The organism is Allokutzneria sp. A3M-2-11 16, from assembly GCF_024213555.1.
In the GTDB taxonomy this organism is placed as follows: domain Bacteria; phylum Actinomycetota; class Actinomycetes; order Mycobacteriales; family Pseudonocardiaceae; genus Allokutzneria.
Genome location: NZ_JANAVO010000007.1, coordinates 113,441 through 170,136, shown reverse-complemented (window position 1 = coordinate 170,136; position 56,696 = coordinate 113,441). Strand labels below are relative to the sequence as shown.

The 56,696-nt window shown below is 70.0% G+C and carries 57 protein-coding genes (2 of these 57 running past the window's edge); 36 read left to right on the top strand and 21 right to left on the bottom strand.

The genetic code is table 11. The annotated features are described in order from the left end of the window. Positions 1 to 233: the beginning of an amidase gene (locus NLX83_RS29610; RefSeq protein WP_254238503.1), read on the bottom strand. 1,192 nt of this gene lie to the left of the window's left edge; the window shows 233 of its 1,425 coding nt (coding positions 1-233); its start codon is at positions 231 to 233; its stop codon lies off the left edge, out of view. 162 nt (positions 234 to 395) lie between these two features. Here NLX83_RS29610 and NLX83_RS29605 point away from each other — a divergent pair, with 162 nt between their 5' ends. Both NLX83_RS29605 and NLX83_RS29600 read left to right on the top strand, forming a co-directional pair. Beyond that, positions 396 to 1,436 (top strand): serine hydrolase domain-containing protein, encoded by a 1,041-nt coding sequence (locus NLX83_RS29605; protein WP_254238502.1) that lies wholly within the window; start codon positions 396 to 398, stop codon positions 1,434 to 1,436. A gap of 99 nt (positions 1,437 to 1,535) precedes the next feature. After that, positions 1,536 to 2,129 (top strand): DinB family protein, encoded by a 594-nt coding sequence (locus tag NLX83_RS29600; RefSeq protein ID WP_254238501.1) that lies wholly within the window; start codon positions 1,536 to 1,538, stop codon positions 2,127 to 2,129. 38 nt (positions 2,130 to 2,167) lie between these two features. On the opposite strand, the gene NLX83_RS29595 is transcribed toward NLX83_RS29600, so the two are convergent. Then, entirely contained in the window at positions 2,168 to 2,869 is a 702-nt protein-coding gene (locus NLX83_RS29595) for a class I SAM-dependent methyltransferase (RefSeq protein ID WP_254238500.1), read from the bottom strand. Positions 2,870 to 2,966: 97 nt separating this feature from the next. Further along, complete coding sequence (locus NLX83_RS29590; protein WP_254238499.1) at positions 2,967 to 3,485, bottom strand: hypothetical protein; 519 nt, start codon at positions 3,483 to 3,485, stop codon at positions 2,967 to 2,969. Between the two features lie 74 nt (positions 3,486 to 3,559). Here NLX83_RS29590 and NLX83_RS29585 point away from each other — a divergent pair, with 74 nt between their 5' ends. From NLX83_RS29585 to NLX83_RS29565, 5 genes are all read left to right on the top strand, one after another. Further along, complete coding sequence (locus NLX83_RS29585; RefSeq protein WP_254238498.1) at positions 3,560 to 4,552, top strand: aldo/keto reductase; 993 nt, start codon at positions 3,560 to 3,562, stop codon at positions 4,550 to 4,552. 11 nt (positions 4,553 to 4,563) lie between these two features. Further along, positions 4,564 to 6,189 carry an ABC transporter family substrate-binding protein gene (locus tag NLX83_RS29580; RefSeq protein ID WP_254238497.1) on the top strand — a complete coding sequence of 542 codons (1,626 nt, stop codon included), beginning with the start codon at positions 4,564 to 4,566 and terminating at the stop codon, positions 6,187 to 6,189. Further along, positions 6,186 to 6,800 carry a DUF4937 domain-containing protein gene (locus NLX83_RS42060; RefSeq protein WP_254238496.1) on the top strand — a complete coding sequence of 205 codons (615 nt, stop codon included), beginning with the start codon at positions 6,186 to 6,188 and terminating at the stop codon, positions 6,798 to 6,800. The genes NLX83_RS29580 and NLX83_RS42060 overlap by 4 nt, the downstream gene beginning before the upstream one ends. Positions 6,801 to 6,931: 131 nt before the next feature. Beyond that, positions 6,932 to 8,200: a cytochrome P450 gene (locus NLX83_RS42055; RefSeq protein WP_254238495.1), complete on the top strand. Its 1,269-nt coding sequence runs from the start codon at positions 6,932 to 6,934 to the stop codon at positions 8,198 to 8,200. Between the two features lie 119 nt (positions 8,201 to 8,319). Further along, positions 8,320 to 9,501 carry an ABC transporter substrate-binding protein gene (locus NLX83_RS29565; RefSeq protein ID WP_254238494.1) on the top strand — a complete coding sequence of 394 codons (1,182 nt, stop codon included), beginning with the start codon at positions 8,320 to 8,322 and terminating at the stop codon, positions 9,499 to 9,501. Between the two features lies 1 nt (position 9,502). On the opposite strand, the gene NLX83_RS42050 is transcribed toward NLX83_RS29565, so the two are convergent. From NLX83_RS42050 to NLX83_RS29525, 8 genes are all read right to left on the bottom strand, one after another. After that, on the bottom strand, positions 9,503 to 10,711 hold the full coding sequence (locus NLX83_RS42050; RefSeq protein ID WP_254238493.1) for a cytochrome P450: 1,209 nt from the start codon (positions 10,709 to 10,711) through the stop codon (positions 9,503 to 9,505). 155 nt (positions 10,712 to 10,866) lie between these two features. After that, on the bottom strand, positions 10,867 to 13,122 hold the full coding sequence (locus NLX83_RS29555; RefSeq protein WP_254238492.1) for an amino acid adenylation domain-containing protein: 2,256 nt from the start codon (positions 13,120 to 13,122) through the stop codon (positions 10,867 to 10,869). A gap of 63 nt (positions 13,123 to 13,185) precedes the next feature. Next, the gene (locus NLX83_RS29550) at positions 13,186 to 13,620 is read right to left on the bottom strand and encodes a nuclear transport factor 2 family protein (protein WP_254238491.1); all 435 of its coding nucleotides are present in this window, start codon (positions 13,618 to 13,620) and stop codon (positions 13,186 to 13,188) included. Positions 13,621 to 13,650: 30 nt separating this feature from the next. Then, positions 13,651 to 14,889 (bottom strand): polyketide synthase, encoded by a 1,239-nt coding sequence (locus tag NLX83_RS42045; RefSeq protein ID WP_254238490.1) that lies wholly within the window; start codon positions 14,887 to 14,889, stop codon positions 13,651 to 13,653. A gap of 10 nt (positions 14,890 to 14,899) precedes the next feature. Then, a complete protein-coding gene (locus NLX83_RS29540) occupies positions 14,900 to 15,907 on the bottom strand; it encodes a zinc-binding dehydrogenase (RefSeq protein ID WP_254238489.1) in 1,008 nt (335 codons plus the stop codon). Continuing rightward, positions 15,888 to 19,811 carry a non-ribosomal peptide synthetase gene (locus NLX83_RS29535; protein WP_254238488.1) on the bottom strand — a complete coding sequence of 1,308 codons (3,924 nt, stop codon included), beginning with the start codon at positions 19,809 to 19,811 and terminating at the stop codon, positions 15,888 to 15,890. Before NLX83_RS29535 ends, NLX83_RS29540 begins: the two co-directional genes overlap by 20 nt. Positions 19,812 to 19,825: 14 nt before the next feature. After that, positions 19,826 to 20,098 (bottom strand): acyl carrier protein, encoded by a 273-nt coding sequence (locus NLX83_RS29530; protein WP_254238487.1) that lies wholly within the window; start codon positions 20,096 to 20,098, stop codon positions 19,826 to 19,828. Next, positions 20,095 to 20,973: a ketopantoate reductase family protein gene (locus NLX83_RS29525; RefSeq protein ID WP_254238486.1), complete on the bottom strand. Its 879-nt coding sequence runs from the start codon at positions 20,971 to 20,973 to the stop codon at positions 20,095 to 20,097. Before NLX83_RS29525 ends, NLX83_RS29530 begins: the two co-directional genes overlap by 4 nt. A gap of 438 nt (positions 20,974 to 21,411) precedes the next feature. On the opposite strand from NLX83_RS29525, the gene NLX83_RS29520 reads away from it, so the two are divergent. The 10 genes from NLX83_RS29520 to NLX83_RS29475 are packed head-to-tail and all read left to right on the top strand — an operon-like array spanning position 21,412 to position 29,771. Further along, positions 21,412 to 21,750 (top strand): acyl carrier protein, encoded by a 339-nt coding sequence (locus tag NLX83_RS29520; RefSeq protein WP_254238485.1) that lies wholly within the window; start codon positions 21,412 to 21,414, stop codon positions 21,748 to 21,750. Positions 21,751 to 21,768: 18 nt separating this feature from the next. Then, the gene (locus NLX83_RS29515) at positions 21,769 to 22,842 is read left to right on the top strand and encodes an SAM-dependent methyltransferase (protein WP_254238484.1); all 1,074 of its coding nucleotides are present in this window, start codon (positions 21,769 to 21,771) and stop codon (positions 22,840 to 22,842) included. After that, positions 22,842 to 23,225 (top strand): cupin domain-containing protein, encoded by a 384-nt coding sequence (locus NLX83_RS29510; RefSeq protein ID WP_254238483.1) that lies wholly within the window; start codon positions 22,842 to 22,844, stop codon positions 23,223 to 23,225. Before NLX83_RS29515 ends, NLX83_RS29510 begins: the two co-directional genes overlap by 1 nt. Next, positions 23,222 to 24,238, top strand: a complete 1,017-nt coding sequence (locus NLX83_RS29505) for a pyridoxal phosphate-dependent aminotransferase (RefSeq protein WP_254238482.1) — start codon at positions 23,222 to 23,224, stop codon at positions 24,236 to 24,238. Before NLX83_RS29510 ends, NLX83_RS29505 begins: the two co-directional genes overlap by 4 nt. Before the next feature lie 29 nt (positions 24,239 to 24,267). After that, positions 24,268 to 25,293 carry a methyltransferase gene (locus tag NLX83_RS29500; protein WP_254238481.1) on the top strand — a complete coding sequence of 342 codons (1,026 nt, stop codon included), beginning with the start codon at positions 24,268 to 24,270 and terminating at the stop codon, positions 25,291 to 25,293. After that, on the top strand, positions 25,294 to 26,148 hold the full coding sequence (locus NLX83_RS29495; protein ID WP_254238480.1) for a hypothetical protein: 855 nt from the start codon (positions 25,294 to 25,296) through the stop codon (positions 26,146 to 26,148). It abuts the gene before it with no gap. Then, positions 26,130 to 27,221, top strand: a complete 1,092-nt coding sequence (locus tag NLX83_RS29490) for a beta-ketoacyl synthase N-terminal-like domain-containing protein (protein WP_254238479.1) — start codon at positions 26,130 to 26,132, stop codon at positions 27,219 to 27,221. The genes NLX83_RS29495 and NLX83_RS29490 overlap by 19 nt, the downstream gene beginning before the upstream one ends. Beyond that, a complete protein-coding gene (locus NLX83_RS29485; protein ID WP_254238478.1) occupies positions 27,218 to 27,724 on the top strand; it encodes a hypothetical protein in 507 nt (168 codons plus the stop codon). The genes NLX83_RS29490 and NLX83_RS29485 overlap by 4 nt, the downstream gene beginning before the upstream one ends. Continuing rightward, on the top strand, positions 27,721 to 29,085 hold the full coding sequence (locus tag NLX83_RS29480) for a class I adenylate-forming enzyme family protein (RefSeq protein WP_254238477.1): 1,365 nt from the start codon (positions 27,721 to 27,723) through the stop codon (positions 29,083 to 29,085). Before NLX83_RS29485 ends, NLX83_RS29480 begins: the two co-directional genes overlap by 4 nt. Beyond that, positions 29,082 to 29,771: a thioesterase II family protein gene (locus NLX83_RS29475; RefSeq protein WP_254238476.1), complete on the top strand. Its 690-nt coding sequence runs from the start codon at positions 29,082 to 29,084 to the stop codon at positions 29,769 to 29,771. The genes NLX83_RS29480 and NLX83_RS29475 overlap by 4 nt, the downstream gene beginning before the upstream one ends. Here the strand turns inward: NLX83_RS29475 and NLX83_RS29470 are convergent. The 5 genes from NLX83_RS29470 to NLX83_RS29450 all read right to left on the bottom strand — a co-directional run bounded on the left by NLX83_RS29470 (position 29,754) and on the right by NLX83_RS29450 (position 36,547). Continuing rightward, positions 29,754 to 30,389, bottom strand: a complete 636-nt coding sequence (locus tag NLX83_RS29470; RefSeq protein ID WP_254238475.1) for a TetR/AcrR family transcriptional regulator — start codon at positions 30,387 to 30,389, stop codon at positions 29,754 to 29,756. The two genes, NLX83_RS29475 and NLX83_RS29470, sit on opposite strands and share 18 nt — an antisense overlap. Before the next feature lie 527 nt (positions 30,390 to 30,916). Then, positions 30,917 to 32,446, bottom strand: coding sequence for an MFS transporter (locus tag NLX83_RS29465; RefSeq protein ID WP_254238474.1), 1,530 nt, complete (start codon positions 32,444 to 32,446; stop codon positions 30,917 to 30,919). A 142-nt stretch (positions 32,447 to 32,588) separates the two neighbouring features. Further along, complete coding sequence (locus NLX83_RS29460; protein WP_254238473.1) at positions 32,589 to 32,867, bottom strand: hypothetical protein; 279 nt, start codon at positions 32,865 to 32,867, stop codon at positions 32,589 to 32,591. A gap of 105 nt (positions 32,868 to 32,972) precedes the next feature. Next, positions 32,973 to 34,043, bottom strand: a complete 1,071-nt coding sequence (locus NLX83_RS29455; RefSeq protein WP_254238472.1) for an MBL fold metallo-hydrolase — start codon at positions 34,041 to 34,043, stop codon at positions 32,973 to 32,975. Positions 34,044 to 34,126: 83 nt separating this feature from the next. After that, a complete protein-coding gene (locus NLX83_RS29450; protein WP_254238471.1) occupies positions 34,127 to 36,547 on the bottom strand; it encodes a LuxR C-terminal-related transcriptional regulator in 2,421 nt (806 codons plus the stop codon). Positions 36,548 to 36,833: 286 nt separating this feature from the next. Here NLX83_RS29450 and NLX83_RS29445 point away from each other — a divergent pair, with 286 nt between their 5' ends. Both NLX83_RS29445 and NLX83_RS29440 read left to right on the top strand, forming a co-directional pair. Next, positions 36,834 to 37,274, top strand: a complete 441-nt coding sequence (locus NLX83_RS29445; RefSeq protein WP_254238470.1) for a DoxX family protein — start codon at positions 36,834 to 36,836, stop codon at positions 37,272 to 37,274. 22 nt (positions 37,275 to 37,296) lie between these two features. Then, positions 37,297 to 38,004, top strand: a complete 708-nt coding sequence (locus NLX83_RS29440; RefSeq protein ID WP_254238469.1) for an L-tyrosine/L-tryptophan isonitrile synthase family protein — start codon at positions 37,297 to 37,299, stop codon at positions 38,002 to 38,004. Here NLX83_RS29440 and NLX83_RS29435 read toward each other — a convergent pair. Then, entirely contained in the window at positions 37,907 to 39,055 is a 1,149-nt protein-coding gene (locus tag NLX83_RS29435) for a serine/threonine protein kinase (RefSeq protein ID WP_254238468.1), read from the bottom strand. The genes NLX83_RS29440 and NLX83_RS29435 overlap by 98 nt on opposite strands. A 46-nt stretch (positions 39,056 to 39,101) precedes the next feature. Then, positions 39,102 to 39,605: a hypothetical protein gene (locus NLX83_RS29430; protein ID WP_254238467.1), complete on the bottom strand. Its 504-nt coding sequence runs from the start codon at positions 39,603 to 39,605 to the stop codon at positions 39,102 to 39,104. A gap of 112 nt (positions 39,606 to 39,717) precedes the next feature. Here NLX83_RS29430 and NLX83_RS29425 point away from each other — a divergent pair, with 112 nt between their 5' ends. Then, a complete protein-coding gene (locus tag NLX83_RS29425; RefSeq protein ID WP_254238466.1) occupies positions 39,718 to 40,047 on the top strand; it encodes a hypothetical protein in 330 nt (109 codons plus the stop codon). A 36-nt stretch (positions 40,048 to 40,083) separates the two neighbouring features. Continuing rightward, on the top strand, positions 40,084 to 40,362 hold the full coding sequence (locus NLX83_RS29420; RefSeq protein WP_254238465.1) for an SH3 domain-containing protein: 279 nt from the start codon (positions 40,084 to 40,086) through the stop codon (positions 40,360 to 40,362). Between the two features lie 121 nt (positions 40,363 to 40,483). Here NLX83_RS29420 and NLX83_RS29415 read toward each other — a convergent pair whose 3' ends face one another. Then, positions 40,484 to 41,266 (bottom strand): helix-turn-helix domain-containing protein, encoded by a 783-nt coding sequence (locus NLX83_RS29415; RefSeq protein ID WP_254238464.1) that lies wholly within the window; start codon positions 41,264 to 41,266, stop codon positions 40,484 to 40,486. Between the two features lie 181 nt (positions 41,267 to 41,447). Between NLX83_RS29415 and NLX83_RS29410 the strand changes: the two genes are divergently transcribed. The 13 genes from NLX83_RS29410 to NLX83_RS29350 all read left to right on the top strand — a co-directional run bounded on the left by NLX83_RS29410 (position 41,448) and on the right by NLX83_RS29350 (position 54,530). Then, positions 41,448 to 42,401 carry a phytanoyl-CoA dioxygenase family protein gene (locus NLX83_RS29410; protein ID WP_254238463.1) on the top strand — a complete coding sequence of 318 codons (954 nt, stop codon included), beginning with the start codon at positions 41,448 to 41,450 and terminating at the stop codon, positions 42,399 to 42,401. Positions 42,402 to 42,463: 62 nt separating this feature from the next. Further along, entirely contained in the window at positions 42,464 to 43,552 is a 1,089-nt protein-coding gene (locus NLX83_RS29405; protein ID WP_254238462.1) for a sensor histidine kinase, read from the top strand. After that, positions 43,545 to 44,648 (top strand): hypothetical protein, encoded by a 1,104-nt coding sequence (locus tag NLX83_RS29400; protein ID WP_254238461.1) that lies wholly within the window; start codon positions 43,545 to 43,547, stop codon positions 44,646 to 44,648. The genes NLX83_RS29405 and NLX83_RS29400 overlap by 8 nt, the downstream gene beginning before the upstream one ends. Continuing rightward, the gene (locus NLX83_RS29395) at positions 44,618 to 45,286 is read left to right on the top strand and encodes a DNA-binding response regulator (RefSeq protein WP_254238460.1); all 669 of its coding nucleotides are present in this window, start codon (positions 44,618 to 44,620) and stop codon (positions 45,284 to 45,286) included. The genes NLX83_RS29400 and NLX83_RS29395 overlap by 31 nt, the downstream gene beginning before the upstream one ends. A gap of 97 nt (positions 45,287 to 45,383) precedes the next feature. After that, positions 45,384 to 47,126 carry an AfsR/SARP family transcriptional regulator gene (locus NLX83_RS29390; RefSeq protein WP_254238459.1) on the top strand — a complete coding sequence of 581 codons (1,743 nt, stop codon included), beginning with the start codon at positions 45,384 to 45,386 and terminating at the stop codon, positions 47,124 to 47,126. Positions 47,127 to 47,176: 50 nt separating this feature from the next. Continuing rightward, entirely contained in the window at positions 47,177 to 47,305 is a 129-nt protein-coding gene (locus NLX83_RS29385) for a lasso RiPP family leader peptide-containing protein (protein WP_254238458.1), read from the top strand. 44 nt (positions 47,306 to 47,349) lie between these two features. Next, positions 47,350 to 47,472, top strand: a complete 123-nt coding sequence (locus NLX83_RS29380; RefSeq protein ID WP_254238457.1) for a lasso RiPP family leader peptide-containing protein — start codon at positions 47,350 to 47,352, stop codon at positions 47,470 to 47,472. Positions 47,473 to 47,493: 21 nt separating this feature from the next. Continuing rightward, complete coding sequence (locus tag NLX83_RS29375) at positions 47,494 to 49,386, top strand: asparagine synthase-related protein (protein ID WP_254238456.1); 1,893 nt, start codon at positions 47,494 to 47,496, stop codon at positions 49,384 to 49,386. After that, a complete protein-coding gene (locus NLX83_RS29370; RefSeq protein WP_254238455.1) occupies positions 49,383 to 49,640 on the top strand; it encodes a lasso peptide biosynthesis PqqD family chaperone in 258 nt (85 codons plus the stop codon). The genes NLX83_RS29375 and NLX83_RS29370 overlap by 4 nt, the downstream gene beginning before the upstream one ends. After that, a complete protein-coding gene (locus tag NLX83_RS29365) occupies positions 49,637 to 50,062 on the top strand; it encodes a lasso peptide biosynthesis B2 protein (RefSeq protein WP_254238454.1) in 426 nt (141 codons plus the stop codon). Before NLX83_RS29370 ends, NLX83_RS29365 begins: the two co-directional genes overlap by 4 nt. After that, on the top strand, positions 50,056 to 51,075 hold the full coding sequence (locus tag NLX83_RS29360) for an LLM class flavin-dependent oxidoreductase (protein ID WP_254238453.1): 1,020 nt from the start codon (positions 50,056 to 50,058) through the stop codon (positions 51,073 to 51,075). Before NLX83_RS29365 ends, NLX83_RS29360 begins: the two co-directional genes overlap by 7 nt. 19 nt (positions 51,076 to 51,094) lie before the next feature. Continuing rightward, positions 51,095 to 52,780, top strand: a complete 1,686-nt coding sequence (locus tag NLX83_RS29355) for an ABC transporter ATP-binding protein (RefSeq protein WP_254238452.1) — start codon at positions 51,095 to 51,097, stop codon at positions 52,778 to 52,780. A 1-nt stretch (position 52,781) separates the two neighbouring features. Next, a complete protein-coding gene (locus NLX83_RS29350; RefSeq protein ID WP_254238451.1) occupies positions 52,782 to 54,530 on the top strand; it encodes an ABC transporter ATP-binding protein in 1,749 nt (582 codons plus the stop codon). 31 nt (positions 54,531 to 54,561) lie between these two features. Here NLX83_RS29350 and NLX83_RS29345 read toward each other — a convergent pair whose 3' ends face one another. Then, complete coding sequence (locus tag NLX83_RS29345) at positions 54,562 to 55,527, bottom strand: ABC transporter substrate-binding protein (protein WP_254238450.1); 966 nt, start codon at positions 55,525 to 55,527, stop codon at positions 54,562 to 54,564. Between the two features lie 347 nt (positions 55,528 to 55,874). On the opposite strand from NLX83_RS29345, the gene NLX83_RS29340 reads away from it, so the two are divergent. Continuing rightward, the gene (locus NLX83_RS29340) at positions 55,875 to 56,231 is read left to right on the top strand and encodes a VOC family protein (RefSeq protein ID WP_254238449.1); all 357 of its coding nucleotides are present in this window, start codon (positions 55,875 to 55,877) and stop codon (positions 56,229 to 56,231) included. Between the two features lie 25 nt (positions 56,232 to 56,256). Beyond that, positions 56,257 to 56,607: an ArsR/SmtB family transcription factor gene (locus tag NLX83_RS29335; RefSeq protein ID WP_254238448.1), complete on the top strand. Its 351-nt coding sequence runs from the start codon at positions 56,257 to 56,259 to the stop codon at positions 56,605 to 56,607. A gap of 12 nt (positions 56,608 to 56,619) precedes the next feature. On the opposite strand, the gene NLX83_RS29330 is transcribed toward NLX83_RS29335, so the two are convergent. Further along, positions 56,620 to 56,696, bottom strand: partial view of a GNAT family N-acetyltransferase gene (locus tag NLX83_RS29330; RefSeq protein WP_254238447.1) — the 3' portion only. 418 nt of this gene lie beyond the right edge of the window; only the last 77 of its 495 coding nucleotides appear in the window; its start codon lies beyond the right edge, outside the window — the gene reads right to left on this strand; its stop codon occupies positions 56,620 to 56,622.

Below are 56,696 nucleotides of genomic sequence, written 5' to 3'. Positions count from 1 at the left end.
TTGACCGTCACCGGAATACCGAGCAGAGGCCGGTCCTCGCCGCGGGCGCGAGCCTGGTCGGCACGGCATGCGGCGGCCCGCGCACGGTCGAAGTCCGGCACGCAGATCGCGTTGATCACCTTGTCGTCGCGCTCGATACGGGCGATCGCCTCGTCGGTCAGTTCCACCGAGGTCACTTCACCGGCACGCAAAGCAGCCGAAAGCTCGTCGGCCGATTGAAAATTCCACTCCATGAATCCGACGCTATCGACCTGCCTCAGAGGACATAAAATTCCGCTTCGCGCAACGGAATGGATGTCTCAGCGCTCATTGTTCTCCTTTCCGGCCACAGACTGTCCGGTGGCGCTCAGCGAGTGCCAGCGACGTCGATGCGATGATGTCGACCCATGGAGAGGGTGGCTGAGTTCATCGAGGCCGAGGTATCGGCCGACCGGTTGCCGGGCGCTGTGGTGGGGGTCGTGCATCGCGGCCAGGTGGTCTTCTTCGAAGCCTTTGGTTATCGGGACAAGGCCAGAGGTGCCCCGATGACGACGGACGCCTTGTTCTGGATCGCGTCGATGAGCAAGCCGATCACGGCGGCCGGCGCGATGCTGCTGGTCGAACGAGGTCAGCTCGTACTGGATGAGCCGATCAGCACGTACCTTCCCCAGTTCGCCGGGTGGTCGGTGCAACCGACAGTCCTCGACCTGCTCAGGCACACGGCGGGCATGCCTGAGGGGTTGCTCGGCGACTCGGCGGTGCACAAGCTGTACGCGGAGGCAGTGGGCGACGGGATGACGGACCTGACCGGTGAGGAGTTCGTCAGCAGGTTGAGCGCGCTGCCTCTGCTGCACGAACCGGGCACGATGTGGCACTACGGCTGGGGGCTGGACCTCACGGGACTGATCATCAAGTCCGTGGTGGGCGCGTCGCTGGGTGACTTCCTGCGGGGCGAGGTCTGCGCGCCGCTGGGGATGTCGGACACCACCTTCGGTGTTCCGGAGGGGCGTCGAGACCGGTTCGCCCGCCCGTTGCCGCCGCATGTGCTGCCCGATCTGTCGATCGCGCGGTTCCACTCCGGTGGGGCGGGTCTGGTCAGTACGGCGGGTGACTACCTGCGGTTCGTCCAGATGTTGCTGGACAAGGGAAATCCGCTGCTCGGCCGCAAGACCGTTGAGTACATGCTGTCGGACCAGCTTGCCCCGGGCACGGACACCAGCAGCCTGGAGAAGCCGGGCTGGAACCCCGGGCACGGTTTCGGCATCGGGCTCGCGGTGCGGCGGCGGATCGGTGGTTCGCCCACCCCGGGTTCGGTGGGTGAGGTGACGTGGCCGGGCGCGGGCGGCACGACGTGGTGGGCGGACCCGAGCGAAGACCTGGGTGTCGTCGTGATGGCGCACACCACGGCCAAGATCGAACCGCAGCTCAGGGCAATCGTGCAGCGATCCCTGCGATGAACGCCCGGCGATCGTCGGACGGTCAGATCGAGGACAGGAACTGACCTTTATGGTCGGCAGACTCGTCTCCACACCACCCTGGAGCCTGGAGGTCGAACAATGTACGCACCTGCCCAGCACGACGAGGTCACCGGCCTGGTCAACTACATCGACGAGCAGCTCACGGCCATCCGCGCCGCCGCGTTCGGTCTGACCGAGGAGCAGGCGCGCGAGACGCCGTGCCGGAGTGCGCTGTCGGTCGGGGGCATCATCAAACACGCGGCCTACGTCATGCGGGGAGCGCTGGAGCGGTTGACAACCGAAGTCACCGAGCAGCCGGTCGATGCGGCGGCGTACGCCGCGTTCACCGACAGTTTCACCGTGCGCGATGACGAGACGGTGGCCGGGACCATCGAGGACTTCGACCAGCTGCGGGCTCAGCTGCTGGCCACGGTCGCCGCGACCGATCCGGCCGGCGACACCACAGCGCCTCCCGCGCCGTGGCACGGGATCTTCGACGCCCGGCCGATCCACGCTCGCTACTTCCTGGTGCACCTGGTCGAGGAGTGCGCCCGGCACGCGGGGCACGCCGACATCATCCGCGAGCAGATCGACGGTGTGGCGGTGCCGACGCTGGCCCTCACCCTGGCCGGGGCGAGCGCCAACGACTTCTTCCAGCCGTACCAGCCTGCCCCGGGCACGCTCCTCGCGTGAGGTGCGACGCCGGTCTCACACCACTGCGACCGCGTCGGTCACTGGCCGGTGGCCGCTTTGCGCCCGAGGATCAGGGCGCCGCGTTTGGTCAGCCACAGCGGGACGTCCACCTGGTCGGCCGCGGTAGCGGCGGCGCGTGCGGGCACGAAGCGGGCGCGGAGGTAGTCCTGGACCGCTTGCCGATCTGGCAGTCGCAGAAGGGGCTCGTCCCAGGGCCGCACATCCACCTCGGCGAAGACGGTGGCAACGATCTCGGGTGCGTCTTCGGAGTCGAACGGCGACGGGGCCGGTGTCCAGACGTGGGCGAGCTCGGGGGAGTCGTGCCGGCTGATGCACGCGGCGATCAGCAGTCCGCCTGGGCGCAGGACCCGGTGCACCTCGATGAGGGCCTCCGCCGGACGGGGTAGGTGGTCGAGGATGTTGACGGCCACCACCGCATCGAAAGCGGCTTCGGCGAAGGGCAGCGCCGCGGCGTCGGCCTGCACCGCCGGGAAGGTGACGGTGGCGAGCATTTCGGCGGAGGCATCGGCACCGGCCAGCCACACCTGGTTCGAGGTGATCGCCGAGGACAGCTCGCCTTCACCGCAACCGAGATCGAGCACGGTGCGCGCACCCTCCTGGTGGAGTGCGCCAGCGATGGTCGCGTACAGGCTCACACCGGGTTTCAGGTGCTCGCGCGTGGTTCGCATGCCGAGCCGATATCGATCGGGATCGGCATCGTAGTCACGTGGTGTCGTCATCGCCGCACGATGATCCCATCCGGCGCAGGGGCGCGTTCTGTCCCCGATCACGCGGGCTTTTCAGGTTGGCTAGCTGCGGGGCAGCTGGGGCAGCGGGTCACCGTGACGTGCGGGGGCCGGCGAAGCGCTGGAGCAGCGGCGGACCGGCGATCGCCAGCGCGACGACGCTGCCCATGAGCGCGACGTGCGAGCAGGCGAGGTGCGCCGCCTGCAGCACGTTCAGCCGGACCCCGCCCACGTCGAGCAACTGGACGCGCTCCAGAAGACCGCTGTGCAGGTCGAAGGGGTAAGGCCGGAACAGGTCACCGGCCGACACGATCGCCTCCGGGATCGTCACCGCCACCGCGATCAGTCCTAAGAGGACGGTCGCGGGCCGTGCGGCGGCGAACCCCGCGAGCCGCGACGGCGCGAACACCAGCAGCAGGCCGATCACGGGGAAAGCGATGTGCTGGACCAGAAAGTGCTCGATGATCTTCGCCTGGCCGGGCACCGACGGTGGCTCGACGAATGGCCGGACGAGGAGCTTGAGCTCGAACAGGCCCTCCACGAGAAGGCCGAGGGCGCCGATCAGGACGGCCAGTTTCACGGCTCGCATGAGCCAGCGGTCGTGTCGCACGAGCCCTCCTCGATCAGTCGCGGGTGCGTGGCAGACTATACATACTAGTAGGTACAGAGCTAGGGTGTGCGGCCATGGTGATGACGAGACGGCTCGGCCGGTGGGACGTGGAGGTCCCCGCGCTGGGCGTGGGGACCTGGGCCATGGGTGGCCCGTTCCGCTTCGCGGGGCAGCAGCTGGGCTGGGGGAGCGCGGACGACGCGGAGTCCATCGCGGCGCTGCGCAAGGCTTTCGACCTCGGCGTGCGGTTGTTCGACACCTCCGACGCCTACGGGGCGGGCCACGCCGAGCGACTGCTGGCGGTGGCGTTCTCCGGGCACCGCGAGGAGGTGGTGCTCGCGACGAAGTGGGGCTACACCCTCGACGCCGCGCGGCGCGAGCTGACCGGTGAGGACGCGACACCGCAGTACCTGCGGCGGGCGTTGACCGCGTCGTTGCAGCGGCTGGGAACCGACTACGTCGACATCTACCAGTTGCACCTGGGCGACCTGGAACCCTTGCTGGCGGCCGAACTGCGCGATGCCTGCGAGGGCTTGGTGCGCGAAGGGCTCGTGCGCTGCTACGGCTGGAGCACCGACGACCCGGCACGGGCCGCGGTGTTCGCCGAAGGACCGAACTGCGCCGTGGTCCAGGCGGAGGCCAACGTCCTGCGGGACCGACCCGAACTCTACGAGCTGGCCGAGCAGCGGACGCTCGCGCTGCTGTGCCGCAGTCCCCTGGCGATGGGGCTGCTGGCGGACCGGGACTGGCGGCACATCACGTTGCCCGCCAACGACATCCGCGGCGACCCGCCGGAGTGGCTCGTGTACTTCCACAATGGACGGCCGACGCCGGAGTTCCTGGCTCGCCGCGATGCGGTGCGCGACATCCTGACCGGCGACGGCCGCACCCTCACCCAGGGCGCGCTGGCGTGGTTGTGGGCGCGGAACAAGAACACGGTGCCGATCCCCGGGTGCCGCACCGTCCGCCACGTCGAGGAGACCGCGGCGGTGCTGGAACGCGGTCCCTTGACCGAGGCCGAGCTACTGGAGATCGAACAGCTGCTGCGGCCTGTCCACAGCGCGTGAGGAGTGGTGTCATGCGACGGCTTCTGCTGACGTTGATCAGTGTTCTGCTGGTGCTGCCCGCGTGCGCGCCCGCTCCGACCGCGCCTGCCGGGGCGGACGAGGTGCCGCCGGAGCGGGTCGCCGAGGGCGGAAGCCTGAGGTGGTCGCTGTCGGAGTTCCCGTCGACGTTCAACCGGCTCAGCGTGCACGCGAACCTGGGCATCCACGAGCTCGCGCCCGCCCTGCTGCCGACGGTGTGGCGGCACGGCGCGGACGGGGCGGCCGAGCCCAACCCCGACTACCTCACGTCGGCGCGCCTGACCGCGACCGAGCCGCGGCAGGAGGTGGTGTACCGGATCAACCCGAAGGCCACGTGGAACGACGGGTCGCCGATCACCTGGGAGGACTTCCACGCCCAGTGGCGGGCGATGGTCGATCCTCGCTTCGAGGTCAACTCCAGCGAGGGCTACACCGAGCTGGCCTCGGTGGAGCGCGGCGGTGACGACCGCGAGGTGCGGGTGGTGTTCCGCAACCGCTTCGCCGACTGGAAGAGCTTGTTCAGCCCGTTGCTGCCCCGATCGCTGACCCGGGACCCGGTGGTCTTCAACGACGGCTGGCGGGAGCGGCCCGGCACGACCGCGGGACCGTTCCGGTTCGTCGAGGCCGATCCGGGGCAGAAGGTCGTCGTGCTGGCGCGCGACGAGAGGTGGTGGGGCGAGCGGCCGAAGCTGGACCGCCTCGTCTACCGGGTCATCCCCTCCGAGCAGGCGACCGAGGCGCTGGCCGCGGGCGAACTCGACGTCGCGAACCTCGCGCCGGACCTGGTGAGCATGAGGCAGGCACAGGCGGTCAACGGTGTGCGCGTCACCGTGGGGCCCACCCGCACCAGCCGCCACCTCGACGTCAACGGCCGACCTGGCGCGCTGCTGGCCGATCCGGACCTGCGCCGCGCGGTGGTGCAGGGCCTCGACCGCGGTTCCGTGCTGCGCGCCCACTACGCCGAGCAGGTCCCGCACGCCAGGCTGCTCAACAGCCTCATCCTGCTGCCGGGCGCCCGGCACTACGCCGACAGCCCCGCCGCCATCGCGCACGACCCCGACGCCGCCAACCGGAAGCTCGACGAGCTCGGCTGGCGGCGGGAGGGGGCCGTGCGCCGCAAGGACGGCCGCGAACTGGCCCTGCGCTACGTGATCCCGATCGGCGGCGGCGCGGCCGAGCTGGAGGCGAGGCTGGCCGCGGACCAGCTCGCCCGGATCGGTGTCCGGGTGGAGATCCTGCCCGTCGCCGTGGACCGGATGATGGAGGACTACATCGGCGCCGGCCGCTTCGACCTCAGTTCCACCAGCTGGATCGGTTCGCCCTTCCCCGTCTCGGAGAAACGGCGCTTCTTCACGAAGCTGCCGTGGAAGCACGATTCCGCCGAGGGTGAGGGAGATCCGGTGATCCGCGACCTGTTCGCCCGCGCCACCGAGGAACTCGACGAACGGCGCCAGGCCGAGCTGATCCACCAGCTCGACCACCGGATGTGGACGATCGCGTACAAGATCCCGCTGCTGCAGCGGCCCGGCATCGTCGCCGCCCGAGCCGGGGTCGCCAACGTCCACGCCTTCGGTTACGCGCACCCGATTCCCTACTCGCGCCTAGGCTTCCGGAGGTGATCATCAAGTGGGTCAGGTGCCGCGCGGTCGACGCGGGCGCCTTCGACCGGGGACAGCGCGCGTGGTCGGAGCTGGCGGGTCTGCCGGGGTTCCTCGGGCAGTTCGGCGGGTGGAGCCGCGGTGAGCCCGATATCGCACATGTCTTCGCATTCTGGGACAACCAGGCGGACCACGAGCGGTTCATGGCCGGGGAGCACGACCGCGTCGCGGCCGATCAGGCGGGCGCCTACGACGCGATCCAGGTCGGCCTCTGGGAATCGCAGCTGGTCATCGGCGCGGGCCTGCCCGCCGACGTTGCGCCGGGGTCGGTCGTGCGACTCGCGCACTGCCACGTGAAGCCCGGCCGTCAGGAGCACTTCGTCCGGGCACAGGCCACCGTGTGGAACCCGGGCATGGAGGCCGCGTCCGGCATGCGGGGCGGGATGTTCTCCCGACGTGGCGAGGCGGAGTTCCTGGTGCTGTCGCTGTGGAACTCGCAGGCCGACCACGAGCGCTACCGCACCGATCGCTTTCCCGGTCTGCGCGACAGGTCGGAAGCGATGAGCGACCTCCGTGACATCACCGGCGACCTGATCCGCCTCGACCCCGCGTGGACCGTCGAAGCTCACTGAAACAGACCTTCGACAGCGGGGGACTCGACGTTCGGCTACAGACTGACCGCCCCGCCGCATCGTGACCGGCTCTTCCCCCGAGCCCACGGCTGCGCGAGCAGGGGTGCGTGACGGCGGCCTATGCTCGCTCCGTGGACTCCACTGTGGACGGTTCATGGCCGCGGCAGCTGTTCGGCCCACTGACGCGATGCCCCTACCCGCGGCTGGTCACCGGTGATCCGGCGCGCTGGAATCCGCACACGACCTTCCGAGAACTGCGCGAGCGAGCCCCGGTCCAGCGGGTCGTGCTGCCGGGTGAGCTCGTGGTCTGGCTGGTCACCGGTGCCGTGCAGGCCCGGCAGGCCCTGGCCGAGGCCCGTCTGGTCCACGACATGCGCAGACTGCCCGATCCGCGGCAGGGCTTCGGGGGACGCCGGTATCCCGACGACATCTTCGCCGTCGAGGGCCGCCACCTGCTCAACAGCGACGGGGCCGACCATCAGCGGCTGCGCGCGGTGTTGACGCCGTTGTTCTCGCAGGCGGCCTCGCTGCGCTGGAAACCGTTCATCGAGCAGACGTGCGCCCACCTACTGGACGGTATGGCGGCTTCGGACGAAGCGGACCTGATCGCCGACTACGCCCGGCCGCTGGCCACCCGGGTCACCGCCGCGATGCTGGGCATCGCCACCGAGTACTCGCCCCGGCTCAGCGCGTTGACCCTGTCGCTGATCAACGCCCGCGACCCCGATCACCCGCAAGTGCGACAGGACCGGGTCGAGGTCTTCCGGCTGTGGGCGCGGATCATCGGGGAGAAACGACGCTCGCCCGGTGACGACGTGCTCACCCACCTGGTGCGGGCGCACCAGCGCGGGGACCTGTCGGCACAGGAGCTGACCTCGGTCGCGTGGGGCCTGTACTCCGGCGGAATCTCGCCCGCCACCACGTTGATCGCGGTCGGCGCGATGGAACTCATGCGCGCCCCCGAACTACGCGCGGCCCTGTGCGAGGAGGCCAGCGCGGCGGACCTCACCGAGGAACTGCTGCGCCTGGCCAGCCCATTCACCGTGGCCACTTGGCGTTTCGCCCTGGACGAGGTGACGATTGGCGACACCGTGATCCCGCAGGGCGCGGTTGTGCTGGTCAGCGTGGCCGCGGCCAACCGGGATCCTCAGGTGTTCCCCGACCCCGACGCGGTGCGTCCGGGCCGCGACCGGGCGGCCGCACACCTGGCCTTCGGGCTCCGGCCGCACTACTGCCCGGGAGCGCCGCTGGCCCGCCTGCAAGGCACGATCGCGCTCACCGCGCTGTTCACCACTTTCCCGGGCCTGCGGCTTGCGGTCGCCGAGGCGGAACTGCGCTGGCACGGCGTGCTTGTGGAGCGCTGCTACGACAGCGTTCCCGTCTACACCACCTCTGGCTGACGTGAGTTGTGTGGAGAGGTTGTGCCCGTTGTGGTGAATCGGGCTGATTTCAGGACGCCGTGCGGTGGGTGCTGGGCGGACAGTCAGGTGTTTGTCATGCGGCAGTGAGGAGCGCGGTGATGGTGCAGGACAAGGCATCCGGCCGGGTGGTGTCCCGGCGTTCGGTGCTGACCGGTGGTGCGGCGGTGGTGTCGGCGGCGTTGGCAGGGCCGGGTGTGGCCACGGCCGGGGCCCGTGCGGCGTCGGCGCGGCCGATCAAGGTGGGTGTGCTGCTGGACCTGTCGGGGCCGGGTTCGGGGCACGGTGAGCGGCAGCTGCTGGGTCTGCGGCGGATGCGGGACATGGTCGAATCGGGGGCGCTGCCCGGGCACCGGCCGGTGACGTTGGTGGAGCGGGACACCAAGGGCACGGCGGCGGCGACGGCGGCGGCCGCGGCGGCGTTGATCGAGCAGGACCGCGTGGACGGCCTGATCGGCACCTCGTCGCCGTTCACGGTGGGGCCGTTGCGGGATGCGGCCCAAGCGGCGGGGGTGCCGATGGTGAACCCGCTGATCACGGGTCTGGCCGACCCCACCAACACCTTCGTGTTCACCTCGCGGGCGCCGTTCGGTCTGGATCTGATCAAGGCGATCGCCCGGGACGCCCGGCGCGACGGTCTGCGGCGGACGGCGACGCTGATCGGCTCGGCGTGGACGGGCCCGAAGTTCGACGAGGACCTGGCGCGGCTGGCCGGGTTCGGGCTGGACAACGCAGGAGTGGCGCAGTTCGGGAACACCGAGACGGACTTCCGCCCGCAGCTGAAGCAGCTGATCGCGGCCCGGCCGGACACGATCTCGGTCTTCGGCTTGCCCCCGTCCAACGGCCTCGCGGTGGCCCAGGCGCGCGAGCTGGGCTGGACCAAGCGGATCTACTGCAGCCCGTCCGCCTCGCACCCGTTGTTCTTCAGCACCGCGGGTCCGGCCGCCGAGGGGGTGCGAGTGCTGGTTCCGTGGGCGACGGTGCACCGTGAGGCGCCGCCGGAGCTGCCGAACCTGCGGACGATGCGGTTGTTCGCCTCCACGTTCGAGGAGCAGCACGGCCAGCCGGGGGCGTACCCGTGCTTCGCCGCGGACGCGCTGGGGATGCTGACCAAGGCGTACGCGTCCACCGACGACCGCGCTCAAGCACGGGATCGCCTGGAAACGTTGTCCTACAAGGGAGTCACCGGTGTCTACACGCCGGGCAACAACCACGTCGGGCTGCCCGAGGGCACGTTGACCACGGCGATCGTGCGGGGCGGGCGGTTCGTGCTCGACGCGTAGCTCACGCGGTCCGCACCGGCAGCGCCTGGAGCGCGCGGATGGTGAAGCACGGCTGCCGCAGCGTCGGTGTCCCGGCGAGGCGGAGCCGGGGGAACCGCCTCGCCAGCGCGGCCAGCACCACGGCGGCTTCCATCCGGGCCAGCTGGGAGCCCACGCAGTGGTGCACGCCGAAGCCGAAGCTCAGCGGCCGCACCCCGGTCCTGGTGATGTCGAACCGGTCAGGATCGGGGTAGCGGTCCGGATCGCGGTGCGCGGAGCCGTACACCAGCCCCACCACCGCTCCTTCTGGAATCACCGTTCCGGCGACGGCCATCGTGCGCCCGGCCAGGCGCGTGTTGACCTGTACGGGGCTGTCCCACCGCAGTACCTCCTCCACCGCGGCCTCGGCGAGTTCGGGGCGGTGCGCGAGCAGCCGTGCCTGGTCGGGGTGCAGCGCCAGTGCTCGCGCGCCGTTGCCGAGCAGCCCCAGAGACGTCTCGAACCCGGCCAGCATCAGCCCGGCGAGCATGCCCGCGACCTGTCGCGGTGACTTCCCGCCGCCGACATCGCTCCAGTGCGCGACCAGGTCGGCGAACCGGCCTGTCCGCGCGGCCGCGATCCGGTCCAGGTAGTAGGCGACCAGGCGGCCGTGGCTCGCGGCCAGGCGGCGGTTCTGCGCCTGGGACAGCACCACCTCGAACAGCAACGAGAACTCCGACATCAGCTCCACCAGCGTCCCGACGTCCGCCGCGGGCAGTCCGAGCACGTGCACCATCGTCCGCATCGGTACCGCGGCCAGCACCGGAACCAGGTCGACCGCCGTGCCGTCGCGGCCGTGCCGGGCGAGTTCGTCCAGGGCTCGCTCGCACTCCCGCTCCACGAACGCGCGCAGCGCCGCGACCCGGCTCGGCGTGAAGTAGGGCGCAGCGGCCTGGCGCAACGCGGAGTGCCCAGGAGGATTGCGGTACACCGGCCACTGCTCGATCGAGGCCAGGATCTCCGGCGGCCACTGCCCCACCCGCCGCCGCCCCTGCTGCACGCCGTTGATCACCCGCAGGCTCCGGTCCCGGTGCAGCGCGGCGCAGTCGGCGTGCCGGGTCACCAGGTACGCGTCCAGCGGCGCGAAGTGGTGCACCCCCGGGTCCGCCCGCAGCGCCTCGTACACCGGGTACGGGTCAGGCGGAGTCCGCGCCAGCAACAACGACCTGATCAACCCCACGGCATCTGCCACGGCTCACCCCCGCGCCCGCACTGGCTTCGACTTTCGCACCGCCGCTGACCGGCAGCGCGGTGAGAACCAGATCGAGTGACCGCTGTGGACACAGCGATGGGGAGGTTGTCGCTCCTTGGCGACCAGGGGGCTCGGGCAGCGAACGTGGTTCGGGTTCAGCGCCTGCGGGAGTGCGTCAGCGCCTGGGACAGGGCGTTGCGGTCGACCTTGCCGGTCGGTCCCACCGGCAGCGTCGGCAGGACGAGGACGTGGTCGGGGACCATGTAGCTGGGCAGGTGTTCCGCCAGGTGGGCGCGGACCTCGCGCGGGGTGAGCGCGGCCGAGGCCACCGCCCCGAGCAGCTCCGGGCCGTCGTCGCCCGGCGTGGTCACCACCGCGCAGTCCACCGCCCCGGGGAGCTGGCGCAGCGCCGCCATGACGTCGCCGAGCTCGACGCGGTAGCCGCGGATCTTGACCTGGTCGTCGCGGCGGCCGAGGAACTCCATGTTGCCGTCGGGTTTCCAGCGCGCCCGGTCCCCGGTGAGGTACATGCGCTCGCCGGGGACGCCGAGCACGGTGTCCGGGAGGAACTTGCGGGCGTTGAGGTCGCCGTCGCCGACATAGCCGTCAGCGAGGGCCGTACCCGCGATGTAGAGGTCGCCCTCCTCGCCGATCGGGCAGACGCGGCGCTCGTCGTCGAGCACGTAGTAGCGGGCGTTGTGGATCGGCTTGCCGTAGGGGATGCTCGCCCAGCCCGGGTCGATCTCGGCGACGTCGAAGTAGTTGGACCAGATCGTGGCCTCCGTCGCCCCGCCGAGCGCCACCACGTGGGCCTCCGGGAAGTGCGTCCGGACGCGGTCGGGCAGGGTGAGCGGAACCCAGTCGCCGCTGAGGAAGACCAGGCGCAGCGCGGGGATCGACGAGGGCGGCAGTTCGTCCACAATGGACATCACGAGGCTCAGCGCGGCCGGGGCGGAGTCCCAGAAGGTGATCGGCTCCCGCGTCAGGACCTCCGCCAGCAGCACGGGGTCGCCCAGCTCGGCCGGTGGCGCGACGCGGATCGCCGCGCCCGCGGCCAGGGTGCCGAGGAGGTCGTAGACGGACAGGTCGAAGGTCAGCGCCGTCACCCACAGCAGGGTGTCGTCCGGGCCGATGTCGTAGCGCTCGTTGACCCACTGGATCAGGTTCACCGCGCTGCGGTGGCGGACCGAGACGCCCTTGGGCACTCCGGTGGAGCCGGAGGTGAAGATCACGTACGCGGTGTCGGTCGGCCCCGGGCCCTCGGCGGGGACGGAGCCGGACAGCGACGCCCAGTGCGTCACGACCGGCTCCGCCGCGACAGACTCCGTGCCACGCCGGAGAACTACGTCGTAGCGGTCCTTGATGAGCGGGTGCCATTCTGGGCCGGACCGCCTGCGCACCTCGACCGAGACGGCAACACCCAGAGCCGTGCCGAGCCGGGAGAACCACTGCGGTGACACGCCGAATAGGGTCCCGCCGGTAGCGGGGTCGACGACATCCGCGAGCACCACGGCGCCACCCGGGGCGACGGTGGCGAGCGCGTCGCGCAGCACGGCACGCAGGTACTCGAAGTCGGGGAAGAACTGGGTGACACTGGCCAGCAGCACGACATCCGCGCCGCCCGGCGAGACGAGCCGAGGCAGGTCGAGCGCGGTGCCGTGGTGGAACTCGCCGGAGGGAACCTCACGGGCGGCACGCTCGACGGTGGCCGGGGAGATGTCGATTCCCTTGTAGGACTTGGTTTTCAGCGCTTTGGCGATCAGGCCCGCGCCGCAACCGACCTCCACCACGCGCGAGGCGGGGCCGACAAGGTCGCGGACGTGCTCGACGTAGGTCTGGATCTGCGCCGGGGAGAACTCGTCGGTGAAGCCGGAGGCGCGGGCCAGCTCGGGTTCGTTCGCTAGTTCGTCCCAGAGCATGCTCTGGATCTCGTCGGTCAGGTCAGGTTCCGGTGCTGGTTCGAAGGACGTGCACACGAACCGGGTCGCAGTCCCGGCGAGGTCCGCCGCCTCCTCCGCGCGCCGCAACCAGGACCGTGAGGTGACCGTCCACTTGACACTGAGTTGCTGGAGTGGTTGTGCCACACGGGAAGCGGGCCAGCGCGTGTCGAGCGGCACGTACGCGGCGCCGGAGCGGAGGACGCCGAGCACCGCCACGACGGAGGTGTAGGAGTTCTCCACCAGGATGCCGACGAAGTCACCGCGCCCGACCTCGTTGTCCTGGAGGAACTTCGCCAGTGCGCCGGAGTCCGCCCACAGCTCGGCGTAGGACCTGGTGGCGTCGCCGCCGAGCCGGACCGCCGGGGCGTCGGGGGCCTTGTGCACCTGGCGTTCGACGAGGTCCACCATGGACAGGTCGTCGTCGAAGGCGCGCGCGGTGTCGTTCCAGGAGGCCGGGGGCAGTCGATCCATCTGCAGACTCCGTCACTGGCGTGGCGGGCGGGCCCCCGAGAGCCCGCCCGCCCCTCGGGTGGGTCAGGGCTTGTCGCGCAGGATGACGCGGGCGCGGATCTTGAGCTCGCCGTTCTCGCGCACCAGCAGGTCCTCGACGCTGGAGGAGGAGAAGAACTTCACCTCGTCCTGGGTGTTGGTCTGGGTCACCAGCGAGTAGTAGGTGACGCGCAGGACGCCCTCACCCGCGTCCTCGATCAGGAAGTGGTCGAACCAGTGCCGGGTGACCAGGCCCTGGTACTGCGGCAGCATGCTGTGCATCTTGGCGCGCATGGCGGTGCGGCCGGAGACCTTCTCGGTGCGGTGCGGGTGCTCGACCGAGCCGTCCTCGGTGAAGGTCTCGGTGAAGCGGTCCACGTCGAGCTCGTCGAGGATGCGCATCTGCCTGGCGTAGAAGTTCTTCACCTCCACGTAGAGGTCGGCGCTGACGTGACCGGACACCTGGGTTGCCTGTGACACGAGGAAAATCCCTTCGGACGTGGTGGTTGACTAGACGCCGGGTGGTTCCTCGACGATCAGGAACGCGTTGGTGCCCCCGACTCCCGCCGACATCAGACCCGCGACGCGCGACCGGCCCGCGGAGTCCCACGGCCGACCCTCCGGCAGGATGCCGAAACGGTCGCCGTGCCTGGTGAGCTCCGGGATCGGGTCGCGGGTGTTCGGTGTCGCCGGCAGGAAACCCTCGCGCACGGCGAGGGAGGTCTTGATGAGCGCGGCCATCCCGGCCGCGGTGTCGCAGTGGCCGACCGACGCCTTGACGGAGCCGACGGCCACCGGAGGCCCTTCCGCGCCGAGCGCCTCGGTGAGCGCGGTCGCCTCGATCTGGTCGTTGAGCGGGATGCCGACGCCGTGCGCCTCGACGTAGCCGACGTCCACACCGGACAGTCCGGCGACGGCCAATGCCTTACGCACCACGCTGACCTTGCCGTCCACGCCGGGGATGACGAAGCCGGGCTTGTTGCCGCCGTCGTTGCCCACGGCGCTGCCGCGGATCACCGCGTGGATCGGGTCACCGTCGCGGAGCGCGTCGGCCAGCCTGCGCAACAGCACCGCGCCCGAGCCGTCGCCGGGGATCACGCCGGTGGTGCGCGGGTCGAACGGTCTGCTGATCCCGTCGGTGGCGTGGATGCTGCGCGGCGGGCGCAGGTACCAACCCTGGACGTCCTCCTGGACCGCGACGGCCCCGGCGAGGGCGTAGTCGCAGGCGTGCAGCCGCAGGCTCTGGCAGGCCAGGTGCACCGCGACCGCCGACGTGGCGCACGCCGAGTCGATCATGACGCTCTCGCCGAGCAGGTTCCGCAGGTAGGAGAAGTGCGGTCCGGCGAAGGTCGGGTCGATGTTCATGACCTCGTCGAAGGCCGCGCGCGGCACGTGCTTGGTCCGCGCGCAGCCCGCGTAGACCGCGGTCCGCTCGTTGATCTCGCCGAACTTCAGCCCGGCGTCCTCGACGGCCTGCCACAGCGACTCGTAGAGGATGCCGTGCTGCGGGTCCAGTTCGGCGGCGCCGACCAGGCCGGTGTCGTACCGGTCGCGGTGCGGCATCAGCCCGTAGGAGTGCACCCGCAGGGTGTCGTCGCCGACGTCCTCGACGACGGGGTCCTCGGCCCTGGTGAAGCAGTCCCGCCCGGAGCGCAGGTTGGCCCAGAGGGCCGGGATGTCGGGCGACTTGGCGAACCGGCCGCCCATCCCGATGATGGCGACGGCCTCGCCTGGCACGTCAGTGTCCACAGTGGATCCCCTAGTCGAAGGTGAGTCCGACCTTGACGACACCGTCGAGCCGGTCGTGCGCGAGGTCGAGCGCGGTGGCGATGTCCTTGATGTCGAAGGTGTGCGTGATGTGGTCCTTGACCGCGATCCGGTCCTCGACCACCAGCTGGAGCGCTTGGCGGAAGGAGGCGAGGTCCGGCTCCATCTGCGCGCCGACCGCGGTGGTCAGCGCGACCTGCCTGCCGAACAGCGCGGCGTAGGGCACCGAGAGCGTGTAGTCCTCCGGCATCCCGAAGAAGCCCAGCCGCCCGCGCATGCCGACCATCGCCATGGCGTGCTCGCGCGCGGAGTCGGTCCCGGCGGCCTCGATCACCAGGTCCGCCCCGAGCCCGCCGGTGAGCTCCTTGGTGGCCTCGCCGACGTCCTGGCCCGGCGCCAGGACCGCGTCGTCGGCGCCGAGGGTCTTGGCCAGCTCCAAGCGGCCCGGCTCCAGGTCCACGGCGATCACGCGGTCGAAGCCGAGGTGCTTGAGCATCTGCACGAACAGGATGCCCGCCGACCCGGTGCCGACCACCGCGGCCGTCCCACCGGTGACCGGACGCGGCCAGAACTGCTTCAGCGCGTAGATGACCGTGCCGAGCTGCTGCGCCATCAGGTAGTGCATCGCCGTGCCGTTGACCGGCACGTGCAGGAGGAACTTGTCGGAGATCGTCTGGTAGCGCGCGAACGAGGCCATGTAGGCGTGGTTCGGCACGGTCAGCACCCGGTCGCCGGGGGAGAACAACGGCGACCGGCTCTCCACGACCTCGCCGAGCCCCTCGTGGCCAGGGTAGCCGGGCGGGCACGGGTACTCGTGGTCGCGCATGTCCCGGAAGAACGGGGACTCGGCGCGCACCCGGTGCACGTCGCTGCCGCAGATGGCGCCGACCGCGTTGCGGACGAGCACCTCGCCCTCGGTGATGTCGCGGAACGCGACCTCCTCCACCTCCACCCGTCCGGGCTCGACGAGGATGGCGGCCTCACCGCGTAGTGCGGGCATGCTGAGCCTCCGTGCTCTTGGTAGTGGCCCAGGACAGGGGATGTCCCGGGAGGTGCACGCGTCGTCCTCCGGTGGACAGCGCCACGTCGACGCCCCGGCACCACAGGGCGGCGACAGCGGTCATCAGCGCGCGGTCGTCGGCAACGCCAGGCGTGAGGGTGGGCACGACCACGGCGTCGGCGACGGTGATCTCCGGCGATGGAGCCGTTCCGATGTCGAGCAGGACGGTGGGCCCCAACTCGTGGCAAGCGACCTTCGCCAGGTCGGCGAGCCCGGCCGTGTCGGAGAGGCCGTCCTGCTCGGTGGTGATCCAGCGCAGCTTCGGGACGCCGAGGGCAGTCGCTCCGCGCAGACCGTCCGAAAAGGACAGTGCGCCGCTGACGGTCGCCGCGGCCAGCCTGCCCGAGCCGGTGCCGCACACCGCGGCGGGGGAGACGCCCCACTCGATGAACTGCTCGGCGATGCCGACCTGGAGAGCGTAGGCCAGCTCGGCCCCGGTCCTTCCCTCGGCAAGCTCACGGATCTTCGGGAACAACCGGTAGGAATCACCAAGCGGCGCAACACAATCACCGAACGCGAAGACAACCGACTCGGAGCGCGTGACGGTTCCCTCGCCGACGGTGAGAGCCGCTGACGCGAGGTCGTCGGTCACCACGGCGAACCGGTGTTCGAAGCGCTCGCGGCCGTCGAGCGTCCTGGCCACGTCCTCCAGCCGCACCCCGCGAGTGGCGGCGAGCTGCTCACGGGCCACAGAGAGCGCATCTGTGCTGCGTGCGGAGAGCGCGAGCACGTGGTGGCGACGCTCATCCTGCGGTGCCGCAACGGCCGCTGACACCTTGACCGTTCGCTGCTGCGGGGCCTCCGCGTAGACGGTAGCCGATTGTGCTTCTCCACCAAGGAGATTCGCCTGCGCACGCACGGTCACGTGCCGCATCAGGTCCATGATGGACGGTTCGGTTCCGGTCGCCGCGCGCAGCTCGTCCTGGAGCCTGACCAGGAGCAGCGAGTGGCCGCCCGCGTCGAAGAAGTTCAGGTCGAGATCGGTGATGTCGTGGTCCAGCACGCGTTTCCACGCCGACCGCACCTGGTCCAGCACGCCCGTGGTGCGCACGACCGGGGCCGCGCCGAGGTCCGGGACGGGCAACCGGCGGCGGTCGATCTTCCCGGTCGGGGTCAGCGGCAGCGCGTCGACGACCACGATGTGCCGGGGGACCGCGAAACCCGGGAGCCGGGTCTGCGCGTACTGCCGCAGCTCCGCCGGGTCGACCGCGCGCGTCGCCACCACGTAGGCGACGATCTCCTTCTCCTCGCGCGGGTTCCGGTGCACGGTGACGAAGACCGACGTGACCGCGGAGTGCCCGTCGAGGACGGCCTCCACCTCGCCCAGCTCGACCCGCTGACTGCGGATCTTCACCTGGTTGTCGTTGCGACCGATGAACTCCAGCAGCCCGTCGGCGTTCCACCGCACCCGGTCGCCGGTCCGGTACAGCCGCGCGTCGGCGGTGACGAACCGGGAGGCGGTCAGCTCCGGGTCGTTGAGGTAGCCGTCCGCCAGCCCCACGCCCCCGAGCAGCAGCTCACCGGCGACACCGCGTGGAACCGGGGTGGTGGTGCCCTCCAGGACCACGCGCGCCTCGGTACCCGGAACCGGCCTGCCCATCGGCAGCGTGCGCGCGTTCGGGTCGACCTCGTTGATGGCGAACCACGTGGAGGTGAAGGAGTTCTCGGTCGGACCGTAGCTGTGCAGCAGCACGTTCGGCCCGCACCAGCGCAGCGCCCGGCGCATGTGCGCTACCGAGATGATCTCGCCGCCGAAGTACACCCGCCGCAGCGACTGCAACAGGTCCGGCGCGTCCTCGATGATCCGGTTCAGCAGCGGCGTCGTCACCAGCAGCGTGGTGATGCCGCGTTCCCGCACCACGGTCCGCATCTCGCGGGGGCTGAGCACCAGGTGCTTGTCCAGCACGACCAACTCCGCGCCGTGGGCGAGGGCGCCCCAGATCTCGTAGGTCGCCCCGTCGAAGTTCAGCGGGCACAGCTGCGCGATCACGTCGGAGGGGTCGAGCGGGATGAAGTCCGGCCGCTCCATGAGCCGGGCCATTCCCCGGTGCGGCAGCACGACTCCCTTGGGGCGCCCCGTGGTTCCCGACGTGTAGAGCACACAGAAGGTGGAGCCCCCGTCGCGCTCGACCACCGGGGCGGGCCCGGCGGGAGCCTGCGCGTACAGGTCGGTGACCGTCACCACGATGCCTTGCGGCTGCTTGACGTCGACCTCGCAGCCGGGGTCGACGACCAGCACCGGCGGACGGGCGTCGTCCACGATCAGCTGGAGCTGGGCCTGCGGGTAGGCGGGGTCCAACGGCAGGTACGCCGCGCCCGCCAGCACGCAGCCGAGCCAGAAGACGGGCGTGTCGGCGCCGGGTGGCAACAGCAGTGCGACGGTCTCGCCAGGGCGAGTTCCGTTGTCCCGCAACCAGTTCGCGACCGCGCTCGCCTGCTCGACCAGCTCCCGGTAGGTGAGCACGTGCTCGCCGTGCCGGACCGCGATGGAGTCCGGCCGCTCGGCGGCGTGCCGCAGCACGAGGTCGGGCACCAGGTCGGCGGTCGGTGCGACGGGCGCTCCGTGCGACTGGAGCTGGGCGAGGCCGGTGTCGCACACCGAAAGCAGGTCACCGCACGAGCGATGTGGCTCGGCGACGGCCGACGTGATCAGTTCCCGGAGCTGTTCGACGAACAGCCGCGCGGTTGCTTCCCGGTAGCGCGACGAGTCGTAGTAGAGGCACAGCCGGATGCCCTCCGCGCCTTCGATCGCGTTGATCGAGAACTCGTACTTCGTGGTGTCGTCGGGGTGGTCGAAGCGCCGGACCGTGGTGTCCCCGACCCGCCATTCGCCTTCGTAGGCCGGGGTGTACATGAACACCGTGCGCTCGGTGCTTTCCCGACGGATCTGTTGCAGCAGCTGGGCGGGCACCGACGAGTGCTCCAACGCGTCGAGCAGCTGGTCGCGGAGACCGGCGAGCACGTCCTGGAACGACCGGTCGGCGTCGAGCCGGTCGCGCATCGGCAGCACCCGGCTGCGCAGGTCGATCTCGTCCTCCGCGCCGTATTCGCGCCCGGAGAAGACCATGCCGAACGTGCCGTCCGACCGGCCGCTCCACGCGTGCAGCAGCACCGACCACGCGCCCAGCAGCACGACCGACGACGAGCCACGCACCTTCTGCGCCAACGCCTGCACGTCCGCCATGACCCCGGCGGGCAGAGCCAGCTCGACATCTGCCGACGGTCCGGGCAGACCGTCCTCGGCGACGAGGTCGTGCAGCGGGGCCAGCGGAGCGGGGGCGTCGCGCAGCACCGTGGACCAGTGCTGCTCGGCGGCCTCGGCCAGCTCCGGGTAGAACTCGGGCTCCTCGGCCGAAGACCGCACGGACAGCCCGGTTTCCCCACGGGTCCGCGCGCGGTAGGCAGTGATCAGGTCCTGCGTGAAGACGTTGGTGGACCAGCCATCGGAGATGATGTGGTGCATCGTGACCGAGAACAGCGCGCCGTCGTCCTTGACCAGCAGCGCGGCGCGCAGCAGCGGCGCGACGGCCAGGTCGAACACCGCTTTGCCGGAGACAGCCGCCCATCGCAGCGCCTGGGCGCGGTCAAAGGGGCCGGGCTCGCGGTGCTCGACGAACGCCACCGGAGGGGCGGGTTCGACCACGCGGGTCAGCCCACCGTTGTCGGTGTCGAATCGGCTGCGCAGCGCGGGATGCGCCGCGAGCACGTCCCGCAGCGCCGCCCGCAGCGCGGGCACGTCGACGCCCGGGGTGAACTCCAGATCGACGTTGATGTTGTAGCGCCCGGACTCCGGTTCACGCTGGCCCGCGAGCCACACCTCCAGCTGGGCCGGTGTGGCGGGCACCCTCGGCAGAGTGCTCAACTGGGCTGTCCGCCCAGCGAGCGGACCAGGTCGGCGACCGTCCGCACGGACCGGAAGTGCTTGGGGGAGAACAGGGTGTCGTCGATGGTGACCCGGAACCGCTGCTCGCACTGGGCGCGCAGCTCCACGAAGCCCAGCGAGTCCAGGCCGAGCACGTCCTGCAGCCCGTCGTCCTCGCCGATCTCCTCGGCGGGCACCTCCAGGTAGAGGTCGTGGACGAGGATCTCCCGCAGCTGGTCTTCCAGGCATCGCGCGGAACTGACGGTCATCGTTGCCTCCGGATCTGCTTGACGAGGGTGGTGATCGACGGTGTGGGCACCCCGTGCGCGGTGGCCAGGCGCAGCACCGGATCGGTGAGCGCGGCCAGCTCCGTCTGCTGGGCTCCGGCGACCACGTCGCGGTGCAGCGACGTGTCGGTCCTGCCGGGAAGTCCCTCCAGGGTGCGGATGTTCTCCTCAGCGGAGAGCGAAACCGCTTGTGTCGCAGCGACTGCGCACAGTTCGTGGGCGGCGGAACACATCAGCTCGCGCACCGCCGGTGTGCGGCGCACCACGCCGAGCGGACCGTCCGCCGCGGTGGTCGCCAGCGCGAGCGGCAGCAGCATGGCGAGCTTGCGCCACAACACGTTCAGCGGGTCGGTACCGACGACGCAGTCGATCCGCGTGCCGCGCAGTGCCTCGATCACCGGCACGAGCCGCGCGTCATCGTCCCCGGCGAGCTCCACCGCGGCGCTCATCGCGTGCCACGTCACCGAACCGGGGGCGGTGCGTTCGGCCTCGATACGGATCGAACCGGCGACCACCCGGTCACCGAACCGGCCGCGCAACGGAGACAGGTGGTCCAACCCGTTGAGCAGGGAGACCACCGAGCCCACCGACACATCGGGAATCACGTTGCCCAGCGCGGATTCCAGTGCGGGTGCCTTCACCGTCACCCACAGCACGTCGACGTCCTCGCGCAGCGGCGACGCCGTGGACACCGGCAGCTCAAGCGCGCCGTGGAGTCCACTGTGGACTGTGATGGAGCCCGGATGGTCGGCCCGCGCGGGCTCGCGCAGCACCAGCACGACCTCGTGGCCGTGCTCCGCCAGCGCGGCGCCGACCGCGAGGCCGACTCCACCGGCCCCCAAAATGGCATGTCTCAAGGCGTTTTCCTCGCATGATTCCCCGCCGCCACGGTCCTCGTGATGGGCGGAGCACTCCCCAGTCGTGATGCGAGCAGCGGCTTCTCCAAGCGCATTGTCGCCTGCTTCGGAAGCTACGCAAACGTCGTCGGCGGCGTCAACCCGCAACAGGACTTTCGATACGGGGGGCTGTCGCAAGAAAGTCCTTGTAACTTGAGTGGAGTCGTTGTCACCGGCGCCTGAACGCTTCCGGCTGTCCTGGACTGGACCTCGTGGCCGTGCGTGCCGAAGTGACTGGATTTTTTACTCTTGGTTTACCCATGGGGGCCGGGTGACTGGTCCGTATGGCCGAGTTTTCACGGGAAAGACCGGTCGCCCGCCCTGGATGGCGCTACGCTCCTCCAGGAGCGGCCTTCTTCCTGTTTTTGCTGGTCAGGACGTTATTCTGGGGGAGGCGCTGTGAGCTGGGGCGCGGAGGTCGACGCGCACGTCGTGCCCGCCGAGGCAGGCGGGAATTCGCAGGAGTTCGACTTAGAAGAAGTGATGGGGCACTTGCGCGAGGTCTGGTCCGAGGTTCTCGGGCATGCCGACTTCGATAACGGGACCAACTTTTTCGAAGTTGGTGGACATTCCGTGAAAGCTACATCGATGCTCATCAAGCTCCGTCGCCGAGTCGGCGCACTGCTGCCCGTTCGGGAGGTATTCGACCACCCGACCATTCAGGGGCTGGCCGTTTTGGTGCAAAACAGGATCGCGGCATCGGGTTCGGTGTCCGGCCCGCGCCCCGGGCGCAGTTGAACTAGGAGGATGTGCGCTGTGACTTCGGTGAGCGCTTATTATGGAGTGAACCCCGACGACGCCGGTATCGAGGTTATGCCGGAATGGTCGGGAACGGCGGTGACACCGGTCACCGCGGACACCGCGTTCAACGGGTTCGTCTGCACGAACGTCGTCTTCGCCTTCGAGCGGCTGGGCGTCTTCGCCCGCTTCGCGGAGGCCGGGAGCCTCGACGTGCAGGAGTTCTGCGCCCAGGACGGGATCGACGAGCCGGTGTTCCGGGCGCTGGTCGCCGCGGCGGAGTCCTTCGGGCACGTCACCGTGGCCGCCGACCGGGTGCTGCCGACCGAGCACGGCGACGAGGTGCGCCGCCAGCTCGGCTTCTTCACCTGGGCCGTCGGTGGGTACCACGACGTCTTCGCGGCCGCCGCGCCGATCGCCACCGGCAAGCGCGCTTTCGGCACGGACGTGCTGCGCGATGAGGCGATGGTGGCGCTGGGCTCCGCGCAGGCCGACACCGCGCTGATGCGGCACATCCTGGACGCCGAGATCGCGCAGGTCGACTTCACGGTGCTCGCCGACCTCGGCAGCGGCACCTGCGAGCGGCTGTCCCGCCTGGTCAAGGACCGGCCAGGGGCACGCGGGATCGGTCTGGACATCAGCTCCTCGGCCACCGAGCTGGCCGAGCGCACGGTCGCGGGCTACGGCCTGCGGGACCGGGTCGAGCCGGTGTGCGCCGACGTCCGCCAGGTCATCGCGGGCGAGCTGAAGCCAGAGGGCGCGGCCGAGGTCGACGCCGTGATGAGCTTCATGTTCCTGCACGACCTGCTCGCCGACCCGGCCACGCGCTCCAGGGTCATCCCGGACCTGCGCGAGGCGTTCCCGAACGCGCGGACCTTCCTGTTGGCCGACACCACCATCCGGCCGAGGGAGGCGGGTGAACGCACGCTGCCGATGTTCTCCAGCGGCTTCGAGCTGGCGCACGCGCTCATGGGTGTCCCGCTGCACACCCGGCAGGGTTACGAGCAGCTGTTCCTCGACGCCGGGCTGACGATCCGGCGCACAGTGCCCTTTGGTGCACCGCACACCTACCTCTTCGTGCTGGAGGCGTGATGAGCGCGCCGGAGATCCACCCGGAGATCCACACGGACCTGCCGATCCCGCTCGCGGTCGCCGGGCACCACCAGCCCGCGCCGTTCTACCTGACGTCGGAGATGTTCGGCGGTCTCCCCGTCCAGCTCGCCGGGGGCGAACTCAGCGAGCTGGTCGGCAAGCCGGTCGCCGCGCCGCACACCCACGAGGTCGACGAGATCTACTTCCTGGTCTCGCCGACGCCGGGGGCGGCGCGCATCGAGGTGATGCTGGACGGGCGGCGGCACGAGCTGGTCTCGCCCGCGGTGATGCGGATTCCCGCGGGCAGCGAGCACTGCTTCCTGACGCTGGAGGCCGAACGCGGCAGCTACTGCTTCGGCGTGCTCATCGGGGACAAGCTGTGACGTACAACACCAGCGTGCCGGACGCGGACGACCTCGTCCGGCTGCACCTGAGCGAAAGCCCTTACGGGGCAAGCACATCTGCGGTGAGAGCCGCCGAACGCGAACTCCGCAGGGTCAACATCTACCCCGACCCGGAGCGGGGGGCGCTCGTCGGCGCGCTCGCCGAACACTGGGGTGTGCAGCGGGACCGCGTCGCCGTCGCCAACGGCAGCGACGAGCTCGTGCTGGCCGCCGCGCTCACCCTGGGCGAGAGGTCCCGGCCCGGACTGGTCACCACGGGCACGTTCCCCGGGTACCGGTCCTGCCTCGACCGCATCGGCCGGGGCTGCACCGCCGTGGCGCTGGACGTGGCCGAGTTCGCCGAGCAGCTACCGGAGCACGGGATCGGCTACGTCTGCAACCCGCACAACCCCAGCGGTTCCGCACTGTCCAAAAAGGACATGGACCTCCTGGTGGCCCAGGCGGACCGCACCGGGGTGCCCCTGGTGTTCGACGAGGCGTACATGGACTTCGCCGACCCGGACACCCCACAGGTGCGGGACTACCTGTCATCCGGCGCGCCGATCATCGCGCTGCGCACCTTCTCCAAGGCGTACGGGCTGGCCGCACTGCGCGTCGGCTACGCGGTCGGCGCGCGGGAACTCATCGCGGAACTCACGGAAACCTTGCGCACCTTGCCTTTCAGCGCGAACCGGCTCGCACAGGCAGCCGCGCTCGCCGCACTCGCCGACCAGGAGTTCGTGCGCGGGGTGCGCGAGGCCAACGCCGCACAGCGGGCCTGGTTCGGCGACGAGCTGACGCAGCGGGGACGCGGTTTCCTCCCCTCCACCACCAACTTCATGGCGGTCGCGGTCGTCGACACCTCGGCAGCGCAGAACCGGCTCGCCGCCGAGCACGGCATCCTCGTGCGCGACGCCGGGCTGTTCGGTTTTCCCGGCTACATCAGGGTTTCCCTCGGCAGCCAGGACGACCTGCTGCACCTGCTGAAGGCGCTGGACGAGCTAGCCCTCTAGACCTCCTGCACTCATCCAAGGAGCAACACGTGTTCCGTCAGGACCCGTTGAACACCATCATGGCGCTGGCGTCGGGGTTCACCCCGACCGCGCTGCGACTGGCCGCGACCCTGAAGCTGCCCGACCTGATCGACGCCGGGCACACCACCGTGGACGCGTTGGCGGAGCAGACCGGCAACGACCGCCAGTCCCTCGGTCGCGTGCTGCACTACATGAGCCTGCTCGGGTTGTTCACCGAGACCCCGGACAAGACCTACGAGGTGACCGAGGTCGGCCGCGTGCTGCACAGCGAGCACCCCTCGGGACTGCGGCGGTGGCTGAACCTCGACGAGCCGAGCAGGCCGATGGAGGCGCGCTTCGAGCCCGCGATCGCGCTGCTGCGGGACGCCGTGCGCACCGGTGAGCCGGTCTACGAGAAGGCGTGGGGCCGCCCGTTCTGGGACGACCTCGCCGCCCACCCCGACCTGGACCGTTCCTTCAACTCCGGTATCGCCAGGATCGCCGCGCGGCTGGTGCCCGAGCTGGCGCGGATCTACGACTGGGGCTCGGTCAAGCACGTCGTGGACGTGGGCGGCGGCACCGGGGCGCTGCTGGCGACGCTGTTGTCGACCCACCCCCACCTGAAGGGGACGTTGCTGGAGCTGGAAAGCGCGGTCGAGCAGGCCAAGGACACGCTGGCCCCGGTGATCGACCGGTGCGAGCTGGTCGCGGGCAGCTTCTTCGACCCGATGCCCGCGGGCGCCGACGTCTACCTGATCGCGAACACGCTGCACAACTGGGGCGACAAGGACGCGCTGAAGATCCTGCGGCGCTGCGTGGAGGCGGCCGGTCCCGGCGGCAAGGTGGTCGTGGTGGAGCGGCTGCTCGACAGCGGCAAGGACCCGGTGATGGCCAGCTACGCCGACCTGCTGATGCTGGTGCTGCTGGGCGCCCGGGAACGCAGCGTCGAGGACCTGCGCGAGCTCGGTGCCGAGGTGGGGCTGAAGCTGACCGGCACCATCGGTTTCGAGCTGCCCGGGCACTGGGTGGTCGAGTACGTGGTCCAGGGGGACTAGGTGAAGCGAACCCTGAACCCGCGGGAGACCAACTCCTCGCTGGCCTACGAGTACGACCGGGGCAGCAACTACGAGTCCGTCCTGCGCCTCACCGACGCGCTCGGCGCGCTGCTGCCGGAGTCCGAGACCGGCCACCCCGACCTGCACTTCTTCCAGGTCACCCACCTGATCAGCGAGTACGCGTGGGCGCAGGTGCACTTCGAGCTGCGCCGGGTGGTCGAGCACATGGACGCCGACCGCCTGCAGCAGGCGCAACGGCTGCTGGGCCGGGTGATCGGGCTCAGCGAGATCACCGTCCAGTCGGTGCGGCTGCTGGGCGCCAACCTGCCGCAGCACAGCCTGCTGATGATGCGCAACGCCCTGCCGGAGAACGCCACCGGCCTGGACTCGCCGGGCTACCGCAACCTGCGCCGCGTCGCCCGGCCGGTGTGGAAGAGCTTCGAGGACGCGGTCACCAGGGCGGGGCTCACCCTGCCCGAGCTGATCGCGGCGCAGAACGACGAGACCGGCGTGGACGACAAGGGCGGCATCCAGGCGCTGGCGCTGCTGCGGGAGTCGTTGCTGCGCTTCGACAGCAACGTGCTGGAGTGGAAGCAGAGCCACCTGATCATGGTGTGGTCGCAGCTCGGCGGCCAACCGGGGCTGCGCCACGAGGAGGGCCGGGGCGAGCTGCCGCAGAGCCTCGGCGGCCGTTCACTGTCCACAATGGAGGCGCGGGCCAACTTCACGCTGTTCCCCGAGCTGTGGCGGGCGGCCGAGGAGACCTACTGGACGCTGGGCACCCGCCACGAGGGCGCGGACGGCTCAGACGGCACCGGCGGTACTGGCGAGCCGCGATGTCCGGTGCGGCACTGATGGACACCGACCGGGCCGCCTGCGTGACGGGCATGGGGTGGACCACCGCGCTCGGCGATGACATCGACGGGGTGTGGCGGCGCCTGGTGAACGGGGACAGCGGAATCCGCGCGCTGGCCCCGGATACCAGGGGTCGCGCGCGCTGGGCGGCCACCCTGCCCGGCACGGGTGGCCCCGCGACCGAACGGCAGGTCTCACTGGCCGCGTCGACGGCCTCGCTCGCCTTGGCGGACGCGGGATGTGGCGCGGAGAGCGTGGACCTGCTGGTGCTCGGCAGCAGTCTCGGCCCGCACCTGGACGACGGTTGCGACGAGTCACCGCACGCCTGGTCCCGCGCGGTCGGCGACCGGCTCGGTGTGCGCGAGAGCCCGGTCACGGTGAGCACGGCGTGCTCGTCGGGCTCGGACGCGCTGCTGGTCGCCGCCGCGATGATCAGCTCGGGTGCCGCGCGGCGCTGTCTCGCCGGTGGTATCGACCTGCTGAGCGAGGCCAAGCACCTGGGTCATGCGGCGCTCGGAACGGCGTCCGCGACGGGAATCCGGCCGTTCGCCGACGACCGGGACGGCACGGTGCTCGGTGAGGGAGCAGGGTTCCTGGTGCTGGAGACCCGGGACGCGGCCGAGGCCAGGGGCGCGCGGATCTGGGGCGAGCTGCGCGGCTGGGGCTCCTCCAACGACGCGACCGGCCCCACCGCGCCGGACCTCTCGGGCGGGGCGGCGGTGCTCGCGGTCGAGCGGGCGCTGAGCAAGGCCGGGATCGACGCGGGCGAAGTGGCGGTGATCAACGCGCACGGCACCGGGACCTCGGCCAACGATGAGACCGAAACCGCCTGCTACACCAAGCTTTTCGGTGACCGGACCGTGGTGTCGGCGACCAAGCCCGCCTTCGGGCACACCCTCGGCGCCACCGGAGCGATCGAGGCCATCGCCCTGATGCTTTCCTTGCACCACAAGCAAACCCCACCCCTCCTGCCGCACGGGGACGTGCTCCCGGTAGCCGGTTCGGTGGGGATCAGCGTGACGCTGGGCTTCGGCGGTTTCAACACGTGCCTGGTCCTGGAGCGTGCCCGATGATCCTGGCCAGGGCCACCACCGAGGTCGACGACCCCACCACGGCGCCGCGCCGGATTCCCGGTGTGTACGCCGATCCCGTCGCCTGGCTGCTCGCCGACGTGGTGCACACCGCGCTCGCCGACTGCGAGACCACCAGCCCGTCGCGGGTCGGCGTGATCGCGGTCAGCGAGTTCGCCACCCGGGACACCCTCCGCCAGATCGCCGACAGCGCGGCCAACGGCCGGGTGTCACCGATGCGCTTCGCCGCGGCAGGACCGGGTTCTCCCGTCGGCCTGATCTGCTCCGTCTTCGGCTTCCAGGGGCCGACCGCCGTGCTGCCGATGCCGAAGGAGAGCGCCCGCACGGTGATCGAGGCGTTGCTCGCCGACTGGCTCAGCGGCGCGCGGCCGTGCGTCGAGCAGGTCGTCGTCGTCACCCACGAGCTGACCGAGGACGGCGGCCACCGCGCGGAGTGCGTGGTGCGCGGGAGGACCACACCGACGCCGAGGAGCACCGACCGATGACCGACCTCGACCAGATCGCCGGGTTCCTCGACGGCGTCGAGGAGGCACAGCCCGGACCGGACGGCGGTCAGGACTCGCTCGTTGAGCTGGTGGCGCACTTCGCGGCGCTGCCCGCCCGGCCGGGCTCGGTCGTGGTGATCGCGCTGCCCAACGGGACCCGGTTGCTGCGCCTGTTCTTCGCGGTCCACCTCGCCGGGCACACCCCGGTCCTGCTGTCGCCGTCCACGCCGCGGTCCCGGGTCCGCGAGATCGCCCGGCACCTGGGCGCCTTCGCGCTGGTCCGGGCGGCGATCCGGCCCGGCGACCACGGCGAGGCCGACGTGCGGCGGCTCGGCGGCGTGGACCTCGCGATCTTCCCCGGCCCGCACACCGCACACGGTCCCGGCAACGTGATCCTGATGAGCTCGGGCACCTCGGGCCTGGCGACCGGCTGCCTGCACGGCATGGACGCGCTGCTGCGCAACGCCCGCCGCCACATCGCCTCGATCGGCCAGAACGCCTCGGACACCGTGCTGGTCAGCCTGCCCGCCTACTACTCCTTCGCCCTGGTCGCCCAGGTCCTCGGCAGCCTGGTCGCGGGCTCCAGCCTGGTCCTCGCGGGACCGCCGTTCTCCACCGCCAACTACCTGTCCACCGTGCGGAGCCGGCGGGTGACGGTCTCCTCGCTGACCCCGATCCTGGCGAAGTCCCTGGTCACCGCCGGTGAGGAGCTGCCGTCCCCGCTGCGTTCCCTGACGGTGGGCGGCCAGGCCCTGGACGCCGACCACGTCGCCCGGCTGCTCAAGCTCAACCCGGACCTCGGCGTGTACCTGACCTACGGCCTCACCGAGGCCGGTCCGCGAGTGTCCACCCTGGCCGCGCACCTCGAACCGCCGCACCGGCACGGCTCCGTGGGGCTGCCGCTGGACGGTGTCGAGGTCACCGTGCGCGACAACGAGCTGCTGGTGCGCTCGGACACCGTGTACCGCGAGCGGGTCGGCGAACCGGCCCCGTCCAAGCGCGGCCAGCTCATCGAGCCGGGCCTGGTCGCCACCGGCGACATCGGCTTCGTCGACCCCGACGGCTACCTCGTGATCCGTGGCCGCTCAACGGATTTCACCGTGGTGCAGGGGGAGAAGGTGTCGATGGCGGCGGTCCGCCGGGCCGCCGAGTCCCTGCCGCACGTGGTGCGCGCGGCGGCCAGGGTCCTCGACGACGACGATGCGGACTCGGCGCGGCTGGAGCTGGACGTCTACGTCGACGACGGGAACTGCCCGAGCGAGGCCGACATCCGGCGGCAGCTGCGGTCCCTGCTCACCCGCGGCGAACGCCCGGGAGTGGTCCGCGTCCACCCGTTGCCCGCGGGGGAGTTCCACAAGTGACCCTCGACCTGTTCTGCGTCCCCCACGCGGGCGGCTCGGCGCGGACCTTCCTGGCGTGGCAACGGACTTTCCCGCCGGAGATCCGCGTCCGCCCCCTGGAACTGGCGGGCCGGGGCCGCCGCACCCGCGAGCCCCGCCAGCCCACGGTGCACCAGGTCGCCGCCGACCTCGCCACCCTGGACCCGCCGCCCCGCTACGCGATCCTCGGCCACAGCATGGGCGGCCTCATCGCCTACGAACTGGCGCTGACCCTTGTCTCCCAAGGAAAACCGCCACCGGAGTTCCTCGTCGTCGCGGCGACCCGCCCACCCCACCTGCTCTCGCCGGTCGACCAGGCCACCCTGGCGGAGCTGCCCGACGACGAGCTGCTCGACGCCCTCGCGGCGAACGGCACGATCCCGCCGACGTTGCGCAACTCCCCGATGCGCGAGCTGTTCGTCCCGATCGTCCGAGGCGACCTCCGGCTGATCGCCGCCTACCAGCCGACGATCGCCCGTCTCCCGCTGGACATCCGAGCCTGGTTCGGCGAGGACGACCCGATGACCCCGGAACCGGTGATGGCCGAGTGGCGGCACTACACGTCCCGGACCTGCACCCCCCGCAAGTTCCCCGGAGCCCACTTCTTCCCCCACACCCACCTCCCGGCCCTGCCCGAGGACGCCCTTCGCTCACTCATGACCGCGTGAGAGCGAATCGGCCTGGCTCGGTGTCCTCAACGCCGTGGCGACACAGTCGAGCAGCGCTCTCGCGCGCTCGCGTCCGCCCTTGACGCGACCGTTGAAGGCAAGTGTGATCAAGCCGTGAGCCTGTGCCCAGAACAGGTCCGTCGCCGCGTCATCGTCCACAGTGGACGCGAAATGGTCGGGCGCGGCCGCGGTGACGGCGGCCTTGAGCAGTTCGAAACACCGAACGGCGGAGGCGGGGGTGCCGGAGGTGCCGAAGGGCACGTCGGCGAGGCTGTGCATCAAGTGGTACCGATACGGTTCCTCGACGGCGAAGTCCCACACGACAGCGGCGGCGGCCTCAACGGTGGGCTCTGCCGCGTCCAGTCGGTCGGCGAGGTCGGCGAAACCGTTGGTCACCACGGCGTGGAGCAAGTCGCGCTTGTTGGCGAAGTACTCGTAGACCACGGGGGCCGCGTAGCCGACCCGGTCGGCCACCTTGCGGATCGTCACCGCTTCGAAGCCCTGCGACTCCTCCGCCAGCTCCCGCGCCGCGGCCAGCAGCGCCGCACGCAGTTCCTTCCGCGCCCGCGCCCGTTCGCCCTGGCTGCCCTTGATACGTCCTGCCCCGCCCCGCGGCATGCCCACCTCCAAGTTTTCTAACGGTGGTAGACACTAGCTCCCGCGCGGATTACCGTCTCCTCCGGACGAAATCTAACGTTGATCGGAATCGGGAATGCCCACGGAAGGAGGACGACAGTGCGTGACCGCGACATGTGATCCAGGTTGATCAGGGGCGCCCTCCACCGAGGCCGCCTCCGCACCGAGGAGTTTCGCGCGGTCGTGGTCACCCGGAGCGTCCGAACGATCACGACCGCTGCGCCGGTGACGCTGATGCGTCAGCCCGCGGCACTTCGGCAGCGTCCTGCAAGCGCTCCCCACCGATCGTGACCGCCCTCCCTGAACCATCCCCAGCACAGCCCAAATTCCCGTTTCGTACTCAAAACGGGTCTTTGGAGCGCTCTTTTTCCCGTTATGAGTACGAAACGGGGTTCTCTAGACGGCGCCCGCGGGGGATGGGGTGAGCGGGCGGGTGTGGGGCATGGGACGGAGTTTACTTGGTGGGCGGAGTGCGGGCGGGGGCTTGCGGGACACGGCGTAGTTGACGATCAGTGGTTTTCCAGGACAGCAACCGGTTTCTCGGCGGTCACCGGCCGGGTCCTGCGCAGCGCGATCATGCCGACCACCGCGAACACCACGATGATCGCGGCACCGGTGGCGGCGACGGTGTGCAGTCCGGACGAGAACGCGTCCCGTGCGGTGGCGAGCACGTCGTCGGCCAGCGAGCCGGGAAGGGTGCCCGCCGCCTGGAGGGCACCGGCCATGCTGTCGGTGGCCAGCGCGGTGGCCTCGGCGGGAACGTGTGCGGGCACGGCGACCTGGTCGCGGTAGACGGCCGTGCCGACGCTGCCGAACACCGCGATCCCCATGGCGATGCCGAATTCGGCGCTGGTCTCCGACAGCGCCGAAGCAGCTCCGGCCCTCTGGGGCGGCACCGAGCTCACCACCATCTCGGTGCACAGCACGCCCTGCGGCCCCATCCCGAAGCTGGCGATCGACATGCCCGCCACGACGAACGCCACTCCGCCCGTAGCGGTGGCCTGGGTGAACAGCAGGATTCCGCCCGCCGCGACCAGCATTCCGAACCCGAGGACGAACTCCGGCCGGAAGCGCCGCGCCAGCCGCGGCGCGATCAGCGATCCGACCACCACGGCGCCGGCCTGCGGGACCAGCCAGAGCCCGGCTTCGACCGCGGTCAGCCCGGCGACCATCTGCAGGTACTGGCTGACCAGCAGGAAGACACCGCCCATCGTGAGCGCGCCGACCAGCGTGATGCTCACCGCCGCGCTGAACGCCCGCACCCGGAACAACCGCAGGTCCAGCATCGGCTCGGCCAGACCGCGCTGACGGCGGACGAACACCGCCCCGACCGCCACGCCCACGGCGAGCACGACCACCTTCACCAAGGACACGCCGTCCTTGGCGGTCTCCTTGAGGGCGTAGACGATCGGCAGGATCGCGCCCAGCGACAGTGCCACGCTCGCCAGGTCGAGCCGCCCGGCGGCGGTGTCGCGGTACTCCGGCAGCAGTTTCGGCGCGGTGGCCAGCAGCAGGACCATGACCGGCACGGCCATCAGGAACACCGAGCCCCACCGGAAGTGCTCCAGCAGCACCCCGCCGACCACGGGCCCGATCACCATGCCGCCCATGAAGCAGCTCATCCACACCGCGATCGCGACGCCGCGCTGCTGGGGGTCCTGGAACATGTTGCTGATCAGCGCCAATGTGGACGGCATCAGCGTCGCTCCGGCGACCCCGAGCACGGCCCGCGCCGCGATCAACATCTCCGGACTGGTGGTGAACGCCGCCACGACCGACGCCACCCCGAAGGCGGCGCCACCGACCATCAGCAGTCTCCGCCTGCCGAACCGGTCGCCCAGGGTGCCCATCGTGACCAGGAAACCAGCGATCATGAAGCCGTAGATGTCGATGATCCACAGCAGTTGGGTGCTGCTCGGCCGCAGGTCGGCGGCCAGGTGCGGAACTGCCAGGTGCAGCACGCTCATGTCCAGCGACAACAGCAGCGTCGGTAGCGCCAGCACGGCCAGCCCCCACCACTCGCGGCGTCCTGCCCTCATCGTCGTCTCCCGGGGTCTCGATCGTGGTCCGTCACCCTGTCGTCGAACCGCGACCGCCCAGATCGACATCGCGGAGAAGAATCTGCCGGGAAATTTCCGCGGCCTCCGGCGCGAGCCTCGCCGAGATGAGGATCTTGGATCACTACGCAGATCCCGAAACCAAGAGATGGGGCCAGCACAACCGTCGGCGGCCGTGCGGGGCGTCGCTGTCCACGCCCCGGCCCAGCCGCACCGCGTATCCCTGGACATCGCCCAGGTGGTTGTCGATCCGGACCAGCACGATCTTGTGCCCTGACTCGCCCCGGTAGGTCTGGCTCGCGGGAGCCGCGTCGACCTGGAGCCGCACCCGGGACGCGCGCGTCGTCCAACCACCACCAGGCAACGGCCAGGAGAACACTGAGCACCAGACCGGCAAGGTCACCAATCCGACAGGGTGCTCCCGCCCGCTGGGACCACCTGCGTGCTCAGCCTCGGCTGACCACTCGTTCCCCTGCCAGCCAGCTCCACCGTGGGCGCGGCACGGCCATCACCGGAGATTGTCCAGCCCCACGCTGTAGGCCATGGCGTGGGTGTTTTCCCGGAGAAAGACATCGGCCCCGCCGAGGCGGGTCAGCCAACTGGTGGGCATGCGTTTGGCGGCTCGATCGGCGATTTCATTGTAGTACACCTGGGATTGAGCCCAGATGTTCTCCGGGTCAATGCCCTCCCCCACATTCGGATCTTCCCTGACCTCGCGGGTGGCTTCCCTGGTGGCGGACTCCAGGTCGGACAGGTATCGCCCGTACTCTTCGATGTCCGCGCGGGTGCCGTACCAGCCCCCATGGCCGCCGGTAAAGGTCTCGAAGTCGTAACCTGGAATGATCTTGTTTACCACGTCAAAGTACAGGGGGACGTAGTGAGCGAGCCCAAGTTCGAAGTACGGTGCCCATCGCGGTGCGATGACGTCGACCAGCATCAGTGTCTTTTGCTCAGGAGCAAAAATGAAGATGTTGCCCTCTTGGTGGATGTTTCCGTGATATTCCAGAATGAGCCGCTTTCCGCCGACGTTGAGTACGTGCCGACTTCCGGAGAAGGTTATGTCAGGTACCGGCCTGCCTGGATCCTTCGCCTTTTTCAGCTTCTCGGCGGTCAGCTCGTGTGCCACATAGCGAACCTTGTCGCCGAAGAAGCTCGCGCCACCCACGTGATCGTTGTGCGAGTGGCTGTAGATGAAGTGGGTGACCGGCCGGTCGGTGACTCCTCGGATGGCCGCCATGACGTGCTCGGCCGAGCGCCGCCCCGCATCGATCACCACGACACCGGTCCGGGTCACGAGAAACATGCTCTGCATGCCTCCGTTGCGGAATCCGTACAGGCCGCCACCGAGGTCATCGACCAGGTACCCGGACGGCGGGAGCTTCGGCGGCCGTGCCCGGTCCGGAACCGCGACGTAGGGGGATGGGTTCTGCGGAGCCATCGCCGCTGACGGCGAAGCGCAGGCCTGGGGCAGCAGCGTGGCGGCGGGCAGTGCACCCGCTGCGAGCAACAAGCTTCTGCGCGAGGTGACCGGCGTCCGCGAGGGCTTGGTGAAGGTGCGCCGGTCTTGGGGTTCGGGCACGGGAACTCCTGTCGATCCACTGTGGCGATCATGGGATGCCACAGCCTGTCCCGGACCGCCCCCCAGAAACATCGACTGAGCGATCAACCATTGTCAGCGTTACGAAAATCTTCGTAGTGGGTCTTGGCCCAGAGTGCGATCTGGATTCGCGAACGCTTTCCCACCTTGTCCCGGACGTGGTTCAAGTGTGTGGCTACCGTGCTGGGGGAAAGCCTCAGCCTCGCGGCGATCTCCCGGTTGGTCAGGCCCTCGGCCACCAGGGTCACTACCTCCAGTTCCCGCTCGGTCAGCAGGGGGTCCTTCTGGCTTTGACGGGAGGGCTCCCGCCGAACGCAGGACAGCAGACGTTCTCCCTGAAGGTGTCGGCTGGCGGCCAGCGCCGCGTCAGTTCCGGCGGGGCCCAGCCCGTTCCGTGCCTTGCTCGCCGTCTCCTCGACCCGGTGCAGCCATTCGGCATCGAGTGGAATGTTGATTTGACGCCGGAGCTCGGCGGCTACCGTGACGAAACACAGGCAACGATGTAATTCACCACGTCGGCCGGCCACGATCGCGAGCCCTTCCAGTGCGAACGCGACGCCGCGGCTGTCCTTCGGCGTCAAGCACAGCTCCTCCACGAACGCCGCCTCCGCCGCGACGAGATCACCGGCTGTCAGGCGCAGCAAGCCCACTGTGTGCAGTGCGGATGCCAGATAAGGATCAGAGCAGAATGCCCGGATTCCAGGAAGGCACGCGTCCATCAACTCTCCGGCCTCGGTCAGCTCACCCGCCCTGAACAGCGTCCAGGCGAGGCTTTTCTGGCAGAACGCGATGTCTTGTGGCCGGTTGAGCGACCGGACGAGCTCAAGGCAATCCCGATACGAGGCGACCGCGCCGGCGAAGTCCTGGCGTCCGGTCAGCGCCAGTGCCCAGGTATCCGTCGCGTCGGCCAGTTCGCCCACGTCGGCGCGTGCCCGAGCCAGGGTCATGGCCCGCTCGGCCAGTCGCAGCCCCTCGCTGTGGTCAACTTGGAGGGTGGCCATGCGCGCGGCCAGCGCGATCGCGTTGACGTGGTAGGAGGAGTCCGCGACCCGCTCCAGTGCGTTCGCCAGCACCTGTCTGCCCGTGGTCCAGTGGTCTCGTTGAAGCCACAGGCAGGCCAGCGCCATGGCGAGCAAGAGATGCCGGTCATCCGGCCGGACGGCGGTGTGGTCGACGGCGGCGGCGAGGTTGTCCAGTTCGTGCTGGAGCTTGTCGGTGAGTTGCTCGCCATGGAACTGCGGTCCCGCGGGCCGCGGGATCTGCCCGGCCAGCCAATCGGCTGCCCGTTCTTTCGCCTCCGTGAGTTCGCCTGCCGCCTCAAGCCGTTCCAGCCCGTAGGTGCGAATCGCGTTCAACAGCCGGAAGCGTGCCGGTGGCCCGGCGCCGCTGTCGGCGACGACCAGGGATTTCGCTTCCAGGACGTGTACCAACCTCGGTACCGCGTCCTGTCCGAGGTCGGAGTCGGCGCACACCGCGGACGCGCCATCGAGGCTGAAACCCCCCGGCAGCACCGCCAGCCTGCGCAACACCGCCTGCTCCGCGGGATCGAGCAGGTGGTAGCTCCACCCGATGGTCGACCGCAGCTCGTGGTGGCGTTCCGGCGCGGTTCGGCAGCCTTCGGTGAGCATGGTGAACTGGTCATCCATCCCGGCGAGGATGTGGTCGAGTGGGAGAGAACCGACGCGGCGTGCCACCAGCTCGATGGCCAGGGGCAGGCCGTCTGCCTGTCGGCAGATCTCAGCCACCGCCCGGGCGTTGTCGGCGGTGAGTTCGAATCCGAGGTCGCATGCCTGAGCCCGGCGCGTGAACAACTGGACGGCGTCCGAGCGCAACAGCGCGGGGATGTCGTCGCTTTTCGGCAGTGACAGTTCGCCGACCCGGAACAAGGACTCCCCGGGGACGCGCAACGACTCCCGGCTGGTGGCCAGGATCCGCAGACCAGGGCAGCGGCGTAACAGCACGTCGGCGAGCCGGGCGCAGGCGTGCACCAGGTGTTCGCAGTTGTCCAGCACGAGCAGGGTCCGGTGCCTGCCCAATGCCTGGCACAACGTCTCGTGCATTGACGTGCCGTTGCGCTCGCCGATACCGAGTGCGACAGCGACGACATGGGGCAGCAGGTCGCCGTCGCTCAGCGAGTCCAGTTCCGCCAGACCGACGCGATCGCCTCGGATCTGACGGGCGAGTTCCAGGGCCAATCTGGTCTTACCGGCACCACCAGGCCCCACCAGAGTGAGCAAACGAGCGGATCGCAACCGTGACCGCAGCTGGGTCAGCTCTTCCGCGCGTCCCACGAACTCATCGAGCGCTGATGGCAGTTCGGGCAATTCGTCGGGCGTTTCCACCGAGGTCTTGCCACGCCGCCGGTAAGCCCGCTGGCGGCAGACGTTCGAGCAGTACCTGGCGGGCCTGCCGGCTTTCGATCTGCGGCCAACGGCCAGTTCGGCGCCACAAGAAGAGCATTTCGAGATGCTGATGGGGCTCGCCACGCGTCGACTTTATCAGATGTGATCAGTGCATATATCTATTTGACGACGCAGTGAGGTTGTTCGCGGCCGACAGGAGAGAAAAATGGTCAGGCGGATTTCGTAACGCAGAAGCCGTTAGTCATTTGGGGGATGTCGTTGGCGAAGGTGTGTCTCATGATCTTCCGAGTTCCAGTCAGCCGGGTGGTGTGGCGGCGAAGCGCGTATTCAGGCTTAGCGCGGTCGTAAGGCCGTCGTTGCATTCCGTCGGCCTTCGACACCGCCATGAGGCGTGCTACTACGAGGAGATATGCCAGTGTCAGCGAAATCGATCGGCGACGTCGTCCTGTCCCTGTCCAGGGGGGTTGTCGGACTGCTCTTCGTGTGCCACGGCACCTCGGGCCTGTTCGGCGTGCCCGCCGGGGACCCCGGCATGGGCGGCGTCTCCGCGTTCGGGTCCTGGCCCGGCTGGTACGCCGCGGTCATCCAGGTCGTCTGCGGGCTGCTGGTCACGATCGGGCTGGCCACCCGCCCGGCCGCAATCCTGTGCTCGGGCTCGATGGCTTTCGCCTACTTCGTCGTGCACCAGTCCTACGGCCTGCTCCCGATCGACAACGGTGGTGAGACCGCAGCGCTCTACGCATGGTTCTTCCTGCTCATCGCGGCTCTCGGCCCAGGCAGGTACGCGGTTGACACGCTGCTGGCCAAGCACCGCCCGCATACCGGGCCGCGAACCTCGACCCTCACCTGAAGGCGGCTTGACCTGGGGCCCGTTGGAGATTCCACGGGAGGAACTGCGCGCCGAGATCAAGGCTGACGACAACGCCCTGGCCATGTACCGGGGCATCGTCCGGTTCCTGGTCGAGGACCAGTGGAACTCCGCCTACGAGGGCACCAGGTCCGCGCTGCAGCGCGAGTGCCGGGCCCGCGCGTACGGCGTGGTCGGCCGCAGCCGCTCCTCGGTGAACGGCGGGCAGGGGCTGAACACCGGTCTGGCGGACGCGTTCAACCTCATGTGGAAGATCGGCATGGTCGCGGGCTCCGGTCTGCCGACGGAGATCCTGCGAACCTATGAGCAGGAACGCAAACCGGTCGCGCTGAACGTGGTGCAGGCGTCCGGGGCGCTGGTGCGTGCGACCAAGTACTCCGACAACGGGACGCACGCGGTGGACTACGTCAAGATCGTCGAGCGCCGGGCGGGCTACATCACCGGCATGGGAATCCGGTACGGCGACGAAGGACCGGTCGGTTCCCGGTTCTTCGACTTCCGCGTCCGCAACCACGACGAGCAGGAATCGCGGAGGGAGTGGATGCGGCAGTGGCGCTTGTCCACAATGGACATTGCGTTCGTGTCCTGTGAGGACCGTCGCGACGCTGGGGTTGTCAGCACGAGGGGCGGAGGAACTGCGACACCGCCCAGCCCTGTCTGCCGTCGGGGGTGTGGACGTAGACCCAACGGCGGTCGTGGTCGGAGTCGGTGACCTCGATCCGTTCGCCCCGCCGTAGAGCGGCGACGGTTGTCTTGCTGCGTGGTTCCGGGCGCAGTGCCATGTCCTGTGCGCAAACCGTTCGCATGACGGCGCCGGTGTCGACGTAGGTAAGCGCTACGGCTACAGCGGTGACGGCGAGCAGTCCCGCGGCCACGGTCGTGCCCAGCCAACGGCGTCGGCGCCGCGGGAGCCGGACGCGCTGCCCCGAGACCGCCGCGTCCAAGGCCGCACGGACGTGGTCGGCTGAGGCGAATCGCCGCCCGGGTTCGCGAGCCATTGCCTTTGCCACCACGGAGTCCAGCTCGACGGAGACCCCGGGGGCTTGGACGCCGTCCACGATGACGTCGTGAACGAGTTCGGGCAGAGTGCGCGCGGTGAAGGGCGGTCGGCCGGTGAGGACGGCGAAGAGCAGCCCACCAAGGGCGTAGACGTCGGTGCGCGGCCCGACCTGCTCGCCGCGCCACTGTTCGGGCGCCATGTAGGCGTAGGTACCCCCACCGGTCCCGGCGGTCGGCGGCGCCGCGTCGCCGGTGTGCAGCCACTCGGAGTCATGGGTGAGGCCGGTGGCCACGTCCTCGTCCACTGGGGGCTCGGCCAACCCGAAATCGGTGAGGACGACCCGGTCTCCGGCGCACAGCACGTTGGCGGGCTTGATGTCACAGTGCACGACTCCGGCGTCGTGCAGTGCCTGGACCGCCGACGCGATCTCCGCGACCAGCGCGGCGGCGTCGGCTGGTGCGAGCGGCCCGTCCCGGTCCAGGCGTTGTTGCAGGTCCTCACCTCGGACGTGGTCCATCACCAGGTACAGCACTCCGTCGTGCTCGCCATAGTCGTGGATGCGCACCAGAGAGCGGTGCCCGATCGCCTGCACGACCGTGGCCTGGCGCAGGAACCGCTTCGCCCGCCCGCCTCCGGCGGTGACGATCTTGATGGCGACGGCGCGGCCGGTATGGCGCTGTGTTGCGGCGAAAACCGTGGCTGTCGCGCCGCGGCCGATCTCCTCGCGGAGGATGTACCCGGGCACCTCGGGGGGCACCGTCATAGCGGCCGATGCTAGCGACACCGCTGGGGCGGCGGCACCCCTGTCGTCACCCCTCATGTGCGTCTCCGGCAAGTCGGAGCAGCACCGGAACCACGTCGGTGATCGCGGCGAGGCAGTCGTCCGCGGTGGCCGTGCCCGCGTCGAGGACCCGTTCCAGTGCGGTCAGCAACCGCTCGCGTTCCGCGCCGGACGCGCATCCCCGCACCGCTGTGACCACGTCGGCCAACTCGGCGTGAGCGCGGGCGAGCAGTTGTTCCCGGGGCCGGTCCTCCAGTACGAGCGCGGCCAGCCGCAGGAGCCGGCGGACCGCGCGGCGGGCGAGCTCGGCGTCCAGCGGCTCCTGCGTCTCGTCGGCGTATCGGGCGCGGATCTCCTCGATCCAGGGCTCGATCGTCCGGCCGAGCCACAGCGGCCCCGAGGCCAGCTCGTCGTCGGGTTCGGGCATGTTCCAGCTGCGCCGCCGACGCCACACCGTGACCAGCTGCCGGTTGAGTCCGAGTGCGTCGGCGATCTCGGCGATGCCGTAATGGCGGCGACGCGGTTCAGGCACCCGCCAACTGTACTCAGAGATGACAGGTCTTGTCGTCAACCATGTCGGTCGCTATCTTCGCCGACAGCAAGCGTCATCTCTAGTGACACGTTGGACTGCCCAGGAGGCACCCATGACCAGAGCTCTGCGCGTCCTCGCCATGGCCGTTGTGGCGGCGGGTGTGTCGTTGCCCGCGACCGCGGGAACCGCCCTGGCGGATCTGCCGCGCGGCGTGGTGCGGGCGAAGGTCGTCTGTGACAGCGCGACCTTCTACTACGGCCGCAACCCGGCCTTCCACGGCACGCACAACAACCCGCACCGGGTGCTCGGTCGCGGCAACAAGATCGGCGAACAGACCCTGGCCACCGTGCACGAGGGCTGGGCAACGGTGATCGACATCGGTCCCAGCACGTGGGGCTGGATGCGTAAGGAGTGCATTGGTGACTACAACTCCTGGGGCTGAGCGCCGCGGGTTACCGGACTACTGAGGAGGAACACCATGGGCGCTATCCAGGTTCTCGCCCGTCACACCCTGACCGTGGTCCTCGCCGGGGCGACGCTGGGGATCGTTTCCGCGGCCCCGGCCCAGGCCGCCGAGGTCGTCACGGTCTGCCGGGCGGACGACGTCCACATGAGGGAATGGCCCCAGGGGCCCTCGTTCGACAAGCTCCCCCGGGGTTCGCACCTGACGGTGCACGAGCGGCGGTCGGGCTACACCAAGGGCCGCTCGCACTGGAACCGTCAGATCGGATGGGTGGACAGCAGCTACCTGTGCTGAGCCCCCCGCTCGTCGCGACGGCGTTTCGTGGTCGGCGCCGGGAGAACACCCGGCGCCGACCGGATGATGTTCGACCGGGACAAGGTTGCCGTCGAACTCAGCTTCCCATGGCCCGCACCGGTTACCGGCATTGAGCGTTGTGGTGGGAACGCCGGTAGGTGCCGGGAGGTTGGCCGCAGAGCCGGTGGAAGCAGGCGTAGAACTGGCTCTGTGAGTGGAATCCGACCGCGTTGCCGATCTCGCTGGTCGTGAGATCGGTGGTGATGAGCAGGCGCTGGGCCTCGGTGATCCGGCACTGGGTCAGGTAGCTGAGCAGCGTGGTTCCCACCACGCGACGGAATACGGTCATGGCGTAATGCGGATGGAGTGAGACCGCGCCCGCGATGTCCTCGACGCGGAGCGGGTCGCTGTAGTGCTCGGCGATGAACCGCGCCATCGCAGCCGCGCGATGGATGTTCAGGTCCTGGTAGCGGCGGTCTGGTTCGGTGGCGCTGGGTTGCGACGCGGTCTCGTGGGCCAGTCGGCGCAGTCGCGCCTGGATTTCCAGGTTCGCGGTGACCTGGTCGTACTCGGAGTCCGACTCGAGGTCCCGGGACCATTGCGCGAACCGGAGGGAATCCTCGCGCCGCACCGTCTGCCCGGTCGAAGCCAGGACGTGTCCCTGGAAGATCTGCTCGACGAACTCCTCCGGTAGCCCCCAGCGCACGAAGTAGGACAGGGGAATGGTGAGCCAGTGCGCGGAGGACTCCGGCGGGCAGTGGACCAGCTGATGGGGCATCGCGCCCCAGAACGCGGTCACCACTCCGGGGAGGATCACCACCTCCTCGCCGCCGAAGAGATACACCAGCTCGCCGGATTCGGCGAAATTCAGCTCGATGTCGTCATGGCGATGCGCACTGGGCATGGGACGGGTCCGCCCTCGGCGGCACCGAGTCTGTTTGCCCACGATCGCTGATGGCTGGAAAGGAGGATCCCGGAATTCTTTACGAGACACGCGGAAGCATATCACGATCCTGTGGTCGTAAGGTGGTGTCGAGATGGGCGTTGTTGGACACCCCTCTTCATCTGCGCGTCGAGGAGTAGAAATGGTCCGGCCTTCCACTTTTCATTCCGCTGCCCTTTTCGAGCGGCGTCCGTACCACCTTTCCGAGGAGGAGGTTGATTTCTTCGACGGCTACGGTTACCTGATTCTGCGCAAGCGCATCCCGGATTCCCTGCTGTCGCGATTGCAGGATGCGACCGCGAGTTGGATTGCCCGGGGGGAGGCCGCGGCGCCGGACGATCCGTGGCGGAGTGACTTCAAATACTCCGAGCGTCCCGGCGGTAGGGTCATGTACCGCGTCGACTATCTGCACGACAAGGAAGAGCCCGCCACGCTGGAACTCCTCGGTTCCCCGGCCATGCTCGGCATCGTCGAAAGCCTGAGCGGTCCGAACTTCGTTCCGACCTACGAGGCCGTCGTCTTCAAGAACGAGGGCGAAGGAGTGGCAGTGGAGTGGCACCAGGACGCGGTGCACCCGAGGAAGAGTCGAATCTACAACGTCGGTGTGTACCTGGATTCCGCTCGCAAGGGAGAAGGTGAGGTGCGGGTGCTGCCGGGCTCCCAGCACGGGCCGGCGGATGTGTGCCAAGTGGGCGAACGTCATGGTTGGAATCCTCCCGGTGTCGTGCAAGCCGAACTCGAACCGGGTGATGTTCTGATTCACGACGTGATGGTCGTGCACGGGTCCCAGGACGTTGTCGGTAATGCCCTGCGACGCACCATCTACTACGAGTTCCGGCCTGTTGAGCAGATCCTGGCCGAGGGGCCGTGGGACCGGGACTGGGTGGACAAGCGGTTGCGGTTACTGCGGCTCGGAATATCGGCCTATGCCGATGCTCATCCCGATGCCGAGGCGTTCCACTGGAACGCTCCGACCGACTACCGGCCGGCGGTGACCGGTGACCTGGCCGAGGAACTCCGGGTTGTGCACACCGCGCACACTCCGGGCTCCTATTGCAGCGCGGGAAGTGTCGTTCCCGCCAAGATCCGGCGGTGAAGTGGCTGAGTTGACGCCCAAGCCCGGGACCCGTCCCGGGTGGGCGTTCCTAGGCTCCGTACGTGGTCGGTGCCGGTGTCGGTGAGAGCAGGACGGCTGAGGTTTCCAGCGTCTGCGCGGTGTGGCTGAGATCGGCGATCATCATGGTGTCCGGCGTTCTGAGCGTGGCGACAACGGTCCCGCTCGTGCTCGTCTGCGCGGTGGGCGCCTGGTGCGCCTGGCGGGCCGTGCGCAGGTTGTCCGGCCCGGCGTCGGTCTGGTGCGCGGTCGGCGATGTCGCGGTGGTGCTGCTGGTGAGCGCGACCCAGGGGACGTCGAGCTGGGCGTTCGCCGTGGCGTCGATCACCGCGATCACCGCGCACCACGACTGGGCCGGGCGTTCGGCAGTGGCGTGGTCGGTCTGCGTGGCGTGCGCGGTGGGCTACGGCGCGGGCAACGTGCTGGCCGGTCCTTCCGACGACCTGGCCGTCCTGCTCGCGCGGCTGGTGGTGGAGCCGGTGCTGGCGAAGATCGCCCTCGTGCTCGTCGTCGGTGGCGCGCGCACCGCGGACCGGATCAACCAGCGGACGGCTCTGCGGCGGCGCCGGTCGGCGGTGGCTGCGGCCCGGCGTGCGGCTGAGCGGGACTACCTGGCCGTGCTGCACGACACGGCGAGCGCCACGTTGTTGATGGTCGCGGTCGCCAAGCCGGGCGCGGACCTGGGGTGGCTGCCGGAACGGGCACGGCGGGACCTGGAGGTGCTCGGCGCTGTACCCGCGGTGGCCGAGGGACGGGTCGACGTCGTCCCGCTGCTGCGCGATCTCGCGAGCACCGCTGTGGTGCGGGTGGGGATGGAGCTGCCCGCGGCGCTGGAGTTGCCTGCGCGCCCAGCGCTCGGGCTGCTGTTCGGTGCGCGGGAAGCGCTGAACAACGCCGCGTTGCACGCCCGCGTGGACGAGGTGGAACTACGCGGAGGGCACGACGAGTCCGGCCGCGTCGTGGTGCAGTTGTCCGACCGAGGCTGCGGCTTCGCCACGGACCGGATTTCCCTGTGTGGCAGGGGAATCTCAGTGTCCATTGTGGACAGAATGCGATCCTGTGGGGGTGTCGTGACGGTGACGTCGGTCCTGGGTTCGGGTACGACCGTGCGGTGGACGTGGCCCCGTGGCTGACGTGGGCACAGTGCTGGTCGAGACCCGGCTGCTCATGGCGATCCGGGCCTCTCTGCTCGTCGTCGCGCTGACCGTCCAGTTCGTTCCCGCGCTCGCGACGTTGGTGCACAACACCCGCGCACAAACGCTGGCGTGGGAGCTCGTCGCCTTCGCCCTGCTGGCCACGGTGGGTGTGGTGGGCTCGCGATCCCTGGTGCGCGGCACCCCACTGACGGGCACCGGGCGGTGGAGTTGTGCGGCCGCGGTGGTCCTCGCCGCCGTGGTCGCCTCGGTCGCGCTACCGCTGGAGTCCTTGCCGCGCGGGGAGAACTGGTTCATCGGCCTGGTGGGCTGGTACTGGCTTTTCCTGCTCTTCGACCTGAGCCTGCCGGTGGTGGCGGCGTTCCTCGCGGCCCCGATGCTGCTGGCCGTCCTCGGCGTGGTCCTGGCCGGGTACTCCGCGGTGCGGACGGCCGACTTCGGCACCTCTGTGGTGTCGATCTTCGGATTGCAGCTCGGTGTCGCGATGACCGCGTCGGTGGTGCGCCGCATCGCCGTCGACGCGGAGGTCGCGCTCCGAGCGGAGGACGAAGTCCGCACGCGCGAGGAGGCCGCCGCCCACACCCACCGCGACCACGAACGGCGTTACGGCGAGCTGGTGGCGACGACGGTGCCGTTGCTGGCGGCGCTCGCGCACGGCGCGCTTGACCCGGCGGCGGACTCCACGCGGCGGAGGTGTGCTGTCGAGGCCGCGCGGATGCGGCGGCTGTTCGCCGAACGCGACACCGTCGCCGATCCGCTGCTGCACGAGCTGGGGGCCGGGATCGACGTCGTCGCGCGACGCGGGGTGTCGGTCCAGCTCGCGGTGCGCGGGGAGGCGCGTGAGCTGGACGTGGTCGTGCGCCGCGAGCTCGTCGAGCCGATCGCCGCGGCACTGGCCTGCGCGGCGAGCGCGGCGCGGGTGACCGTGCTGCGCCGCGCGGACGGGGTCCGGCTCAGCGTCGTCACCGACCGGGTCTGCGAACTGCCGCCGAGGGCGAGCCCCCGGCACACCCTGGTCAGCGCGGCACGACGGGAGGGAAAGTTATGGCTGGAAACTGTGTGGCCGAGGCGGTGAGCGCGGTCGTGATCGACGACCACCCGGCGATCCGGGCCGGGGTCGCGGCCTGGTTCGCGGCGGCGGACCCGCCGATCACGGTGCTCGCCACGGGGGCGACCGTCAAGGAGGCGTTGCTGGCGCCCGGTGACGCCGCGCAGGTGGTGGTGCTGGACCTGCAACTCTCCGCGGAGCGCACGGAGTGCTACGGCGAACTGCGCAGGCTGGCCGACTCCGGTCGCGGTGTCGTGGTCTACACGATGCGCGAGGACGAGGGGATCGCGCTGAACTGCCTGGAGCTCGGGGCGTTGACGTTCCTGACGAAGGCCGAGGGCGAGCAGCACCTCGTCGCCGCGACCCACGCTGCGGCGCGCCACCGTCCGTACGTGCCGCCCGCGCTCGCGGGGGCCATGGCCGCCAACTCCCGCCGCAACCGCCCGCACCTGTCGCTGCGAGAGGAAGAGGTCCTGGTCAAGTGGTTCCAGAGCGAGTCCAAGGACCTCGTCGCCGACCAGCTGGGCATCGCCGTGAGCACGGTCAACACCTACCTGGACCGCGTGCGGCTGAAGTACGCCGCGGTGGGCAGGCAGGCGCCCACGAAGGTCGCCCTGGTCATGCGCGCCATCCAGGACGGGCTCATCGCGGTCGACGAGTTCTGACCGGTTGTCCTGGCCGGTGATGAGGTGCGTCCGCACGACACCACGCCCCGCGCCGGCTTCCTAGGCTCGCGCCACAGCGGACGCTCTGGGGGAGCTGATGAGCCAACTACGTATCGGTCTGCTCGGGAACTTCGAGGTCACCACGCGCGATGGCGCGAAGGTGACCCCCACCGGCAAACAACGGGTGCTGCTGGCGTCGCTGGCGCTGCGGCGTGGCAGGACCGTCTCCGTTGAGGAGATCACCGAGCGGCTGTGGGGCGACGGTCCGCCCGCGGCGTCGGCGACCACGGTGCGCGGCCACGTCAAACGGCTGCGCCAGGCACTTGTCGTCGACCGCGCCGATTCGGTGATCCAGTCCATCGACGGTGGGTACCGCTTGGAGGTCGACCGCGAAGCGCTCGATGTCTGCGCGTTCGACCTGCTGGTCCAGCGCGCGGCGGAGACCGACGATCCGGACGCGGAGGCGGAGCTGCTGCGCACGGCCCTGAACCTGTGGCGCGGCCCGGCGCTCGCTGACGTGCCGTGTGAGTCGCTGCACCGCGAAGTCGTTCCCGCGCTGGAGGAACAGCGCCGCCAGGCCCTGCACCGACGGATCGAGCTGGACCTCGCCGCGGGCAGGCTGGCGGGGCTCGTGGCGGAGCTGCACACCGTGGTGGCGGAAGACCCGTTGCAGGAACGCTTCTGGGCGCAGCTGATGCTGGCGCTCTGCCGTGCCGGACGTCCGGCGGAGGCGCTGACGCAGTACGAGCGGTGCCGAGAAGTGCTGGCGGGACAGCTCGGCGTCGATCCCGGCCCGCGGCTGCGGGAGCTGCACGGCCGCGTGCTGGCCGAGGACCCCGCGCTCATCAGGGCCAGGGACCGGGTGGAGATCACCGTGCCGCGTCAGTTGCCCTCCGAGGTGACGCCTTTTGTGGGGCGGGCCCAGGAGATCGCGGCGCTCGACGGTGTGCTGGCCGAGCGGCGGGGCTCCGGTGTGGTGGTCGTGGACGGGCCCGCGGGTTCCGGCAAGACGGCTCTGGTGACGCGGTGGGCGCACCGGGTCCTCGGTGAGTTCCCCGACGGGCAGCTCTACTGCGATCTCGGTGGATTCGGTCCAGAGGCACCGACGGACCCGTTCACGGCGCTGGGAACCCTGTTGCTGGGCATGGGAACGCGCGATCTGCCGCCCTGTGCGGGCTCGCGCTCAGCCGCGCTGCGCAGTGCCGTCGCCGGACGCCGCGTGCTCCTCGTCCTCGACAACGCCCGCGACGCCGAGCAGGTCCGCCCCTTGCTGCCGGGCAACGGTGTTCTCACGGTGATCACCAGTCGGAATCAGTTGCGCGCCTTGGTCGCCGGGGGAGGCGCGCGGCGCATAACGGTCGAGGAGCTAGCTGAGGAGGAGACGGCGGAACTGCTCACCGCGTTGCTGGGGCAGGACGCGCGTGAACTGGCGGCGGTTGCAACGGGGTTGCCGTTCGTGGTGCGGCTGCTGGCCGAACGCGCCGACCGGCTCGGCGACGTGCCGCTGGCGGAGTTCACGGCGGGGATGCGCGAGGACGCGACGCGTGCGGCGGTCGTGGGCGAGCACCAGGTTTCCGCGCTGCTGCGGTGGTCGTGCGCCGCGGTTCCCGACGATGCCGTGGCTCTGCTGCGCCTGCTCGGCACTCGCGCGGACTCGGTCGGGCTCTGCGAGGCGGCGGAGCTGCTGGGCCGTTCACGGGCGGAGACCGACCGGATGCTCGACCGGCTCGCCGAGGTCCACCTCGTCCGGGTCAGCGGTCGCGGCCGGATCACCGTGCCCCCACTGGTGCGTGCGTTCGCGCGCACGGCAATGCCACCGGATCGCCACAGCGAGATGTGAATGTTGTTGCACGGCAGCACTTTCCGACAGGAACAGAAAGAGGTGCACCGATGGACAACGACATCCTGGCCTACGAGCCCCCGGCGCTGGTCGAGGCGGGGGAGTTCAGCAAGGTCACCCTCGGCCCCAAGGGCTGGGGCTTCGAGTGGGACGTGCGCTGCCTCACCTGGTGCGACTAGCACCGCCGCGTTCCGAGCAACCACAAGACATCGAGGTGTTGACGATGAACGAACAGACGACCTACGAGCCCCCCGCCCTCTCTGACGCGGGCAGCTTCGACGAGGTGACCCTCGGCGGCGGTGGCCGCGGATACGACTACAGCAGGCAGTGCTGGATCATCTGCTGATCCCGCACCGGGGGTGACCACGTGCCGGTGCGGGCGCCCTGCTCCCGCACCGGCACGGCAGCTGTGCACGACGGTTCTCTGGAGGGTGGAGTGGACTTCCTGGTTCTCCCGGACAGCGCGGCGGGTGCGCACGTTGCCGGGCTGGTGGTGAAAGGCGTTGCGGCCCAGGTGGTCCGGCACCCCTCGGGGCGCCCGTGGATCGTGGGTTCCTGGCGCGAGGACGAGATCGTCGTCGCAACCTGCGGCAGCCGCGTCGTCGTGCTGCTCGGGCACGCGCTGACGACGGAGACCCGACTGCAGTCCATTGTGGACAGTTGTGGTGCCCTCTCCGAGCTTTCCGTGATCCCCGCGCGGGTTCCGGGGAGCTTCCACATGCTCGCCTCCTACGCGGGCCACATTCGCGCGCAGGGCACCGTCTCCTCGGCCTGCCAGCTCTTCCACGGGCGCGTGCACGGCGCCACCGTGCTGGCCGACCGGCCACAGGCGCTCGCCGCGCTGGCGGGCACCGGTGTGGATGACGCGCTCGTGCCGATGCACCTGCTCTCCCCGGCCCCACCACCGCCGCTGGAGGAGCGCTGCGTGTGGACCGGCGTCGTGCGGGTCCCCGACGACAGCCACATCTCCGTCCAGCCCGACGGGAGCACGCGGATCACCCGCTGGTGGTCGATGCCCGATGCCGTTGTGCCGCTTGAAGAAGGCGCGGCGTGGGTGCGCGAGGCGCTTATCGACGCCGTGGCCGCGCGCGCCGACAAGCCCGGCAAGACCAGCTCCGACCTCTCCGGCGGAATGGACTCCACCAGCCTGAGTTTCCTGCTGGCGGCCAGGACCACCGGGCAGATCACCACGCGCGCCGAGGCCGCCGACCCCGCCAACGACGACGCCGTGTGGGCCCAGCGCGCCGCCGCGGACCTGCCCGACGCCGAGCACGTGGTGATCCCGCGCGAGGGAGTGCCGGAGAACTTCGCCGGTGCGCTGGACCCGGTGCCCGACGCCGAGGGGCCCTTCGCCTGGCTGCGCACCCGGGCGGTGCTGGAGCACCACGCGCGCCTGCTCGCGGACATGGGCGTGTCGCGGCACCTGACCGGACACGGCGGCGACGAGCTGTTCTACGTGATGCCCGCGCACGATCACAGCGCGGTCCGCGTCGCGCCGTTGACCTATCTCAAACACTTGCGCGCCAACAGGAACCTGCGTCGGTGGAGCCTGCCGAGGACGCTGCGGTTCCTCGCCGACAACGGCAGCTACCAGTCGTGGCTCACCAGGTCGGCGGCGACGCTCTCCGCGCCGCTGGGCCACAGCTCCGACCCGAGCATGGGCTGGGGCGACCCGCCCCGCCTGCCCCCGTGGGTGACCCCGCGCGCCGAGGAGGCCGCCCGCGCGTTGCTCCTGGACGCCGCGCGGCGATCACCGGAACCGTTGTCCCCCTTGCGCGCCCAGCACTCCACGCTGGAGATGGCGCGGGCCTGCGGGGCCGGGCTGCGCCGGGCGAACCGGGTCACCGCGCCGCTGGGGGTCAGCTGGCACGCGCCCTTCGCCGACGACCACGTCATCGGGGCCGCGCTGTCGGTGCGGCTGCCCGACCGCGTGGATGCCAACCGCTACAAGCCCGTTCTCGCCGCGGCCATGCGGGGTCTGGTGCCCGAGCACGTGCTGGGGCGTCCGACCAAGGGCGAGTTCAGCGCCGACGTCTACGCGGGGCTGCGGCGCCACAAGGGCGAACTGCTCGACCAGTGCGCCGATCTGGAGCTGGCCCGGCTCGGCCTGGTCGACGCGGAGGCGTTCCGGGCCGTGCTGCTGGCACCGCACCCCGCCGCGCGGACGCTCATCCCGGTGATCACCACCCTGGCCTGCGAGTCGTGGCTGCGCTCCGTCGCGGCCGCGCGCACGGCCCCCCTCCTGGAAGGACAGCGATGAACCCGACCCTGGCCGACCACGTGAGCACGACCGAGACCGACGGCGGCATGGTGTTGCTGGACCTGCGCACCGGTCACTACTGGCAGCTCAACGCGACCGCCGCCGCCGTGGTGACCGGGTTGCGCGCGGGCACGCCGGTCGACGCGCTCGTCACCGAGCTGCGGCTGCGCTTCCCCGAGCAGGCCGAGCGCCTTCCCGCCGACGTCTCCGCCTTCGTCACGGCCCTGCGCGAACGGAAGCTGGTCTCGTCATGAGCATGCCGATCACACTGGAGAACACCACCGAGGTCACCTTCGGCAGACGCCTGCTCGCGCGCGCCGCTGTCGGTGTGGCACGGCTGCTGGTCCGGAGATCTCCCTTGCGGCTCAAGCAGATCCTGGAACGGCTGAGCCGGGGAGCGGACCCGGCGTCGACGGCGCGGGCACTGGCCGCGCGCCAGGCCGTCGTCACCGTGAGCAGCCGCTGCGCCAGCCAGCAGTGCCTCCAGCGCTCGGTGGCGACCGCGCTGCTGTGCCGGATCTCCGGGGTGTGGCCGGACTGGCGCACCGGGGTGCGCACCGAGCCGTTCCGCGCCCACGCCTGGGTCGAGGTCGACGAGCACGCTGTCGGGGAGAACGAGGACATGAGCCTTTACCGCGTCATGCTTTCCGTGCCTGCCAGGAGGTTTTCGTGTTGACACCGCGTTTCGGGGTTCTGCTCAGCTCGCGCCGCGACGCGGGCCAGTCCGACGCCGACGTGCTCGCCCGCACCGTCGCCCTCGCTCGCCAGGCCGAACGGCTCGGCCTCGACGAGGTGTGGGTGACCGAGCACCACTTCCTCGACCACGTCGTCGCCCCCTCCTCGCTCACCCTGGCCGCGTACCTGCTCGGCGCGACCGAGCGCGTCCGCGTGGGAACGGCGGTCACGTTGCTGCCACTGCATTCCCCGCTGCACGTCGCCGAACAGGCCGCGCTGCTGGACCACGTCTCCGGTGGCCGGTTCACCCTCGGCGTCGGCCGAGGCCAGCCGCTGGTGGAGTACGAACTGATCGGCAAGGGCATCGACCGCTGGCGCGACGGGATGGCCGATTCGCTGGCCGAAACGCTCAACGCCTTGCGGGGCAAGGTTTCCGGCCGCGAGGACCTTCCTGTGGTGCCCCTGCCGCGCGAGGACGGCGGGCCCGGCGTGTACCTGGCGGCCAACTCCGAGGACTCCGTGCGGCTCGCGGCGGAGTCGGGGGTGCCGATGCTGCTGTACTTCGACAAGAGCCCGGACGTGAAGGCGCTCATGATCGAGGACTACCGGCGCAACGGCGGCCCGGAGGAAGCCGACCACGCGTTCGCGCTCTACACCGTCCCGACCGACGACCCCGGTGTGGCGCGGCGGCTGATGCGCGAGCGCGCGGCCGTGATGTTCAGCGGGCAGAACCGCCACCGCCACCTCATCCCGGTCACCCACGAACCGCCGACCGGGGATGAGTTGGAGCGCATGGTCGAACGCCACACCGACCAGCTGCTCGACACCCACGCGGTCGGCGACGTCGAGACCTGCGTGCGGCGGCTGGCGCACAACATCGAGCGCTCCGGCTGCACCAGGGTGCTCTGCCAGGTCGAGATCGACGGCCACACCGCCTCGGCCGCGTGGAACCTGGACCGGCTGGCCACCGAGGTGCTGCCCGAGGTCGCGAAGCGACTGGCCGTGCACGCCTGATCCACCAGAGGAGACGACCGTGGGTTCTCACCGGCTCTTGCTCGGCACGCTCCGCTCGGCCGGGTGGTACGGCACGGGCCTGGCCCTGGTCGCGTTGGTCGAGGTGAGCACCGCGCTGGCCCTGCCGATGGCTGTCGCCACGGCCGTGGACACCCTGACCGGCTCGGCGATGGTGGTGGTCGCCGTTCTGCTCGCAGCGGCCACCGTCGCCGAAATGGCCGGTGTGGTCCTGGAAAAACGCGCCGAGGCGCACGGGGCACTGCGGCTGCGGCGGTCGCTGCTGAGCCGCGTTCTGGGGTTCGACCTCGGCACCGCGCGCCGCTTCACCACGGGAGACCTGGTGAGCCGCACGCTCCAGTCCACCACGGCCGCCGCGACGGTGACGATGACCGCGGTCTCCCTGTACGCGTCCCTGCTGACCTCGGTCGGTGGCGTCATCGCCCTGGTGCTGATCGACGTCTGGCTCGGCGTGGTGCTCCTCGCGCTGGTTCCGGCGGTGTTCTTGTTCTCGGGTTGGCTCACCCGCCAGCTCAGCGCGAATACCGAGCGGTACCAAGGTGTTTTCGCCGATCTGCTCGCACGGCTGGAGGACTCCCTGCGGGGCGCGCGCACCATTCGCGCCAGCGGCACGGTGGAACGCGAGACCGATCGGGTGCTGGCCGTGCTGCCCCGCCTCAGCGCGGAGGGCCGGGAATTCTGGCGGGTGCAGGAGAAAGCGATCTGGCGCGCCAACCTGGTGATGCCCCTGCTCCAGGTGGCGGTGCTCGCCGTGGCCGGGCACGCCGCGCTGCTCGGCCGGATCACTCCGGGAGAATTCCTTGCCGTACAAGGGTATTTCGGGTTCGCCACCGAGGTGTTCCGGCAGAACGTGATGCTCGCGCGGCTCGCCAGGGCGCAGGGGTCCGCCGAGCGCGTCGCGGAGGTGCTGGGCCAACCGCTGCCGCCCTCGGGGCCCGCGCCACTCGCTCCCGGACCGGGATCGCTGAGCCTGCGCGGGATTCGGGTGGACCGCGACGGCCACCGCGTGCTCGACGGCGTGGACCTCGACATCCCGGCGGGCAGCACGGTCGCGCTCGTCGGCCCCTCCGGCTCCGGCAAGTCGACCCTGGCCGAGGTCGCGGGCGGCCTGCTGCACCCGGACTCCGGCGCGGTGAGCGTCGACGGCCAGCGGCTCGACGAGCTGCGCCGCGAGGACGTGCGCGGCGCCATCGCCTACGCCTTCGAACGGCCGCACCTGCTCGGGGAGACCGTCGCCGACGCGGTGGGCTACGCCGACCAGCCACCTCCTCGCGACCGGCTCGTCGCCGCGCTGCGCACCAGCCGCGCCGAGGACTTCGTGAACCGGCTGCCAAAGGGGAGCCGCACGCCGCTGGCACGCCTCCGCCTGTCCGGGGGTGAGCTGCAACGCCTCGGCCTCGCCAGAGCGGTGTGGCGCGAGGCCCGGATCGTCGTGTTCGACGACGCGACGTCCAGTGTGGACACTGCGACCGAGGCCGACATCACCGCAGCGCTCGGACGGGCGCTCACCACCAGGACGCGCCTGGTGCTCGCCCACCGGCTCGGCACCGCCGCACAAGCCGACATCGTCGCCTGGCTCGACCGAGGACGGCTGCGGGGCTTCGCGCCGCACCACGAGCTCCTGCGCGAACCGGACTACCGCGCGGTGTTCGGCGCGCACACCGCGGAACTCGCGGGGACGGCCTGACATGCCCATCGCGTGGACTCTCCTGCGTCCGGTCGTCGTCGAGCACCGCCGCGTCCTCGTCGCGGTCGTCGCCTGGTCCGGGCTCGCCGCGCTTCCGGTGCTGCTGTCCGGACGACTCGTCGCGCTCGCCCTGGACCGCGGTTTCCTTGCTGGGCGCGGAGATCTCGGCCTGCTCGCGCTCGGCTGCTACGGCATCGCACTCGTTGTCGCGGCGTTCGGCACGCGCAGGGCCGTGCGGTCCATGGGCGGTTTCACCGAGGCGGTGCGCGACCACCTCGTCCGCTCGGTGGTGCGCGGTGAGCTGCACGCGGCGGTGAACGGCAAGGAGCCGCCCGCTCCCGGTGTCGCGGCGAGGATCGTCAACCAGGTCGAAGCCGCCAGGCAGATCACGGCCAACCTCGTCATGTCGGTGACCTCGGCCGCGCTGATGGTGGTCGCGGCGGTGGTCGGCCTGTGCGCGATGGCGCCCGCCGTCATCGTCGGCCTCGCACCGCTCGTGGTGGTCTGTTCGTTCGTGCTGGCAGCGCTGTCGCGCACGTGGAGGCGTCGGTACGAGGCCGCGCTGACGCGCGAGGAAGACCTCGCCGCGGACGTCGGCGAGGTCTTGGAAGGTCTGCGGGATGTCGCGGCCTGCGCGGCCACGAACCGGGCTCTTGCCGATCTCGACCGGCGCGCACGTGCGCACACCACCGCCTCGGTCGCCGTGGCCGATCTGGGCGGAATCCGGATCGGCGTGATCGGCCTCGCGGCGCGAGCGCCGTTGGTCCTGTTGCTGGCCCTGGCCCCCTCGCTGCTCGCGGGCGGTGCGCTCAGCACCGGCGAGCTCGTGGGCGCGGTGGTCTACCTCGCCTCCGGCCTGGAGCCCGCGTGGCGCGCGGTCGCGGAGATGCTGGGCAACCAGGGCGTCGAACTCACCACGCTGCTCGCCCGGCTCGCTCGCGCGAGCAGGACGACGGAGGGCGTCGACCACGACGGAATGCCCGCCAGACCCGGAGATCTGGTGCTCCGCGACGCCACGTTCCGCTACGGGCCGCACTCCGAGCCCGTCCTCGACAACGCCAACCTCGTTATCCGGCAAGGTGAACGGGTCGCGGTCATCGGAGCAAGCGGTATCGGCAAGTCCACCCTCGCGACCGTCCTATCAGGACTGGAGACCCCTGAGAACGGGACGGTCGAACTCGGCGGCGTCGCGCTGGCGAGCCTGCGGACCACCTCGCTGCGCAGCTCGATCGCCTTGGTGCCCCAGGAGTCCTACGTCTTCGCCGGGACCTTCCGCGAGAACCTGACCTATCTCGCTCCCACTGCCGACGACGCGGCGTTGGAGCACACCGTCGCGGAGGTGGGACTGGCCGAACTGCTGCACCGGCACGGCGGTTACGACGCCCTTGTGCGGCCCCACGAGCTGTCGTTGGGGGAGCGCCAACTCCTCGTCATCGCACGCGTTCACCTCTCGCCCGCCGCCGTGGTCGTGCTCGACGAGGCAACCTGCCACCTCGACCCCGTTGCCGAAGAGCGGGCCGAACGCGCCCTGCACCGCCGAGGCGGAACGCTCGTGGTGGTGGCCCACCGCATCAGCTCGGCGCTCCGCGCTCCCAGGGTCCTCGTGCTCGACCGTGACGGCCTCGTCAGCGGAAGCCACGACCGGCTCGCGCGGTGCTCGCCCACCTATGCCCACCTCGTCGGCCACTGGATGAGCACCAGCGACGCGTCGCGCATTTATGAGCGTTCAACCGGGAGAAGTCGCACTTGAACGCTTGCCGCGAACTGCCGATATAGCGACGTTATCGCTTCGCGTGCGGGATGATCATCGGCTTGACGTCGAGACGCCTTTCAAGCGTCCCGTAACTGTGCATCAAGTCCGGTACGCGTTGGATGCGTTCTGGCTCCAGCATGCCCGGGAAGCCCACCAGGGTGAGAATCGACGCGGTTTGCTGGTCAATTCCGGAGTAGCCGATGAGGGCCGCTTCCACTTTGCTGCGGTCTCTGTTGGCGATGTCGACGCCGGTGGACAGTGCGCGCTGGAACGCCGCCACTGTCTTCGGAGAGCTCGTTGCGAACTCCTCCGTGGTGGCGTAGCCGGAAATGGCTATGTCGGCCGTGGGGCCGGAGGCGGCATCGAATACCGGTAGTGCGCCGATCTTCTTCATCGTCTCGGTGATGAACGGTTCCGAGAGCAGGGCGGCGTCCACTCGTCGGGCGTTGAGCGCTTCCCCCATCTCGGTGTAGGGCATCTCGACGAACGTGATGGACTTCTCGTCTCCGCCGTTGGCGCTGACGGTGGACTTGATGGTCAGGTCGGCGAGGCTGTTCGTCGTCGTCACGGCCACCTTCTTGCCCACGAGGTCGGTCGGCTTGCTCAAGCGGGAGTTCGGTCCGCTGAGCACCATCCACGTGTTGGGTTTGGCGAAGTAGCCGTCCGCGACCAGTTTGACCTTCGCGGTCTGCTTGACTTCCGCGGTGAAGAAGGAGACGTAGTTCCCGAAAACGATGTCCAAATTTCCGGTGGCGAGGTCCGGGATGGCCGCACCGGCTCCCTGGATCGTGACGAGGTCGACTTCGAGTCCTTCTCGCGCGAAAGCCCCTTCTTTGATGGCGAGATGCAGTGGGGCCGCGCCGAGTACCGGAAGAACTCCCAGTCGGATTCTCTTCTTCTCCGGCGCGGGTGAAGGGGAGCTCGACGGGTTCTGCGTGCCGCCCGGCGCGGTGCAGGCGCTGCCGAGCAGGAGAGCCATGGCGGCGAGGACCACTACCGCCGTTCTTCGCGGTCTTCGTCTTGGCGGAGCGTCTTCGAGGCGATTGGGGAATTTATTCTCTGGCATATGCCGACTCACCCGGACCCTTTCCTCTCGTGACTTGCCGCATGAATGACAGCACAGGCGGGCCGCCGTGTCACGCACGGTCCGGTTGCATATCCGTCGCGGTGTTCGGGGGAGATGAGTCATGGGTGAATTGAAACCGCATAGTTTTGCTGTCGTTATCTTGAGTTCTTGTGCGAGCCGTCGAGGTCTCGGGGTCGACGTGTTGCGGCGGGGACGCGCACGTGCAAAGCTTAGCAAGGTTGCTAAGTAACTTTGCCGGACGACAGGGGATGTTGATGATCACTGGCACGCACGCGATCATGTACAGCGAGGACGCCGACGCACTGCGCGCGTTCTTCCGGGACGTACTGGAGTTCGACTCGGTCGACAGCGGAGGAGGATGGCTGATCTTCGCGCTGCCGCCCGCCGAGCTCGGCATCCACCCGACCGAAGGTGCGCCCGCGCACGAGCTGTACCTGATGTGCGACGACATCGAGGCGACGGTCGAGCAGCTGGAGGGCAAGGGAGTGGAGTTCACCCGGCCGGTGGAGGACGCGGGATGGGGCCTGATGACAGCGTTGCGGCTGCCCGACGGCGGCGAGCTGGGGATCTACGAGCCGAGGCACGCCTCGCCCGAGCAGCCCGAGGCGTGAGCCCGGTTCGGACGGAGCCGCGCAGATGAGTCCTCGTCGAACCGTCCGGAAGCTGGGCGAGCTCGACACCGTCTTCAGCGCTCTGGCCCACCCGACCCGGCGCGAGATCGTCGAGGTGCTGCACGCCCGGGGTGGTGAGGTCACCGCGGGCGTCCTCGCCGCCCGCTTCGAGCAGAGCTGGCCCACCACCACGCGTCATCTGACCGTGCTGGTCGACTCCGGCCTGGTCACCGTCCGCAAGGACGGCCGGGAACGGCTCTACGCGCTCTGCCGGGATCACCTCGTCGGTGGGCTCGGCCTGTGGCTGCACAACGTGGAGATCGGTGTCATCGACCATCGGCGCGGCCGCTCGCCGGAGCACCCGTCGAGCGAGTGAGGGGCACCGCGCTCACAGGCGGCGCTGCAACCACAGTGAGCTGATGTAGGCGCCGCGTTTGGTGGCGTACTCGTCGAACACGCCGACCC

Excerpts from the sequence above, each read along its gene's own strand:
- NLX83_RS29600 (WP_254238501.1), top strand. The coding sequence starts at position 1,536 with ATGTACGCACCTGCCCAGCACGACGAGGTCACCGGCCTGGTCAACTAC.
- NLX83_RS29595 (WP_254238500.1), bottom strand. The coding sequence starts at position 2,869 with ATGACGACACCACGTGACTACGATGCCGATCCCGATCGATATCGGCTC.
- NLX83_RS29585 (WP_254238498.1), top strand. The coding sequence starts at position 3,560 with ATGGTGATGACGAGACGGCTCGGCCGGTGGGACGTGGAGGTCCCCGCG.
- NLX83_RS29580 (WP_254238497.1), top strand. The coding sequence starts at position 4,564 with ATGCGACGGCTTCTGCTGACGTTGATCAGTGTTCTGCTGGTGCTGCCC.
- NLX83_RS29565 (WP_254238494.1), top strand. The coding sequence starts at position 8,320 with ATGGTGCAGGACAAGGCATCCGGCCGGGTGGTGTCCCGGCGTTCGGTG.
- NLX83_RS29555 (WP_254238492.1), bottom strand. The coding sequence starts at position 13,122 with ATGGATCGACTGCCCCCGGCCTCCTGGAACGACACCGCGCGCGCCTTC.
- NLX83_RS29540 (WP_254238489.1), bottom strand. The coding sequence starts at position 15,907 with ATGCCCGCACTACGCGGTGAGGCCGCCATCCTCGTCGAGCCCGGACGG.
- NLX83_RS29530 (WP_254238487.1), bottom strand. The coding sequence starts at position 20,098 with ATGACCGTCAGTTCCGCGCGATGCCTGGAAGACCAGCTGCGGGAGATC.
- NLX83_RS29510 (WP_254238483.1), top strand. The coding sequence starts at position 22,842 with ATGAGCGCGCCGGAGATCCACCCGGAGATCCACACGGACCTGCCGATC.
- NLX83_RS29490 (WP_254238479.1), top strand. The coding sequence starts at position 26,130 with ATGTCCGGTGCGGCACTGATGGACACCGACCGGGCCGCCTGCGTGACG.
- NLX83_RS29485 (WP_254238478.1), top strand. The coding sequence starts at position 27,218 with ATGATCCTGGCCAGGGCCACCACCGAGGTCGACGACCCCACCACGGCG.
- NLX83_RS29480 (WP_254238477.1), top strand. The coding sequence starts at position 27,721 with ATGACCGACCTCGACCAGATCGCCGGGTTCCTCGACGGCGTCGAGGAG.
- NLX83_RS29470 (WP_254238475.1), bottom strand. The coding sequence starts at position 30,389 with ATGCCGCGGGGCGGGGCAGGACGTATCAAGGGCAGCCAGGGCGAACGG.
- NLX83_RS29465 (WP_254238474.1), bottom strand. The coding sequence starts at position 32,446 with ATGAGGGCAGGACGCCGCGAGTGGTGGGGGCTGGCCGTGCTGGCGCTA.
- NLX83_RS29445 (WP_254238470.1), top strand. The coding sequence starts at position 36,834 with ATGCCAGTGTCAGCGAAATCGATCGGCGACGTCGTCCTGTCCCTGTCC.
- NLX83_RS29435 (WP_254238468.1), bottom strand. The coding sequence starts at position 39,055 with ATGACGGTGCCCCCCGAGGTGCCCGGGTACATCCTCCGCGAGGAGATC.
- NLX83_RS29425 (WP_254238466.1), top strand. The coding sequence starts at position 39,718 with ATGACCAGAGCTCTGCGCGTCCTCGCCATGGCCGTTGTGGCGGCGGGT.
- NLX83_RS29420 (WP_254238465.1), top strand. The coding sequence starts at position 40,084 with ATGGGCGCTATCCAGGTTCTCGCCCGTCACACCCTGACCGTGGTCCTC.
- NLX83_RS29415 (WP_254238464.1), bottom strand. The coding sequence starts at position 41,266 with ATGCCCAGTGCGCATCGCCATGACGACATCGAGCTGAATTTCGCCGAA.
- NLX83_RS29410 (WP_254238463.1), top strand. The coding sequence starts at position 41,448 with ATGGTCCGGCCTTCCACTTTTCATTCCGCTGCCCTTTTCGAGCGGCGT.
- NLX83_RS29395 (WP_254238460.1), top strand. The coding sequence starts at position 44,618 with ATGGCTGGAAACTGTGTGGCCGAGGCGGTGAGCGCGGTCGTGATCGAC.
- NLX83_RS29390 (WP_254238459.1), top strand. The coding sequence starts at position 45,384 with ATGAGCCAACTACGTATCGGTCTGCTCGGGAACTTCGAGGTCACCACG.
- NLX83_RS29385 (WP_254238458.1), top strand. The coding sequence starts at position 47,177 with ATGGACAACGACATCCTGGCCTACGAGCCCCCGGCGCTGGTCGAGGCG.
- NLX83_RS29380 (WP_254238457.1), top strand. The coding sequence starts at position 47,350 with ATGAACGAACAGACGACCTACGAGCCCCCCGCCCTCTCTGACGCGGGC.
- NLX83_RS29370 (WP_254238455.1), top strand. The coding sequence starts at position 49,383 with ATGAACCCGACCCTGGCCGACCACGTGAGCACGACCGAGACCGACGGC.
- NLX83_RS29365 (WP_254238454.1), top strand. The coding sequence starts at position 49,637 with ATGAGCATGCCGATCACACTGGAGAACACCACCGAGGTCACCTTCGGC.
- NLX83_RS29350 (WP_254238451.1), top strand. The coding sequence starts at position 52,782 with ATGCCCATCGCGTGGACTCTCCTGCGTCCGGTCGTCGTCGAGCACCGC.
- NLX83_RS29340 (WP_254238449.1), top strand. The coding sequence starts at position 55,875 with ATGATCACTGGCACGCACGCGATCATGTACAGCGAGGACGCCGACGCA.
- NLX83_RS29335 (WP_254238448.1), top strand. The coding sequence starts at position 56,257 with ATGAGTCCTCGTCGAACCGTCCGGAAGCTGGGCGAGCTCGACACCGTC.